We start from the raw sequence: 57,671 nt of genomic DNA on the forward strand, positions 1-57,671 counted from the left end.
CCCCTCCAGCGGCGCCTCAAAATCCCCGTTCACCACATAGTTGCTGCCCCCTCCCACCACCGTCCCCTCCTCAACCCGCACATCGTCCAGCCACACCTCCCCCGCATTGCTGAACCGAAAATATAAATTGGTCTGATTCAACGTCAGCACGTTGCTCAACGTGAACGACTTGAACTGCCAGGCCAAGCCATCCAGCCAGTTGATAACCCGATCGTGACGTTGCGCAAAATCCTTCAATTGCAGGGAAGCGCCGCTGCCGTCGGCGCTGGCCGGCCAGGGCGCCTCCGAATCGTAACGCACCCGATCCACCACCTCCTGACCGCCGGGCCCCATCCGCCAAAGGGTCAGCGTCTCACCATTGCGCTGCAGGTTCCCCCCATACTCATCAAACACCGCCACACCTGTGCCGTAGGCCGCTTCAAACGCCGCACGGTTTTTGGCCAAAATCAAATAAGATCGCGGCGCCAAATAGGCCCCGGAAGGGAATCGGTAATCCAGGCCGTTGATGCCCCAATTCGAGAGATCAAAGGTGAAATAGGGCGAGGCGTTATATAGCTCCACGTATTCAGCACCCGGGACGGCGGGATTATACATGATCTCGGTAAAACCCACATTTCCCACCGCCGCCGGAATGGGATTGGTGTAAATAACCGTGGTGGTGCGGGTAAAATTGGTCAGAAGCTGACCGTTCACGTCATAGGCCAGAATGGTCAACACGTTGGAAGACTCGGACACCGGCACGCGCATCGTCCACGCCGAGAGACTGACCCACGTTATGGGATAGGCCTGTCCGTTGACCGTAATCTGGGCCGCCTCCACCGGCGCAGTCCCGGCCAGGGTGATAAGGTTTGTGCCTATCACCAGATTCGTGCTGCTGGTAATGGCAAAGGCGGCATTACCGCCGTTGTTGGCAATCTCGGTGTTGGCGGTGCTGATGCGCGTGGCCAGATAGGCTGGAATGGCCGAGTAATTCTGCTCAGGCACAAAACTGTTATAATGGGCAATCCACCGGTCCATGTAGGCGTTGTTATAGGTGGATTGGATGATGTCCTTCACATGGGCATAAAACCGCCGTTTGTTGGCCGGAATTTCGTTAATCAACCGGCTGAAATTGCGATCCCCAATGAGCGCGGAGTTGGCCGCGCGCGAAAAGGAAAAGTCCATGTCTATGGGAAACGCGAGGAACTTGTTGTCCTCCGGCCGCCGGTAAAGCATGACATTATGATCATTACCAAAGGTGTAGGTGTCTCCCACCCCGCACAAAGTAACCAGGGCCCAGACCCGCATCCATTGATCCACGTCCATGACCCGGCGGCTTTGTTGATCCAGAGCCGCAGTGGCCAGGCTGAAGGTCTTGGCAAACGTTACCAGCGGGCCGTAGTCGTCCACATCCCGGTGGTTTTTCTTGATGAAGTTGTAACGGTACAACTCCGGATCATCCCCCAGATTCTGGAAATCCACCGCAATCACGCTGTCAGGGCTGGGCAGTTTGTATCCGGCAGCGTTGGTGGTGGTGGGATAGTAAATGAGTTCAAACTCATACATATCCCCATCCCCTCCGTTCACGAAGGCGGTTTCAATGAATTCATCCTCGAGCCGGGGCGCAAGAATGGCCGAACTGGTATGCCGGCTGTACGGCGCAATCACCTTGCACAGGTCCCCATAAACCCCGGGAACGCCACCTGCATGGTGCAGCATGTGCTTGATGACCATTTCCAATTGCTTGTTTTGGGTGGTGTCACCCTGCCCCGAACGATCAATCAACATGACCGGATGCACCCCGCGAAAGGGCTGATCGGCGGGGAAGGTCAGATGAAAACTGACCCGCACATCGCTGGGACGCCCCCGCTCACTGCCTTTGAGACGAATGCCGCAATCGTAATAAGGACGGTACTCATCATAAATTATCGTCCCGGGCAGCCGGTCATTGCTCATCACGTTGGTCGCCGCATGCAGCAGCTCGCGGTTGGCCGGCGTGAGCAGTACGCGCAGGTTGTGGCCACGGGCGAATTCTGCCTGGCCATCCTCTACGGCAAACAGCGCCCCGGAGTCAGGACCGGCTGCCGGGCAGTAGGCCACCGCCCCCTGCGCATCAGTCGCGCGCACATAAAACTGCACAATATCACCGACAGTGCCGCCGGGGATCACGCCCGCGTAGCGTTCTCCCTGCGCGCTCATTAGAACGGAATTCCATGCCCCGCCGTTGACCGACCAATACAGGCGACACTCCGCCACGCCCTGCGGATCCTGCGCGGTAACCTGCACGGTGACCGGAATCCCCGCCGCAGGCACCACCGGTTGATGCAGCAGATCCCGCACGGTGGGCCCGAGGTTGGCCACCCGGCGGCTGTTGGGCGCGCCGGGCGTGCCCGTGAACACCGGCCGCCGTAAAACGGAGGTGCGCGCCACCCGGTTGAAATAAAGCCGGGTGTTCAACAGATTGTTGCCCGCCAGCCAGCGGGCACGAAAACTGATTTGGTATTCCCTTCCGTTGACAATGGTCCGCCCCCCCGTCAGCGTGGTTTCAATGTGATTATGCATGTGCTCCTGCGCTCCGGTCGCCACCAGGTGGAGCACCCGGTTGCCGGGATTATCCGGATCGGTTATCACCCGGCTGCGCCCGTGATTCCCCAGCACCCGCCAGCCGGTCAGGCCGTTTTCAAAATTGCCATTGGCAATAATCTCCACCGGCGCGGTCGAAGGATTTTCCACCACCGATATGTCATCCACCAGACACTCGCCGGCATCCAACAGGCCAAACACAAAATCCTGCCACGTCGTCGGCTGGGTGCTGCCCGGGAACGTGGCCACCATGCGGTAAGAGTAATTCTGCCACTGTCCACGCGCAGTCTCGTCACTCGCCGCCCAGGAAGAAGGATGGGAATTATCCGCCCACGGGTCACGCAGCTCCAGGCTGGAGCCCCCGCCATCGGCATACTCCGGCCAGGGGGCGCTGTCGTAGTAGCGCACTTCATCGGCAGGATTCCCCTGGGCGTCACGCAGAATGATCAACTCGCCCCGCCCCGATAGCCGGCCCAGCAAATCCCCCAGGATGGTGATGCCAGGGTGCGCCGTTCTGAGCGTGGTGGCATCATTGGCCACCACCAGATAGGCCCCCGGCCCCATCGTCACTCCCGCCGGAAACAGATACCGCACGCCGCCCTCCAACATCCAGCCGCTTAAATCCACGGTATTGGAGCCACGGTTATACAACTCAATCCATTGCGCATCTGACTCTTGCGGAGGAGCGTTGCTGCTGAAAATCAGGGGGGGATGATACATGATTTCGTTGATGACGATGTCCCGCTGGAGATGGACCCGATTCGAGCTGCCCAAAGTCAAAACGGCTGGAACCCCCCACGCGGTCCCACCATCAGGGAAACGAGCCCGCGGATTTTTCCGCAACACCACCGTATCATACACGCGTTGCGCACCCGGCGACCACAAGGTGATGTTGACATTCTCAAAACTTCGATAACCGTCAGCCATCGGCAGCCAGCCAAGCTGTTCTCCCGTCAGGACCAGAAAGCCGCCTGGTGGCAGGGGCGGAACATTGGAAAAAACATAGGCCGGCCAGCTTCCAGACTGGCTGCCCAGTTCGCAGCCCTCCAACGTCATGGCGTTGCTCCCATAATTAAATATCTCCAGGGCCAGCGTGGCATTGGTGGCGCCGGTAAGCTCATTGATGACCAGGGTGGGCATCGGCAGCACATAGGGCTCTGCCTGCACCTCCAGACCAAACACCGCGTCACTTTCGCCCCCCGCCGCTTGATGCAGTTCCACAGCCAGCCAGTTCGTGCCCATAACAAGATTGGTCGGATACACCACATACGGGCCGCTCCAGTTGGGCTGGAGGACATTGGTAATGGCGGGAGTTGAAGCGCTAATCTCTCCCTCAGGCAGGTTGAGGCGCAGAATCTCGGCTCCATTCACATAAATCACCGCCCCGTCATCCACCATGGGCCGCAACAACAGACGGGTGGCCTCGGGATAATTCGCAATCACCACCGGCCGCCGGAAGTAGTAGGTGGTGCGCCCACCGGCCAGCGGCGTGTTTGTCAGGGATTGAGGGGCCGTGCCGCTGACCAGCGCCCGGAAACCGCTGGGATCCGTGCCCGCGTTGCTGCAACGAAATTCCAGCGTGTTGGTGCCCGCCACAAATCCGTTAGTGATATAAAACGGGCCATACCAGGCATTGAAACCGGCGGCGGTGATGCTTTGGGCCACCCCATTAAGCAGCACCTGGTTCAGGTTGTTGTCCACCGCCACGAAAAGTTGCAGCACCGCATTTTGATATTCAAAACCGCTCAAGGAAAAGGTGGTCACATAATAATAATTGCCGGCCGCCACGTTGGCGGAGCCGTTGGCCACCGGCCCAATCCATGAGGAGCTGCTGTCATTGGCCAGCCAGTTGGGATGGTTTTGGGTCACCGTGGCCTGCGTGGGGGCGCCCCCCTGGGCGGATACCGTGAGACGATAATGCGGGTCGGCTGCCCCGGCCGTCAACACCCGGCCCTGATCATCCAGCCCGGTATTAAACAAGGTCGGAATGGACCGCACCTCAATGATCCGATTGGTGCCATGGTAATACAACGGACTTCCCACCGACCATGTGCTGTCATTAAATGCGGGAAGCCTCCATTCTTGCGGCGGAGCGGTCGCGCCATCGTAATAGCGCCACGTATCCTCTGGTCCCACCAAACGCAGGGGCCGCACCACGCCCACGCCCGGGAAATTGGGTTTTCCCGGCGTCCCCTGCGGCGTGGTGCTGAACTGCCAGTTTTGCGCCTCTTGACCGGTCCACTCGGGATCCCGCTTGGCCCACGTAAAACTCGTTGCACGCGGGTGTTTGGGCCACCAGGCAATGGAACCCGGATCAAAAACATCCATAACCCGCCCATTGTTGTTTCGCAGGGTAAGCCGGTCCGCCAGATAAGCCTCCAATACCACGAAATTGGTCACCCCGGCACTCTGGAGCACGGGCAAAGCATTCGTACCCAGAGCCACCACCAGGTAATTGCGCCCCCGAATCACCGTGCCATCGGGCAAAGGTTGGTAATCTATCGTCCACCCCGATAGATCCATGTCCACGGCAAGCTGGTTGTACAACTCCACCCAATCATATTGTCGCAAAGTGGTGGTGCGGCTGGCCAGTTCATTGAAAACCACGGTGCTGTCGGCGTGGCTGGAAATAGTAATGCCGGCGGCCAGCAAAACAGCGAGGATTTTGCGCATAGGTGTTGTTTGTTACGCCAAGGTTACACCCGGCGGGCACCACCTTCAAGTATTCATCTCCTGGCTCACCTCCTAAAGGCCACACTGCCCGGCAGGAAAAATGCATGCATCCATTGCGCGGATTGTGCTATTTTGCCAAAGTCACGATTTCGGGGCAGTTCCTCTGTCCTGAGATCAAGGTACAACGCACCTATGACGGGCAAACAAACATGGGCCGCAAGGTTTTGGCACCTCTGGTGGGCCGGATTGTTCCTGGCGGCAACCGCCGGCTCCCTCTGGCCGGCCGCGCCTGAAGATGTGGTCTGGTTGCGCACCGGCGAGCGGCTTCGCGGCACCATCACCGGCATGACGGGGGAAGGCTGGTTTCGCTGGCAGCATCCGTTCATCAACGAAGAGATGCGGCTGGCCCTCACCAATGTCCTCAAAATCCGCTTTGGCAACCGCGAATCCCCCAACCGTCCCCAGGGCAACGCCTGCCAGGTGCGACTGGTCAATGGCGACTGGCTGAGCGGCCAGTTGCTGGGTTTTGATGGCACCACGCTCCTCCTGGAAAACCCCGCCTGCGGCCGGCTCCAAATTGCAAGGCACTTCATGGACGGTCTGCAGCCCGTAGAAACGGATCCCCGCATCGTCTATCAAGGCCCCACCGGTTTGGAAGGATGGACGATGGGACAAGCCGTCGCGGGCGTGGAAGGCAACGCCTGGGTTTATGGCAACGGAGCCTTGATCGCCCAAAAAGCCGGCTCGATCGCCCGCGACGTCAAGTTGCCGGACCTCGTGGAAATATCATTTCAAGTGGAATGGGAGGGCGCGCCCACCCTGGCCCTGGCATTGTTCACCGACCGCCTGCAACCCATCCAACTGGCCAATAAAGACGAAGAGCCGGCCTTCGGCGGCTTTTACAGCCTCCAAATCTCCCTCTCCGGCTACATCATGGCCACGCTGGTGCCGGTCAAACAAAAACTGCCCCTCAATCCGCAAGGCCTGGGCATTGCCATCCATCAAAACCGCTCCCAGGAATCCCGCGCCCATTTCACCATCCGCGCCAACAAAAAGGAGCGCCTGGTTCTGCTGTATCAAAACGGAGAATTGCTGCGCCGCTGGCAGGACCCCGCCGACACGCTGGGCAATGGCACGGCACTGCGGTTTGTCAACCAGGGCCAGGGCACGCTGCGCCTCAGTCAGTTGGTGGTAAAGCACTGGGACGGCCGCCAGGCCTTGCAAACCAATCTGGTCATGCAGGGCACCAACGATCTGGTGGTTTTGTTGAACCAGGACCGCGTCTCAGGAACCTTGGGCACGTTGAAGGATAAGGAGTGGGAAGTGCTCACCCCCGTCGGGCCGGTCAAGGTGCCCGTGGAGCGCATCGAACAATTGCACTTTTCGCCCGCAGCGCGACAAGCTCCGCCCCCCCAAACCGCCGCCCTGGCACGGTTGACCCTCGCCAATCAAGACCGCCTGGCCATCCAATTGGAACAGTGGAGCGAAGGCAGGTTAACCGGCAAACATCCCCTCCTGGGACGTGTGGAAATCAACCCCCTCGCTTTGCGCGAGATTCTTTTTGATTGAAGATTCACTCCGGCGGATGGTGGGCATGGACATTTGGGGGTAAGCCCGCTATGTTTGCTGCCCATGGATAGCTCCAAACGGCCAATCGGCGAAGAACGTACCCAAACGGCCTGGCTCCTCCTTTGTTTCACCTGCTCGGGGATGAGCGCCCTGATTTACGAGGTGGCCTGGGTGCGCTCGCTGGAACTGATTTTTGGCGCCACCACTTTCGCCGTGGCCACCGTCCTGGCCGCCTTCATGGGCGGACTGGCCTTTGGCAGTTATTTCATGGGCCGCCTGGCGCAACGCCTTGGCAAATATCACCCGTTGCGCCTCTATGCCGCCCTGGAAATCGGCATCGGCCTGCTGGCCCTGGTGATCCCCCTGCTCTTCAGCGGGCTGGCGCCGCTCTATCAAGCCATTTGGAAGAAGTATCACGCCAGCTTCGCCTTGTTTAGTACCCTGCGCTTTCTGCTGTGCGTGGGCATCCTGCTCATTCCCACTTCGTTCATGGGAGCCACGCTGCCCTTGATGAGCCAGTTTGTAAATCGCACCAGCGCCACCGGTTATCTGGGCCGCCGGCGCATCGGTCTGCTTTACACCGTCAATACCGTGGGCGCAGTCTTTGGCTGTCTGGCTGCAGGTTTTCTCTTGTTTCCCTTGTTGGGACTGCAAAAAACCCAGTACACCGCCATCGCCTTGAGCACTTCGGCGGCAGTGGGCGCGTGGCTGCTCTCACGGCGATCCCCCTGGTCGCCTGCTCCGGCCTCCGCGCCAGCCACGCCGGCCGGGCCGGAGGCTCCCGCGGACCTGCCGGTGGAGCCAAAGCCGGCAGCGCCCTTCCAACCGCGCTGGGTGGCGGGCCTGCTGGTCTTGATTTATGCCATCTCCGGCTTCTCGGCCATGATGTATGAAGTCGCCTGGAGCCGCTTGCTCGTGCAAGTGCTTGGCTCGTCCACCTATGCCTACACCATCATGCTGGCCACCTTTCTGTTTGGTCTGGCCGCCGGCGCCTGGATGGCCACGCGCTGGTTTCTGCGCACGGAAGAACCCCTCTGGACGGCGGGTCTGTGCCAGTTGGTGGTGGGAGTGACAACTTATCTGGGGTTGTTTGTCATCGAGGAACTGCCGTTTATCTACACGCGCTTGCATGAATGGTGGCAACCGCAGTTGCCGGGCACCATGGCCTTGTTGTTTCTCATGAGTTTTGGCCTGATGATCCTCCCCACCCTGGGACTGGGCGCCATGTTCCCGGTCACCATTCACGGCTTGCAACCCCAGGGTGGCCAGACTGCGCGCATCGTGGGTTGGGCTTACTCCCTGAACACCGTGGGGGCCATTGCCGGCTCGATTGCTGCAGGTTTCTGGCTGGTGCCCCTGGTGGGCACCCAAACCACCTTGTTAGTGGGCGTCTCCCTGAATGGCCTGATGGCCGCCCTGGCATTCGCCGCCGCCCGTTCCGGCAGGTTCATCAAATACCGCACCGTCTTTGCGGGCCTGACGGGATTGTTCATCCTGAACAGTCTGCTGCAAACGCCCTCTTGGGACCCCGCTTTAATGGCCAGCGGCGTGTTTCGCTATGTGCGCAAGTACTACGGCTTGAGCCGGGAGGAATTTCGCGATCGCGTCCATCGCATCCATGGAGAGATTGAATTTTTCAAAGAAGGGTTGACCTGCAACGTCATTGTGTTTCGCACCGCCGTCTCCATGTCCCTGCTGGTCAATGGCAAACCCGATGCCTCCACTCCCCCGGATTTGCCCCAACCCGAATGGGCGCGTCTGGCCCAGTCAGTGGGGGATTTGCCCACCCAGATCATGCTGGGCCAGGTGCCACTGCTCACCGCCCCCCAACAAGAGCGCGTCATGGTCATCGGCCTGGGCAGCGGAGTTACTCTGGGCTCCGTGCTCATGCACCCCGTCAAGGAGGTGGAATGCGTGGAATTGGAGGACGCCGTGGTCCAGGCCAGCCAGTTTTTCAACCGGTACAACAGCCGCCCCTTGGAGGACCCACGGGTCAGGCTCATCGTCAATGATGCCCGCAATCATCTGCTCGTCACCGAACTGAAGTACGATGTCATCATCTCTGAACCTTCCAACCCCTGGATTCCCGGCGCTGCCGCCCTGTTCACCCGCGAGTTCTTTGAACTGGCGCGCTCCCGCCTGAGTCCGCAGGGGGTCTTTTGCCAGTGGATTCAACTTTACGAGTTGCAGCCGGCCGACCTGCAGGTGATTTTGCGCAGTCTCAAGGAAGTTTTCCCCTGCCTTCACATGTTTCGGGTTGAAAGTGATGCCATCCTGCTGGCCACAACACAACCCCTGCGCTTTGATGCCGCAACCTTGCTGCAGCGGGTGACGCCGCGCGTCAAACAGGACTTCGCCCACATCGGCATGACCGGCGCGGAAGACATGCTGGCCCACTATTGGATAGGCGAAGACGAGCTGGCCCGGGCCATTCCTGGCGGCCCCTTGAACACCGATGATAACATGTACATTGAATTCCGCGCGCCGCTGCGCATGTTGATGCCCGAGGCCGCCAAGGAACAACACCTCACTTCCTATTTCGACGCCTTCTCCTCCGCCGTCAATTTCCAGATTGATTTGCAGCGTCTGCCCCCCGGCGAGCGGCCGGTGTTCTGGCAGCGCATGGCTGAATATGCCCTGTTGCGCAAACGCCCCCGCGATGCGCGCCTGTACGCCGAACAGGCCCGCAAGGAGGGCGCCGGGCCTGCAGCCCTGGTCATCCAGGGACAGGCGCTGGAAATGCTCCAACCTGAAGCCGCAGCCCAGTGGTGGAAGGACACCGCCACCCAACATCCCCAAACCCTTGAAGTCTGGCGGGGCTATGCCCAGCACTTGCTCACCCGGACCAATTTGGAAGAGGCCCTCCAGGCCGCCCGACACCTGCAAACGCTGGCCCCGGACCTGCCGGAAAGCCGTTATTTGACCGGCAAAGCCCTGGCCCTCACCGGCCGCTGGGCCGAAGCGGCCGAGGCCTTTGGCCCCTTGTTAAATTATCCCCCGGTCTATACCAACCAGCCAGACATGCATGCGCTGGCGGGCTTGACCCTCGCCCGCCTGGGGCGTGATGCCCAGGCGTTGGACTTCCTGAAAGCCGCCCTGCGTGCCGACTATTGGAACCTCGATTTGCGCAAGAGTTATTCAGAAGTCCTCACCCGGCTGGGCCGGACGGAGGAAGCCGTCCTCGCGTGGCAACGCTTGGGACAACTGCGCACCAGCCGCGCCCTGAATCAACACAAAGAAGCCCGCAAGGCCATGGAGGAGAAAAAATGGACGCTGGCTGCGCAAATCCTGGAACAGGCCTATGGCCTGGACCCGTGGGAGGAAGATATCGTTTTTGACCTGGCCCAAGTCAATCACCGCCTGCAACGGTACAAGGAAAACATCGCCCTGCTGGAGCGACATCTTCTGTGGGACAAGGACAAGGCCTGGGCCGTCGGCATGTTGGGCGAAACCTTCACCGCCCTCGGGGACGAAACCAACGCCCGCGACATGTTGAAAAGATACCGCGTCCTGACCGGCCGCCCCTGGCCGGGCATAAGCAATTAATTGCCTTCGCCCCCAACCGCCCGCAGGGTTTATTGGATGGCCAAAGCCTTGCTCTCTTGCCTCTGGCCGGCGGCCATGGCAGCCGCGTCCACCCTACCGGGCCGCCCACCGGCATAAAGCGCGTCCGCCGCGGTGTAGCCTGCAACTGCACCCGCCTGCTCTGCCACAACGCCATCCTCCACAGCGCGCTTCCCACCGATAGGTTACCAACCATCGGCTTTCGCGTGGTGCTGGCACCCCTCATCCCATAGGCCCCTTCTCAGGCCACAAAGGAATAGTCATAAGGTTTGCGCATCGGCCGGCCAAGATGTGCGTTGGCCTCTTCGGCGCCCTCTCCCACAAAGCGCTCCTTGTCGGCATCCCAACGCAAGGGCCGGCCCAAACGCAGCGCAATCTGCGCCAGATGACACTCGCTGGCGCTGCGATGGCCGGTCTCCACATCGCATATCGGCGCCTTGCGCGAACGGACACACTCAAAAAAGTTCTCCATGTGGTTGCGGCTGACATACAAACGCTCCGCATTGGCCGGCAATGGGGTGGTAATAATCTCCTCCTGGCTGGCCTCAATCGCCCCACGCCGCACCCAAATCCAGCCTTCAGTGCCTTCGAACCGAATGCCATTGCGCTGCCCGTTGGGATTGACCACCCCACCAAAGATGTTGTCATCTTTGGTGGTCTTGATGTAGTGCACCACCCCATTCGGATACTTGAACTCCACTTCATATTCACTCGGCGCGGTGTACCCGCCAGGCACCGGCGGCACAAGCACCTTGCCGCTGACCGCCGAAGGCCCATTGAAGCCCGTGGCCCAGAAGGCAATATCATTATGATGCGCCCCCCAGTCGGTAATGGTGCCGCCGGAATACTCCAGGAAATAACGGAAAGTAACATGGCAGCGCTCCTTGACGTAAGGCACGGCCGGCGCCTGGCCCTGCCAGTAATCCCAGTCCAATCCCTCCGGCACCGGAGATGGCGCAAACGGCCCGCCGTGCAATCCTGCCGGCAACCACACAGTAATGGTTTTTAGCTGGCCAATCCGGCGGTTGCGCACCAATTCACAGGCAAGCCGAAATTTGGCGTCGCTGCGCTGTTGAGTCCCGGTTTGCAGCACCACCTTGTATTTCTTCACCGCCCTCACCAGCTCCTGGCCTTCCGCAATGGTGAGCGTCAGCGGCTTTTCCGAGTAAATATCCTTGCGCGCCCGGGCGGCAGCCAGATTAACCAGCGTGTGCCAGTGATCCGGCGTCCCGTTCAAAATGATTTGAATATCATCCCGCTCCATGAGCTTGCGAAAATCCGTCACCAGCTCAGGGTTTTGATTCCGCTTTTTGAACTCAGCCGCCGCCCGCTCCAGATGGCGCTTGTCCACGTCGCACAGAACGCGCATCTCCCCAAATTGCAAAGCCTCCATGCCCACGCCGGTGCCGCGTCCCCCACAACCCACCAGCGCCAGCCCATATTTATCATTGGCACTGCGCGCCGGAGCAGCCGCGGGTTGCGCCTGCAACTCTTCGTAAAACCAGACGGGCAGTCCCGCCGCCGCCGCCGCCAGGGCCAGGGATTTGCCAAAGGAACGCCGCGAGATGTAAAAACGTTTTGCTGTCATGCAGCCATTCAAAAGCAGCCGGCGCCAGGCGTCAATGCCGGCTTGCCGGACTTGGCCCATCCTGTCCGGCCGTCAGTCACCCCACATCCTCTTTTCCCGCTTGCCCCTTCCGTCCCCTGCCCAACTCCTCCTCATCCGCGGCCAGTTTCACCGTTGCGGGTTGCAGGGCGTTTTGGCATAACTGCCCGCCATGCATGATTTCAAATATGTGAATGGCGAGTTGTACTGCGAAGCTGTGCCGGTGGCCTCGCTGGTCAAGCGCTACGGCACGCCGTTGTATATCTACTCGCAGCAGACGCTCGAACAGCATTTCCAGAAGCTGGACGCGGCACTGGCCGAACTGGATCACCTGATTTGTTATGCCGTCAAAGCCAACTCCAACCTGGCCGTCATCCGCGTGCTGGCCAACCGCGGCAGCGGTTTCGACATTGTCAGCCAGGGCGAATTGATGCGCGTCCAGGCCGCCGGTGGCAACCCCCGCAAATGCGTCTTTGCCGGGGTGGGCAAAACCGAGGCGGAAATTCGTTACGCCCTGGAGCAGGACATTTATTGCTTCAACGTGGAAAGCGAGGCCGAATTGCAACGCATTGAACGGGTGGCCGCCCGCCTGAAACGGAAAGCGCCCGTGGCCATTCGCGTCAATCCCAACGTCGAGGCGCACACGCATGCCAAAATCACCACCGGCACCTATGAGAACAAGTTTGGCATCGCGTTTGAGCAGGTGCCCGCCCTCTATGCGCGCGCCAGTCGTCTGAGGCATTTGCATTTGCGGGGATTGCAAATGCACATCGGCTCCCAATTAACCCAGGTGGCCCCCTTCCGCAAAGCGGTGGAAAAAGTGGCCCCCCTCGCCGCCACACTGAAAGAACGCCACGGCATCGAGTTTTTCAGCATCGGCGGCGGTTTGGGCATCGTGTATGACCCCGCCCTGGCCAGCGGCGTGGAAACCTGGTGGAAAAAGCCGCAGGCCAGGTCCTTGTTGACACCCGCCCGCTACGCCGAGGCCCTCGTGCCCCTGCTCAAACCGCTCGGCCTGAAGGTGCTGATCGAGCCGGGGCGTTTCATTGTCGGCAACGCCGGCATCCTGGTCACACGCGTTGAGTACCTTAAGCGTACCGGAAAAAAGAATTTCGTCATCGTGGACGCGGCCATGAATGATCTCATTCGGCCGGCGTTTTACGATGCCTATCATGAAATCGTGCCCTTGCGCAAAAAAGCGGGCGCCCTCATCCCCTCGGACGTGGTCGGCCCGGTCTGTGAATCGGGTGATTACTTTTGCAAAGATCGTCCCCTGCCCCGCGTTCAAGAAGGCGATTGCCTGGCCTTGTTGAGCGCCGGCGCGTATGGCTCGGTGATGGGGTCCAACTACAACACCCGGCCCCGCCCGGCGGAAATTCTGGTGCACGGCCGGCAACATGCCGTGGTGCGGCAGGCGGAAGATACGGCCGCAATTTGGAAGGACGAAAAGCTGGCTCCCTGGCTGCAGGATTAGTTTTTCGCTTTCGCCCCGTCTTTCAGCCGCTCCTTGTGGCGCAGACGGCGTTCTTGCCGGCTGATCTCCGCCCGCAGCAAGTCCTCCGCATTCCAGCCGCGTTGCTGCGCCGCCGCCGCCAGCGCAAACAACTGTTGCGCCAATGCCGCGCGCGTCATCGCCGTCCCGGCAGCCGGACTTTCCTTGTCCCACAGCTCGGCTTTGGTGGCTTTTTTGACCAGTTTCTGGGCGCGCAACAAGGCGGGCAAATGACGCGGAATCCCATCCAGCGCCGAGGGCCGGGCATGGCGGGTGCCCTCTTTCTCGGCACGTTTGATTTTATCCCAGTTGGCCCACACGGTTTCAACATCCTTGACCTGTAAATCGCCAAAAACATGGGGATGACGGCGGATGAGTTTCTCGGCAATGTTGCGGCACACCGCCTCAAAATCAAACGCACCGCGCTCGCGGGCCAACTGGCAGTGAAAAACCACCTGCAGCAGCAAGTCCCCCAGTTCCTCCTCCATCTCGTGATCATCCCCCGCCTCAATGGCGTCCATGAGCTCGTACACTTCCTCCACGGCGTGAAACCGCAGGGAATGATGACTTTGCTCCCGATCCCACGGGCAGCCGTTGGGAGCACGCAACCGGGCCATGATGGCCAGAAGCCAGTTGATGGATCGGGCTTGCGGCAACGGATTCTCTTTTTCCAACTGGCGCAGAATGCTGGACAGGGACGCAGGCTTCTTTTGTTGCTTGGGCATACGTTTTACAGGCAGACGGCCGATGAGTTTCAGGAGGGACTATAACGAATCCCCACCCGCATGGCGCCAGCCGCCAATAAATCCATGACCAGACCGCGGTTGGCCGTAGGTAAGGCGGCCTTGAAAAACAGGCTGCCGCTATAGATTTCCTGCAAACGCCGGATCTCCTCCACGAGATTTACGCCGGTTAACGTCTCAGGCGCCAGCGCCAGGCAGGCGGCCTCGGCCTCCACACACAGATGGGCGGCCCGGGTGGTATCTCCCGGAGCCAGCAGCTCAGGCCGTATGGCCACTTTCAGAGGATGCTCCTCGGCGGCCTCCACCAGATCACGCAATTCCCTGACCAACGCCCGCTCCTGACCATCCAGCAGCAAAGCATGGTTGGCCGTCACCTCAAATTCCTGCGCCCCCTCATCCAGGGCGGCTTCAATCTCATACCGCTTCACATCCGCGGTCATCAGGCCCAGCGGAAAAGAAATCAACGCGCACACTTTGACCGGCGCCTCTTCAAGCCGTGCCCGCGCCCGTGCCACCCAGGCCCCGGGAACACACAAAGCCGCGGCCTGTAATGTCAGGGCCTCTTCACAGGCGCGTTCAATATGCGCCGCAGCCAGGCTGGCCTCCGCAACCGTCATGTCCAGATGCCGGGCCAGCGGCAGCGGGTTGTTAAAATCAACCATGAGGCGACTCTAAACAGCCGCTGCCTTTCTGGCCAGCGGGATTGTGACCGGAGATGCGCGTTAGGCCATTTCTCCCGGCCATTATCAAGAACAGCGGTACGACCAGGGCATCCCTCTCAAGCCTCCCTCACTGTTTGACTTGCGGCCGGTTGTATTGCGGTATCTTGAGCCGCTCTCCCCCGCGCAGGGCCGATTGATGAGCAATAATCCCCGGCACCGTCATGGCCAGAGCCGCATAAATATCCACAATGGGCGTCCGGTCAAGGAGCACCGACATGACAAAATCATGCATCAACGGACCGTGAGACCCCCCATGTCCACCTTCCGGGACCCCGGGCGGAAGCGGCGGACGGCTGATGTCCGGCAGATTCTCCACCGCCCCGTAGTAACGCAATCCATCCATCCGGCCTTTTTCACCAAACACGCGCCCGGTTTCGTTGACCAGGCCATGCACGGATTTGGACATGAGCATGCGCGACACCCCACCTTCGGTGGTTTCAAACAGCGCAATCTCATCCGTGAAAGGATTGTTGTACCGATTGGCCCCCGGTTGAAAAGCGGCAAATGGGCCGCGAAACCCCAAACAGGAAACACTGGTGAACTGGCCGCCGGTGATGCCCACATAATAGGCCGTAGAATGCGTGGGATACCACAACGGCGGCATCCCCGTGCGCCACTCTTTATAGGATGGAATCGGGGTGGGCGAATAATGGAAATATTCGCCCTCGGAATATACAATGCGCCCAAAGGCGCCCGCCTGGTACAACACGCGCATCGCGTGGTTGGCGACATGGTACACGCTCGTCTCGGCCATCATATATTTCAAGCCGGTGCGCTTGACCGTTTCCAACAGCTCCTCCGCCTCTTCCACCGAACCCCACACCGCCGGCACGGCACACATCACATGCTTGCCATGTTTCATGGCCTCGATGCAGTGGCGGGCATGACTGGGGGCATCCGTCGCCACAAAAACAGCTTCAATCTTCGGGTCTTTGATCAACTCCTCCAACGAGGGATACGACTTTTCACAACGGCAGGCCTTCATCAACCCCGCGCAACGTTCCGGAATGAGATCACTCACCGCCACCACCTCCACATTCGGATGAAACTGAAACCCCCAATCCGCGCCAAACCGGCAATAACCATATCCCACTATACCCACTCTGAGCTTGCGCTCCGTCAGCGGCTCATAGGGCTTGCGCGCCTCGTTCAAGTCAATGGCTCGGGCGTTGGGAATTACCGCCCCCATCAACGCCCCCAGCGAACCCCAGCCCAGATTGGTCAAAAAGTCGCGTCGTGGCTGAGCAGATGGCGTTGACCGGATTGACCGCGCATCATGGGGGCTGAGGTGTTGCATAGGCTCGTTTTTGGCACGCATGACAGGGGGCGCCAAGTCTAAATTATACCATGCCACCACCCCAAACGCCCATGCTGGGCTTTGCCAAGGCCTGGACTTGCCAGCCTCCATGGTTTAAGGCACATTGTTTTTATTATTTCCATGAAGCGACTGGGATTTTGGTTGGCAACCTGGGCCGGTCTCTGCCTGACTGCTCACGCTGCCAACTTGCCGGCCACCCCGCCTCAGCCGGTGGTGGATACCTACCACGGCCAGACCGTCACTGACCCCTATCAATGGTTGGAGGACGGAAACTCCACCGTCGTGCGTCAATGGACCGAGGCCCAAAACGCCGTCGCCAGAGAATACCTGGATGCCATCCCCGAGCGGCCCTGGATTGAACGCCGCCTTCGTCAACTGCTGCAAGTCGAGGCCCCCACCTACTACGGCCTGCAATGGGCGGGCGGCAGGCTCTTCGCTTTACGCTTCCAACCGCCCCGCCAGCAACCCGAACTCGTGGTCATGGCCGGCCCGGACGATACCAATGGCCTGCGCGTGGTCCTGGACCTGAACCGGCTCGATCCCCGCGGCCGCACCAGCATGGATTTTTATGCGCCCTCCCCCAATGGACAATGGGTGGCGGTATGCCTCTCGGAAAATGGCAGCGAAGTCGGCGCCCTTCATTTCTTTGCAGTGGATACCGGCCGCAAATTGCCTGACGTCCTCCCCCGCGTACAATATCCCACCGGCGGTGGCAGTGTGGCTTGGGACGCCACCGGCCAGGGGGTCTTTTACACGCGCTATCCCGCACCGGGGGAACGGCCGGAGGCCGATCTGGCATTTTACCAGCAAGTTTTTTATCACCGCCTCGGTGATAAGCCGGAGCAGGACCGCTACGAAATCGGGCGGGAATTCCCGCGCATTGCAGAAATTGACCTCAGCACCGGCCCCGGCGGATGGGTGCTGGCCACCGTGGCCAATGGCGATGGCGGTGAATACGCCCATTATCTGCGCGATCCCGCCGGCCCGTGGCGGCAGGTCACGCGCTTCGAAGACAAAGTCAAACAAGCGCAGTTTGGCCGCGACCCGCTCTACGTGGAATGGCCGCGCGATGAGGGGCTCTATCTGCTCTCTTTCGACGGCGCTCCCCTCGGTAAAATCCTGCGTGTCCCTCTGCGCCAGCCCGACCTGGCGCAGGCCCGGCTGGTGGTGCCCGAACACGAGCTTTACGCCGTGCAAACCTTCGCCCCGTCCGCCAGCGGCGTGTACGTTCACTATTTATTCGGAGGACCTTCGCGCCTGGCGTGGGTGGATGCCTTTACCGGCAGCCGCCTCACCGTGCCCTTGCGCGCCACCAGTCTGGAGGGAGCACCCGCGGCAGTGCAACAAATGCTGGTCACCCGTGGCGATGAGCTCCTTTATCGCACCGCCTCTTTCATCCATCCGCCCGCCTGGCACGTCTTTAATCCCAATCAGTCCCGCAGCTCAACGCGGATCACGGCCTTGCAGGACACCACGGCGGAAGATTACGATGACACCCAGGTGACTCGCGTGGAGGTGGTATCCAAGGACGGCACCAAGGTCCCATTGAACCTGGTGCATCTGAAAGGTTTGCGGCTCAACGGCGAGGCGCCGGCGTTGTTAACCGGCTACGGCGGTTACGGCATCAGCTTGCAGCCGTCATTCGATGCCGCCCGCCGGCTCTGGCTGGAGCAGGGAGGCGTCTGGGCCGTGGCCAATCTGCGCGGCGGCGGCGAATATGGAGAACCGTGGCATCAGGCCGGCCAGCTTACCAACAAACAAAACGTGTTTGACGATTTTATCGCCTGCGCCGAATGGCTGATCCGCAGCAATTACACCCGCGCCGACCGCCTCATCATCCGCGGCGGCAGCAACGGCGGGCTGCTCATGGGGGCCGCCCTGACTCAGCGGCCCGATTTGTTTGCCGGCGTCATCGCGCAGGTGGGCATCTTCGACATGCTGCGCGTGGAGCGGGACCCCAACGGGGTGTTCAACACCACCGAATTTGGCTCGGTGCAAAACCGCGAACAATTCCAGGCGCTGTATGCTTACAGTCCCTATCATCACGTGCGGGACGGCGTAAACTACCCCGCCGTGTTGTTGACCACCGGCTGGCACGACGGGCGGGTGAATCCGGCGCATTCCCGCAAAATGGCCGCCCGGCTGCAGGCCACCGCCACCAAGGCCCCTGTCTTGCTGCGCACCAGTTTCACCGCGGGCCATGGCATCGGCACAGCCTTTAATGACCGCGTGGCCGAACTGGCCGATGTCTATGCCTTCGCCGTGCGCCACAGCCGCATGAAATACTCGGCCATCCTGCGCGGTCCCTGGTCAGGCGCTGTCACCACCAACAGCGTTTGGGTCAAAGCGCGGCTCCTGGACGAAGGGATGACGGCCCGGCTGGTGGTCAGCCGCCAACCTGATTTCTCCGAACCGCTGTACTCCGCACCTGACCGCTCCCGGACCCAAAACTACAACCTGGTCAGCTTGCGCATGACCAATCTGGCTCCCGACACCCAGTACTATTACGCCCTGGAGATTGATGGCCGCCTCGACACCGCCCGCACGGGGCAATTCCGAACCTTTCCCGCCGGCCCCTCCTCCTTCACCATCGCGTGGGGCACCTGCGCCAAGACCGGCAGCACCAGCGATGTCTTTGACCGCATCCGTGAACACCGGCCGTTGCTCTTCATCAACGCCGGGGACTTCCACTACCTCGACATCAACACCAACAGCATCCGCCGTTTTCGCGCCGCCTACGACCGCGTCCTGGCCTCGCCGCAACAGGCCGAATTGTACCGCACCATCCCCTTTGCGTATGTCTGGGATGACCACGACTTCGGCGGCAACAACTGCAATAAAACTACCCCCTCCCGACCAGCCGCGCGCCAGGTGTACCAGGAATATGTCCCCCATTACCCGCTGGGAGCGGGCCGCGGCGATATCCCCATCTACCAGTCTTTCGAAATCGGCCGCGTGAAATTCCTGATGACCGACTGCCGCTCCGAGCGGGACCCGGCCAACCTGCCCGACAACGAGCGCAAATCCATGCTGGGCGCACGGCAAAAAGCCTGGCTCAAACAACAAATGCTGCAGGCCAAAGACAAATATCCTCTAATTGTGTGGATTGGCTCTGTCGGCTGGCTGGGCGAGCGTGGCACCAACTATTACCCCTTGATGGGCACCAATCAGTACGGCCTGTTCAAACATGAGGAGTTGATTCAGGAGGCCAGAGCTGCCGCCGCCCGCGGACGCCGTATCCCCCCCGCCACCGATCAGGAGCATTGGTGCGCCTACACCACCGAACGGCGCGAAATTGCCGATTTTATCAAGGCCAACCGCATCCGCGGGGTGGTTTATCTGCACGGAGACGCTCACAGCCTCTCGGCCGACGACGGACGCAATGGCGATTACGCCACCGGCGGCGGCGCGCCCATCCCCAGCATGGGCGCCGCGCCATTGGACAAGGAGCCATCCATCAAAGGAGGCCCCTTCAGTCATCATGTGTATAGGCCGCGCCCACCAGAGGGATGCTTTGGGTTGCTGCGCGTGGAGGACTTGGGCGAAGAAATCCGGGTCACCTTCAGCGGGCGCAACAACAAAGACGAGGAAAAAATCCATCTGTCCTTTTCCGTGCCGGCCAAACCGCCGGCGGCTGCTCCATGAAAATCATCCAGCATCTCTTTTGGGCCGGCCTCATCCGGGCCGCAACACTCGTTCTATTGTCATTTCTGTGCGCCGCGATGGCCCAAACCGTCAGCGGGCCGGTGGCGGGCACGTGGAGCTGGAGTTTCACCATGCCTGATGGGGCCGTCGTGCGCCCGCAACTCGAACTAAAACTCACCAACGGTGTGCTCAGTGGCGTGACCCGCCTGCGCTCCGGCGCCGAGGCCCCCATCACCAATGCCGTGCTCGATGGCAATCGGTTGGCCTTTGAAGTGGTGCGCGAGCGGGAGGGCCAGCGGGTCACCACACGCTACGAAGGAGTCATCGCCGACGGCCGGATTAAAGGTAAATTGGAGTCGAACTGGACCGGCCAGTGGCAAACTTACCCCTGGAATGCCACCCATCTTTCCCGCGACATCGAAGGACGCTGGATCTGGGGCCCCCGCGCGGTCGAATTGAAACTGGAAGGGCAGCGGCTCAAGGGCAAAGTGATTTTGGAGGGCAACGCCGAATTTCCCGTTTTAGATGGAACCTACCGCGATGGCCAGGTGAGTTTCCGAATCGAGCGCGAACGCGAGGGCCAGCCTTACATCAACCTCTTTGATGCCACCCTGCAGGACGGAGTGCTTAAGGGGCAAATTACACGCATCTTTGGCACCGAAACCAATCGCAATGATTGGGAAGCCCGCCGGCCGCGCTGACTTAAGATTTGACCCTCACCGCTCCGGGCGCAAAAATGGGCGTATGCAAGCCTTCTTCAAGCCCGGCCTGTGGCTTTGTTTATTTGCCGTGTGGGGGCTGTCCGCCGCCCCTGCCCAGCCGCCGCTCAACATCGTCTTCATGGTGGCAGATGACCTCGGTTATGGCGACGTGGGCTGCTACGGACAGAAAAAAATCCCTACTCCCCATCTTGACCGGCTGGCCGCCCAGGGCATGCGTTTTACCCAGCATTACAGCGGGGCCCCCGTATGCGCTCCAGCACGCTGCGTGCTCATGACCGGCCTGCATCTGGGACATGCCGAAATCCGCGGCAACCAGCAAGCCAAGGTGCGCTTTCCGGAGTACGACGAGGGACAGCATCCCCTCTCAGCCGGGGCCTTAACCTTCGTTCAACTGTTGCAGCAGGCCGGTTACGCCACGGGAGCCATGGGTAAATGGGGACTGGGACCCGTGGGGAGCACGGGCGATCCCAACCGCAAAGGGTTTGATCTGTTCTTCGGTTATAATTGTCAGTCCCTGGCCCATAGCTATTACCCCGCCTATTTGTGGCGCAATGCCGAAAAAGTACCCCTGAATCAGCCCTCCATCCCCGGCCATGCCAAACAGCCGGAGGGGGAGGTGAAAATGGAGGACTGGCTGGGACAGTACTACGCCCCCGATGTCATGCTCCAGGAGGCCCTGAAGTTCATCCAGACCCAGACCCGCCAGCAGCGTCCTTTCTTTTTATTCCTGCCGTTCATTGAACCGCACGTGGCCATTCATCCCCCCAAAACCTGGGTGGAGAAATTCCCGCGCGAATGGGACACCGAGGTGTATCGCGGAGAAAATAATTATCTCCCCCATCCGCGGCCCCGCGCCGGTTATGCCGCCATGGTGGCCCATTTGGATGATCAGGTGGGGCAGGTGCTCAACGCCCTGGATCAAGCCGGTGTCACCGGCCACACCCTGGTGATTTTTACCAGTGACAACGGCCCGGTCATGCCCGGCCGCAGCAATTCGCGCTTCTACGTCGGCGGCGCTGACGGGGCCTTTTTCGAAAGCAACGGCGGCTTGCGCGGCCACAAAGGCAGCGTCTATGAAGGCGGCCTGCGGGTGCCCATGATCGCGCGTTTGCCCGGCCGCATCCCCGCCGGTACAGTCAATCATACCCCCTCCTACTTTGCCGACTGGTTCCCCACCCTGTGCCAGGCAGTGGGCCTCAAACCGCCCAAAGATCTGGACGGCGTGAGTCTGTGGCCGGTGCTCACAGGAAAAGTCAAAACACTAAAAAATCGTCCCCCCATGGTGTGGGTGTTTCCTGAATCCGGGGGACAGGTGGCAGTACGCCTCGGCAAGTTCAAGCTGGTGCGCCAAAATCTGAAGACCAAAGAACCCGGCCCCTGGGAAATCTACGATATTGAGGCGGACCCGCGCGAAACACGGGACCTGGCCGGCCAGCACCCCGGCCTGATCCGGCAGGCCGAGGATATTTTGAAAAAACAAGCCCTGCCTAACCCTGTGTTTCCCGTCCCCATTCCGGGAATCCCCTCCGCCACCGCCCGGCCCGCTGCCCCCTGACCGCAATCTTTTACCACCGCCCCACCTCCGCAGTCATTCGCAGATTGATTTTCCTCGCAAAAGGGGTCTAATCCGGGGGCGGGTATGAAAATTATTGGTGTTATTCCGGCACGTTATGGGGCAGTCCGCTTTCCCGGCAAGCCTCTGGCGTTTATCGCAGGGAAGTTTTTGATTCAGCGCGTCATTGAGCAATGCCTCCAGGCCCGCTCCCTGGCCGAGGTCATTGTAGCCACCGATGACCGGCGCATTGCCGAGGTGGCCGGCCGTTTCGCCTCGGTCGAAATGACCTCTCCCGATCATCCCAGTGGCACCGACCGGGTGGCCGAAGTGGTGCGCCGCCGGGACTGCGACGCCGTGGTCAATTTGCAGGGGGATGAACCGCTCATGCCCCCCGCCGCCATTGATGCCGTGGCCCAGGCCCTGCACCACGCCGAAATGACGACCGCCGCCACGCCCCTGCGCGAGCCTGCCGATTATGACAACCCCAACGCCGTAAAAGTGGTGGTGAACGCCCGCGGCCGCGCCTTGTATTTCTCCCGGCGCACGATACCCTACCTGCGGGCTGGCGCCCACCGGCCGGTGGTGGAGCAGATGTCGGCCTTTCCCTTTCTAAAACATTTGGGCATTTACGGTTATCGGCGGGACACACTGCTGCGGCTGGTGGCCAGTCCTGTAAGCCCGCTTGAAGCCGCCGAGCAGTTGGAACAGTTGCGCGCCCTGGAAATGGAAATCCCCATCCACGTGGCGGTGGTGGAATATGCCGGGGCCAGTGTGGACGTGCCGGAGGACATTGCCGTGGTGGAAGCGCGGCTGAAACAACTGCCGGCCTGAGCCGGTTGAATCTTGAATTTCTTGAGGTAACGGTTATGGCGGACACCAAATACATTTTTGTCACCGGCGGCGTGATCAGCTCCCTGGGCAAGGGATTGACCGCCGCGGCCCTGGGCACCCTGCTCGAACACCGCGGCTTGAAGGTCGTCCTGCAAAAGTTCGATCCCTACCTCAACGTGGACCCGGGCACCATGAATCCCTTCCAACATGGCGAGGTCTATGTGTTGGATGACGGCGCCGAAACGGACCTGGACCTGGGCCATTACGAGCGTTTCACCAATGTCCAGTTGACCCGCCTCAACAACCTCACCAGTGGCCAGGTGTATCAGACCGTCCTGGAAAATGAACGTAAAGGCGTGTATCTGGGCAAAACGGTGCAGGTCATCCCGCACGTCACCGAGGAAATCCAGAAGCGCATCTACCTCATGGCCGAGCAGTCCAAGGCCGACGTGGTGATCACCGAAATCGGCGGCACCACCGGCGACATCGAGGGCCTGCCCTTCCTGGAGGCCATTCGGGAGTTTGCCCTCGATGTGGGCCCCAACAACGCCATGTTCATTCACGTCACCTACGTCCCCTTCATCAAGGCCGCGGGTGAGTTGAAAACCAAACCCACCCAGCAATCGGTGGCCAAATTGCGCGAAATTGGCATCACCCCCCATGTTCTCGTTTGCCGCTGCGAAAAACCGCTGGACAAGGATTTGCGCGGCAAAATCTCCATGTTCTGCAACGTCCCCCTCGAGGCCGTCATCGAAGAAAAGGATGTGGACCACTCCATTTACGAAGTGCCGCTGATGCTCCAGCGGGAGCGCATGGATGAAATCGTATGCCGGCACCTGGGCTTGAACACCCCCCAGGCGGACATGAGTCAGTGGCGCGAAATCATCCGCACCTTGATTGCCCCCTCGCATCGCGTGCGCATTGGCGTGGTGGGCAAATACATCGGCCTCCAGGACGCCTACAAATCCGTCTATGAGGCGCTCATTCACGGCGGCATCGCCAATGACTGCGGCGTCGAAATCGTGCGCATCGAGGCCGAGGAAATCGAACGCCAGGGCGCCGAGAAAATGCTGGCCGGACTGGGCGGCATCCTGGTGCCGGGCGGCTTCGGCGAGCGCGGCATCGAAGGCAAAATCCTGGCCGCACGTTTTGCGCGGGAAAAGCGCATCCCTTACCTCGGGCTGTGTCTGGGCATGCAAATTGCCGTCATTGAATTCGCGCGCCATGTCCTCAAACTCGAACGGGCGCACTCCACGGAATTTGAACCGCGCACCCCCCACCCCGTAATCTGCCTGCAGGAAGAACAAAAACTGGTCACCAAAAAGGGCGGCACCATGCGCCTGGGCCGGCAGCCGTCACAGTTGGTCATGGGAACACTGGCGGCCAAGCTGTATGGCGCCTTTGTCATTCAGGAACGGCATCGCCACCGCTACGAATTCAACAACAAATATCGCAAGTTGTTTGAAGAGGCCGGCATGGTCTTCAGCGGCACCACGCCGGACGGCAAACTGGTGGAACTGGTCGAAATTCCAGATCATCCCTTCTTCATCGCCAGCCAGTTCCATCCCGAATTCCAAAGCAAGCCCCACCGGCCCCACCCCCTGTTCAAGGGCTTTATTGCCGCCGCCCACCTGGCCATGCACCAGAAACCGCTGTAACCGCGCTCCACGCTTTGAACTATTCGCAAGCCATCGCCTGGCTGGAAAGCCTGCAGATGTTCGGCGCCAAGCCCGGTCTCGAGCGCATGGTGCGGCTCGCCGCCGCCGCCGGCCATCCCGAGCAACACCTGCGATTCATCCACGTTGCCGGGACCAACGGCAAAGGCTCCACCTGCGCCATGTTGGAAAGCATTTACCGCCGCAAGGGGCTTAAGGTGGGCCTGTTCACCTCCCCGCATCTGGTGGCCTTTGCGGAGCGCATCCAGATCAACCGCCAATGTATCCCGCAATCCGATGTGGCCCGGCTGGCCGGGCAGCTCAAGCCCTTGGTCTCGGACTTGAGCGCCACTGACCCTCCCACCTTTTTTGAGGTCGTCACCCTCATGGCGCTGGTGTATTTCGCTGAATGCCGCTGTGAGCTGGTCATCTGGGAAACCGGCCTGGGCGGGCGGCTCGACGCCACCAACATTGTGCAGCCCCTGGCCAGCGTCATCACCAATATTGATTACGATCACGAAAAATGGCTCGGCTACACCCTTCCGGAAATCGCGGGGGAAAAGGCGGGCATCATCAAACCCAACACCCCCGTCATCCTGGCCGCCAACCGGCCTGAAGTGGCCCAGGTCATCCGCCGCCGCGCCGCCGAGCTGCAGGCGCCACTGACGGAAGTTCACCACGCCGATCGTTTTACACTGGCCGCCGCCAGCCTGGCGCTGCCTCTTTTGGGACTGCACCAACGCCTGAATGCCGCCACCGCCATCGCCACCACCCACGCCCTGCAACACCTCCTGCCCGTGGACTGGGCCGATGTCGTCGCCGGGCTGGAACAGGTGCACTGGCCCGGGCGTTTGCAACGGGTGCGCCTTGCCGGCCAGGAGTTCGTGCTGGACGGCGCCCACAATCCAGGCGGCGTGGCGGCCTTGTGCCAGGCCCTCGCCGAGCTTTATCCCCAGGAAAAACCCGCCATGATCGTGGGCATTTTGCGCGATAAAAACTGGCCCCAGATGCTGCAGACCCTCCGCCAGCAGGCCCGGCGCATGCTCCTCGTCACCGTCGGCAGCGAGCGGGCCGCCACCGCCACCGAGTTGCGCGAGGGCTGCGGCCCGGAGGATCCCTCCTGCCCCATCTCCTGCCATGTCAATCTGGCGGAGGCCTTGCGCGCCGCCCGGGAGGAAAAACTGGTGGTGATCTGCGGCTCCCTCTACCTCGTGGGTGAAGCCCTCGAGCTGTTGCAGCTTCAATCCGCCCCCCATCACGGCGAGGAGCGCTCCCTCAACGAATGGGGCGGCCAACCCCCCTCCCCTGCGCTTCCCCATCCCTCCTGAACAACGAAAATCGCCGGCGCCGGCAGTTTTTATTGCACTGGCCGCGCCGGCGGTGATACCCAAGAGGGGCGCATGACCCGCATGGAACAATTGGAAGCTCGCCTGCGCGCCCAGCCGCGCCGCTGGCTAATCACCGGGGCCGCCGGTTTCATCGGCTCCCACCTGGTGGAAACCCTGCTGAAGTGGGACCAACCAGTGCGCGGCCTGGACAACTTCTCCACGGGAAAGAAGGACAACCTGAGAGAAGTGCAAAAATCCGTCAACGCCCGCCAGTGGGGACAATTTGAATTGCTCGAAGGCGACATCCGCGACCTGGAGCAGTGCCGGCGCGCCTGTGCAGGTGTGGACCTCGTCCTGCATCAAGCGGCTCTCGGCTCGGTGCCTCGCTCCCTCGCCGATCCCCTGGGCAGTCACGCCGTCAATGTCACCGGTACGCTCAACGTGTTTCACGCGGCCCGCGAAGCCGGCGTCCACCGGGTCATCTATGCCAGCAGCAGCGCTGTCTATGGAGACCATCCCGACCTCCCCAAAGTGGAGGCCCGCACCGGGCAGCCGCTAAGCCCCTACGCAGCCACCAAATGCATCAATGAAATCTATGCCGGCGTGATGCAGCGTTGCTACGGCCTGCCAACCATCGGACTGCGCTATTTCAATGTCTTCGGTCCACGACAGGACCCCGAGGGCCCTTATGCTGCGGTCATCCCCCGCTGGATTGCCCGGTTGATGCGGGGAGAAACAGTGGAAATTTATGGCGACGGCCTGACCAGCCGCGATTTCTGTCCGGTCATCAACGTAGTCCTGGCCAATCTCCTGGCGGCCCTCACCGAAAAAGAACTGCCGCCCGGCCGGGTGTATAATATCGCCGTGGGACAACGCACCACCTTGAACGAATTGCACGGCCTCTTGTGCGCGCACCTGCACCAGGCCAGGCCCAACCTCAAATTGCCGCCGCCTGCTTATAAAGACTTCCGGCCCGGCGATGTCCGCCATTCGCTGGCGGACATTACCCAGGCGCAACAAGAGCTGGGTTACGAACCACTGGAAACCGTAACCGAGGGATTGGCACGTTCTATGGATTGGTATCTAACTCATCTGGACCTCCCCGCCCCCCAGTAGGCCCATGAAACCCTCAATCTACTGTTTCCTGACGTGCCTCTGGGTATTGAAGGGGATGTCGGCTGCCGATTCCATGGCTTTTCCCAACCCTGTTCTTTATGGGGCCGACCCTCATGCGATGGTGCTGAGCAATACCTTCTGGGTTTACCCCACCTGGAGCGATGGACGCGGAGAGCGGTTCTTCGCCTTCTCTTCCACCAACCTGACCGACTGGCAGCGTCACGGCCCGCTGTTGGATTTGAAGGACGTGGCTTGGGTCAAGGACGACGGCCAGGAACGCCATCACGCGTGGGCCCCGGCCATCTTGCCCGCTCGCGGCAGGTTTTACTTTTACTATTCGGTGGGCCCGCAAAATCCCACCCCCTCGCGCATCGGCGTGGCCGTCGGCGATTCTCCCGCCGGACCCTTCAAGGACTCCGGCAAACCCCTGCTGACCGGCGGCCAGGGCTTTGAAGCCATAGACCCCATGGTATTTGCAGACCCCCGCAGCGGCAAAACCTACTTCTACGCCGGCGGCAGTGCCGGCGCCAGGCTGCGCGTATTTGAAATGAACCCGGACTTGCTCACCTTCGCCAAGGAAATCCCCGTCCAAACTCCTCCCAACTTTACCGAGGGCGTCTTCATGCATTTCGACCATGGCCAATACTATCTCTCTTACAGTCACGGAAGCTGGCGTCATGCCTCCTACTCCGTGCATTATGCCACCGCGCCCTCCCCCATCGGGCCGTGGACGTACCGGGGCGCCATCTTAACCAGTGACGAAACGCGCAAAGGCCCCGGCCATCACTCCTTTGTGCGACATCCGCGCACCGGAGAATGGCTCATCTTCTATCACCGCTGGGAAAATCAAACCGGCGACGGCCCCTATCGGGGCCTGCGCCAGATTTGCGTCGAAAAAGTGGACTACGAAGCTCAGGGCCTCATCCGCCCCATCCGCATGACCACCGCTCCCAACCGCAGTCCCAGTCCGGCCTCGCGCCGCTAAGCCTGGCCACCAGCCCCCTGACGGCGTCATTTTTTCCGGGCGACCACGAAGGCGTTAAACATGTAGAAACGCCAGGGACCCGCGTTCAGCAAAAAATCCAATGGCTTGGGCACGTAACGATCCGTGCATTCCATGCGCACGATCCGGCAGCCGTTGCGCTCCAGAAAAAAGGCGATTTCGCGGGCGTTGGTGGCCACGATGGCATCATCATCCGGGGTGAACGGTTCCTTGACGATGGGCGTCATGCGATCAAACTTCACCGCCCCGGGCTGCTCGCGCATCTGGCGCAGCTTCTCGCGCTGGCGCCGCCAGTTGCGCCACTTGTTGCCAGGACCGCGCATGCGGGGATGGTAATCGCGAAAGCCCAGGGCCCGGAAAAAATTGGGACTGGAAATGACAACCTTCCCGCCCGGCGCCACCACTCGGACGATCTCCGCGATAAAAGCCTCGGGCTCTTCTACGTGCTCCAAAACATTCAAAGCGCCGGCCGCCTCAAAAAATTGATCCGGGTAGGGTAAATGTCGCCCATCATACAGGCGGCAATGCTCGCTGATTTGTCGGGCGCGCTGAATATTCGGCTCGGAGACCTCCACCCCGTGCGCCTCGAAGCCCTGACTCAACAAACGCGCCACTACCTGCCCCACGCCACACCCCACATCCAACACCCGGCTGCCGGGGCTGTCCGGGCGCAGCGTGTCCGCGTATTTGGCATAAAAGGCCGTGTCCCACCCCGCCAGAAACTCGGCATACGCCTCGTTATGACGATAGTACTGTTCCTGTTGCCCCATGCCCCAAGCATAACCGCCTGCCCCGGCGACAGGCGAAACCAAAATGCAGCCCCCTGTCAGCTCAAGGCAGTTGCGGCGTGGCGATGCGGTAGAACCGGGACGGCCCGCCCTGATTGGTGATGCCCACCTGGCGATTGGTGGGCGCCGGAGCCACATCCAGGAAGCGCTGCCACTGCGTGGCGCCCACGCGATCAAGATACTGTATGGTGTAGCTCTTGTTGGAAATCGCCTGGAATTGCAACCCGGCTGCCCCACCGTTAGCTGGCTGGATGGACAACTTCAACACACTGGCCGGATTCCGCGGATCCGTGCCCGCGATGTACTCCTGCAGATTGGTGAGCCCGTCGCCATCACTATCCTCCTGGGCATCGTTGGGATTATTCGTTTGCAGACCGTACTGGGCCTCCCATTCATCCGGCAGTCCATCGTTGTCCGAATCCAGGCTGCCCAACGTCAAGGCAACCGTGGCAGAGAAGGCTGAGCCTACCAGGTTGGTAACACGCAAATAATATTGTCCGGCATGCTGCGGCTGCACATTGGTGATCTGGAGGGTGGCGCTGGTGGCCCCCGGCAACGGACTGTTGTTGAAGAACCACTGATAAGCCAGGGGCGCCGCGCCTGAGGCCGCAGCCGTAAACGTGACAGACCCGCCCACCGTCGTATTCACACTGGCGGGATTTTGGGTCACAACCGGCGGATCCAGTACCCACACCTGCACCACCGCGCTGGTGGCCACCCCCACCGCATTGCTCGCCACCACGTAGTAACCCCCGTTGGCCTCCGGCTGGGCATCTTCAAACGCCAACTGCATCCCCGTGGCCCCCGCCAGCAGCGTGCCGGGACTCCGGTACCACTGGTAGGTAAAAGGCCCCGTCCCGGTCATGGTGGGCGTCAGCGCAAAACTCGCCCCCCGCCGGATGTAACGGTTGGTTTGCGCAAACACTAGTCCGGGCGGCTCCGCCACCGTCAGCACTGCAGTGGCACTGGTAGCCATGCCATAAGCATTGCTCGCCACAAGCTGATAAGTGCCACTCTGGGCCAACGCCAGGTTGGTCAGAGTCAGGATGGAAGAAGCGGCATTGGTCAGCCAGTTCGTGCGATTGTGATACCAGTACAGCGCCAGCGGCTCAGTGCCAGTAACCGCAGTAACAAACATCGTGTAACCGTTGGTAATAACCGTGCGATTGGTGGGCGACTCCGTAATCACCGGCGCAACTCCCTCCGTTTGCACCGTCAACTGCACGGGATACAGGTTGGAAACCGTCCCGCTGCGCACCACCAAAATGTATTCCCCGGCCTGCTCCGGCTGGACATTGGGCAAGGTCAGGGTGGCGGTGGTGGCCCCCGAGATGTTGGTGCCGTTGCGCATCCATTGGAAGGTTTGCGACTGGCCGCCAAATCGGACGGCAAGAGTGGCATTGGAGCCCTGCAAGACCTGCACCGGACGCGGCGGCTCCACCACCGTCACAAACGCCAGGCCGCTGCTCAGGCCGTTGGTGCGCAGCTCGTTGGTGATGGTGGCCCGATACACCCCCGCCAGTCCAACATGCACATTCTCCAACACCATCACCGGGCTATTCCGGTCAAAGTCATAACCAGGCACGGCGTTGTTGGGGTTTTGCCACCGAACGGCATGCGGCTGGGAGGCATTGTATTCAATGGATAACACGAGGTTGGAGCCGGCGGTAAGGACCTGATTGGCCTGTGGCTGCCGCGTGATGACTGGTGACAGCAGCCATTTGACAAAGGCCTGCCGGCTGAGTTCTGCTCCAAACACATTGGTCACCAGGACGGAATAGTAACCTTCCTGAGCCAGGGAGAAATTGGTGATGACCAGGCTGTTGGTGGTGGCCCCGGGAATGGGAGTGCCATTGAAAAACCACTGGTAGGAGAGCGCGCCATGCCCATTTGCCACCACCGAAAGGTTGGCCGTCGTGCCATTCGTCACCCGCAGATCAGCCGGTTGCGTCCATATCTTGGCCGGCAGATTCACCGTCAACATGGCGTTGGCACTAATGATCGAACCTGCGGTGTTGTACACCCGCACGCTGTAAGCCCCAGCTTGTGAACCTTGGACGTTGGTCAACACCAGCGTTTGGTTGGTGGCGCCAACAATGTCCCCTCCGTCAAACCGCCATTGATACCAGAACGGCGGCGTCCCTTGCGGCGTGACACTGAAGGTTACGGTGGTATATCCCAGCACCGTCTGGCTCTGCGGATTTTGCGCAATACCGGGCGGCGTCTGCACATACAATTGGGCAGGCAGACTGGCCACCGTCCCGGCGGCGTTGGAAACCAATACCGAATAAAGGCCCGCCTGCGTCAGTTGCGCGTTGGCCACCGTATGGAAGGAATTGGTGGCGTTGGGGATGTTGGTGCCATTGAACTGCCACTGATAATAGAATGGCGGCAAACCGCAAACGCCCACGTTGAACGTCGCACTCCCGCCCACAGGAATCACCCGCAGCAAGGGATGATTAACGATCGTCGGCAGCCCGGCTGGCTTCGGCACAGTGGCCCCGCCTGGTGTGGGCACATCCGCCACCCAGTTGGCCGGTTCATTGCCAAAAGCATTGGCCTGCAATCGCTGCAGAGAATTGCCGGTGCCGGAAGTCCCGCACGGCCAGGGCGTGGTGTTGCTGTATCCCACCTTGTCCACCAGGATTTCCGGTATGGCATACAGCCCCGTCCCGGCCAGCAACGCCGGCACGCCGGGGCGCACCAGCTCCACCATGTCCCCGTCATTATTCAGGCGGCCCTCCCACGGGCCGTATATGGGCACACCCTCCGGCACTTGATACCGGGCCCGAAACGCAGCCAGAGCCGCCGGATCCAGAGCCGGATCAAAGGGCACCACCAGCAGATAGCTCCGCGGCGGCATGACCGTGTTCATGGGAAACACATACGTCACTGCATCCCGGAGAAACCAGGTGTTGGTGGGCGCATCCACGTCATACAAAGCCACCGGTGACGCGGTGTGATTGTACAACTCGATAAACTCATCCCGGTAGTTGGCGATCACATTCGTGCCTTCAATAATATCGGGAGGATGATACATGATCTCCGTAATCACCACCGGGCTGATGGCGGGACCAGCGTTATTGGTTCCCAGCGAGGGAGCCGCCTGCAGGACAAACTTGTCGTCCCCCACGCTATCCACCAATCTTCCCAACGTCATGCCTTGGGGAGCCGCGCCGAAGTCGAAGCCATGATAGTAACCCGTTAATTTCCCGGCGGCATTGGCTGAAAACAGATAAACGTCATCCCCCCGGGCGCCCAAGCCAAAACCGTTGGGAGCACCGGGCGCGTTGAATTGGTCCTCCGTGAACACCAGGTAGCCGTTGGCCGGAATGATAGTGCCCGCCGGGATGCGATACTTCTTGGGCGTGCCGAAATCATCGCTCAAATACCAATAGCTGATATCCACGGCAAAGTTATTGGGATTATACAACTCAATCGCGTCCTTCTGTCCGGGCAGCGGAAATGCCAGCACCTCGTTAATGTACACTGGCGGGATGCTGGCGGGAGCAGGATCCTGTGCCCCAGGGGAGCCACCTTCCAGCGTGCTAAGGCGCCACGTGGCACGATTGGTATAGGTGGAAAACGCCGCATACTCATTGGCCAGCACCAGCGAAAAATCATTACCATCACTCATCCGATACCAGGAGTTGTTATAGGCAAAGTTGGCGATGGGTTCATCCAAGCTGCCCACCAATGTCAGGCGCTCGCCGGCGTTGTCTAGAAAGCCATAATAACCACCCACCACATTGGTGACGCCGGGATACTTGGCACTGAAGGCGGCAGGATTCTTGGCAATGACAATATAGGCATTGGGGGCCAAAACAGGGGCATTGCTCGGGAAGATGTAATCAAAGCCATTGGTAAAGCGATAACCAGCCAGCGGAATGGCCGTGGTCCCGATGTTTTTCAATTCAATCCACTCAAACTGCTCGGCGCTGTTGGTATTGCCGGGCGGTCGCACCCCATTGTACATGATTTCCGTTATCGCCAGTTGCGGCGTGGCGACCACGTACGTGGCCGTCAAGGGCCCGGACCACTTGCTGATGAGCGGCGGATTCCCTGCTCCCGTAAGATGGGTGTGGTTGACATTATAGGTCCGCGCCACCAGTTTGGCATTGTTGGTGAGCGTGATGGGGCCGGTATAGGTCAGCGCATACGGCGCCACCGTGCCCCCGGGCGCGCGTGGATCACGTCCATCCAGCGTGTAATAGACCGTACCCACCCCCGGCCCCGTCAGCGTCACCGTCGTGCCCGGCGTAACCGCTCCCCCCTCACGGTTGCTCGTGGGCTGCCGGACAAATTGGCCATCAATAAAATCAAACCGGTTGGAGTACCAGAATTTCATCCACGTAAGCTCGCCCTGCAAGGTGCCCGGCGAGGGGAACGTGTAACTGTAACCCGAACCGCTTTGCGTGCCGGAGCGCGGCGCATATTCGGGCCACCGCGCCATGTCGCGCGGATGGGCATTCCGAATGAGATTCCCGTAGTAATCAATCATCGCGTGGATGTTGGTGAGCGAAAGCACGCTCTGCCGCCACATCTGATAGCGATCCACCCAGAGCTGCCAGAAATCAATGTCCTGGAATAAACGGCTGTACCACGGGTTGGCAAAAATGCTGGCACTGTTGAACATGTCGGTTCCCAAATCGCCCGCCGTGCTGCGCCACAAACGCGGATTGAAGTCCCGGCCGTCAGCCGAGCCTTGCGTGCGATCATAATCCCATTGCGGCCCCCACTTCAACTTGCCGCTGCCCCGCACCTCCGGATCCCACCGCTCCTTGTGCAGATATCCGCTGAGGCGGAGTCCATCAATGTTGAACGTGACCACGTTTTGAATGTGGTAATCCACCCAGGCGATGGAATCAATGTAGGCGGCATAGCCCACCACCGGGTCCCGCCAGTTGGCTCCGGTCAGGGCGGTATAGAAGTTGTTGAAGAAATTGTTCAAATAATTCCGCTGCGGCGTGTAAGCGGCACTCACCATCTCGGCGTAATCCGGATCCAGATAGTTCATCGTCTGGTTGCCCGCCGTGAATTGGGATTCTCCCGTATTCGCCCGATCCACGCTCACCAAATAACCGCCGGTGATGTTCACTACATTGGTTTCCTCCGGACGCACCTTGCCGATGTCCAAACGATTCTTACCGATCTTGATCTTCTCCAAAACCACATAAATCCCATGATAATCGGCTTGTTTCACCGGCCCAATGGTCCCGGCATCGTCCTGCAAATACAACTCCGCCATCTGATTGCGCGAGCTGTAATAGCCCATCTGCCGGTAGATATCATGCGCCACCGGATTATGAATCTGCACACGATCAAAATTATTGGGCGCATACAGCACCCAGTCGCTCTCCTCCGGCAAACCGCAGAAAGGCACGTCCATGTCATTGCCGGCCTCATCCTGCGCTTCCACCAGCAGGTTGGCTTTCGTCTGCCCCACCGTACTGGAGCCGCGGCGGTGGAAAATGCCCTGAAATGATAAATCCGGTTTGTTGGTCAGCGACGACACCCCATTTTTGGGCATGAACACCTGGCAGATGACAAACCAATCGGGTTTGGAAGTAGGCGGATCACCCTGGCCATAGTCATGCAGTATGATGAGCGGCAGGTCGCTCTTATTGGTCAGCACCGAATTATCCAGGCGAATGAATGCCTCGCTCCGTCGCGGACCAGGCAACAGCCCCGGCACATAAGCCCGGGCCCGCACCAGCACGGTGTTGGTGACCAACAAGGGGCCGGTGTAAATCGGCGATGTCTCCGTCACCTGGGCATTGCCGGTAACGTAGCGAATCACAGCGTTGGAGTGAGGCGTCGAGAGCTCCAAATAAAAATTATTCCAGAAAGTCCCCGCAGTTCGCGAAAATCTGACTTCCGGCGCAAATCCCGCGCCCGCCGCGGTGTTGGCGCTGCCGGGAGTGGGCACCACAAAATAGCCAAAGGTGTTGGTCGTCCCCGTGACCAAACCATACGACACCCCCGTTTGCTGCGGTGGAAACGCCGGCGCAAATTGCATGACCACATTGGTGCGGGGGCTGACAAGTGCCAGGTACTCGCCTTCGCGGGCCAGATTGAAATTGGCATGCAACCGGCCATTGGGGCTGCGGCGGTCCTTGCCCGAAGCAAAGACCACCAGATAACGGTTGCCGGCCAGCGAGACCGCCGGAAAACGCCATTTGGTCAGGTTGGCGGGATCATCCGTAAGAAACCAACCGTCCAGGTTGGCAGTTTCGGTCCCGGCATTGTAAATCTCAATCCAGTCCGAATATTCACCGTCTTCATCCCGAATTACGTTCGTATATCCGCCGCTGTTGGAGGCCAGGAATTCGCTAATATAAAGCGGCGGCAGCGCCATATTGGGATCCAGCAAATAGGTCCATTGGCCGCCAGCAAAAGGATTGGCCGCCAGCGACAGATCCGTTATGCCATGATTCGGCGCCCAAGCCACTGTCACCACCCCCGTGGGCGGCTGGGGAAACTCGAAAATGTAAGAGGTGGGCGGCTGCCAAATGACGTTGGCAGCCGGCACACCATTGATGAGCAAATCACTGGCGTTAACATTGGTGACCGGCTCATCAAAAAGCACCTCCACCGTAAATAGCTTGGATACCGCCAGCCCCGGTGTCGGAATGATGCGCGCCGCCACCGGCCCGTTGGTGTCCCGCACCCGCGAGCTGACCGTGGCAAACAGCTCGATGCCCACCACGATGTCGCTGCTGGCAGTGCCCGACTGCTTCACTTCGACGGCCAGGGTGTTTTCACCGCGCACCAAGGCCGTGGAGGGGATATTGATGACGTCCCAAATCACCCCTTCCGGGTCTTTGGTGGTGTCGGCCCCTGTGCTGTAGGAATGATTGGGGGCGGACCCCACGCGGATGTTACCCACATAAACGCCGTTCAAATAAAAAACCGCGCCGTCATCAATCAGGTTGCTGGCCACCAACGTCGTCATGGCCGGATCGCCATTAAAGTTAAACTTGGTCCGGAAATACACCGTCACCTGCCCGCCATTGGCCTGAGCCGTCAAGGGCGTGCGAAATTGGAACGGCGCATAGACTTCGGGTGTGGTCTCATAACCCAGCAGTCCCAAACCCGTCGGCCAGGCGCTGTCATTATAAGAGGGCTCCTTCCACCCGGTGCCCAAATCGCCGCTGTTTTGGTTGTAGCGCCAGACCGTGTTGGCAATCGTGATCAAATTGGTGCCATACGAGGGCCCCGGCACTCCGGGATCCACCCGCAGCACCGCCACCGCGCTGGTGGCCCGCCCCAGGCTGTTGGTCACCACCGCGAAGAACTGCGCCAAATCGTCCGCCGGCTGCGCGGAGGGCAGCGTGTAGCTGGAGGCAGTGGCGCCAGTAATGGGGTTCCCATTCCGGTACCACTGGTAGCTCAACGGGGCCGTGCCGTCAGCGCCAAGGCTGAATGTGGCCGCCGAATCTTGCAGCACAATCAACGTGCCAGGCAAATTGTTGGTAATGACCGGCGGACCCTCCGCCGCCGTTGCCAATGCCATCAACCCCATGCTCAAGGCAGCGGCAAGGACACCTAAAACATTGCGACTGAGCGAACAACGAAACGAATGGGACTGCATAAATCCAACTTAATTCAAAACCACAGGCAACCAGCCACCCGCACCCGAAACAAGGCGAGGCAGGCGCTCAAGGCGGCAGCGTGTCAATGGCTTCATTACTGCGGTCACTGGGACGCGCCAAAAGAAAACACGGATTGAGAAGGATGTCCAGTCTTCTGTGACAAAAAAGTTACATTTTTCTGGGGACACACCTCCGCCCAAGCATGACGCGATGGCCCCCCTATAAACACTGCGCCCCTGCCGAGCCTTGCGGCCCGACAGGGGCGGAAGTGGGGGGTGGGAGTTCGCCACGCTCTCTTTCCCGTGCCGACATTAGGCGCCACTTGGGCTGTCGGCTTCCCGACGCTATTCTCCACGGCAAGCGGAGTTTCCGGCCTCATAGCAGGGCCGTCCTGAACCTTGCGGTCACAGGATTATTGAGTGAGGCCTCTCAGCTCGCTTGGGCTGGTGGTTGCGCCACCGGCTTGCGAACCAGGTCAAGACACGTCTGCGACTCCACGTCCGCGTCTTGACCCCTTGCGCCGGGACGGCCCCCGCTTTTGGCGGGGCGTTGGCCCGGTGCCACGGGTCTGACCTCTTACCTCTCAGGTTGCCTTTAGCTCACAGGCCAGCGGTGCGTTGTTCTTGCATCGCCGGCGTCTCGGAGGGTTTTCACGGGCTTTGCCGCAGCCCCGTGTCCCTCCCGGCATCACGGCCCTTTTTGTCCCACCTTTCGGTGTCTTTCTTGTGGCGGATTTAATTTTTACCGCCGGAGCCTTTGACGCCGTGCTGGACGCAGTAGCAACCTCGTACCCTCTGGGTAACTGCGATTCACCGCGGCCCGAAACCAGCCTGCGGTTACTTGACTCAACTCGGGGCGGCTTCTCATCGCCCCTCGCTGCGCAGCTCCTCATTCGCGGGTTTGGCAGCGCGCGACCGCTGCCAGAGGAGCTGGTGAATTATGCCTCTTTCCACGGTCTTTTATCACCGCTTCATGAGGAACCGGACCAACCAGCCTGGCCCGATTTTTCCCCAGTCACCTGGGATTATCCTTGGCCTTCCGACACCCTCCTTGCGGGGGGCCTCTTTCGGCCGTGTTCTTTCAAGGAACTGGTTACACATTACCACGAAATCCGGTACGGACAACAAAATGATATCCACAACTTGTCCACCGGCGGCCCTCCCACCATGGCCCCTAAAAAACGCCAAATCCTGCGTAAATTCGTGTTTTTTAATCATGGTCGCAAATTATTCACCGCATCCGTGACTTGACGAAACAGCGTTGTGGATAACTTGCCGCGCAAATTCCCTGAAAACAGGGTCATGGGAGAATTTTCCCGACGAACGAACGCGCATGAAAAACCGGATTTACTCTGGTTTCCCGCCCTCAGGAGGCAAGGCAGGACACCTTGCTGTTGGCACCGTTTGCCGCAACCGCCACAAGCCCCGCAAATCTTCCCATGCTGTGCGCAGCAGCTTCACCCGGCTGTCGCGATTCTCAGTCCAATGCACTGGCAATTCCCGCACTCGGTAACCGCGCCGCATCGCCAGCACCAGCAGTTCAGTGTCGAAAAACCAGCCGCTATCCTGCACCAGCGGCAACAAGGCGCGCGCCGCCGGCCGGCTGATGGCCTTGAAGCCGCATTGCGCGTCGGATATTTCCACCCGGCACAGGTGGCGCAAGAGGCCCACGTAGGCGCGTGAAATCACCTCCCGCCGCCAGCTCCGCTCCGTGCGCGAGCCATCCAGCAGCCGGGAGCCGATGGCCAAATCATAAGCCCCACAGGCAATCGCCTCAATCAGTTCCGGGAACGCCTCCAAGTCCGTGGACAAATCCACATCCATGTAGCTCAGAATGTCGGACGCGCTCGCCAGCCAGGCTGTTTTCACCGCTCCGCCACGGCCTTTTTCCGGAATTCGGGTAACACGGACTCGCCGATGCTCCCGCACCATGGACTCCGCGATGGATGACGTGCGATCAGTGGATCCATTGTCCGCTATCACCACTTCCCACGCCCACTCACACCGCCGCTCCAAAAAATCCACAAGTTTGGGAATGCAGCCGGGCAACCGGCGTTCCTCGTTATAAACAGGAATAACGACGCTGACGGTGTTCATAAGCCGTGTCGGACCGGGGCAAACACCGGGTGCGCCACCGCTAAAACCAAATCTCTGGCAACTACTCCCAAAGCCGCCGCCATAACCGCCGACAGCATGGAGCGGGGCACCGGCTCCACCCCGAATAAAAAGGGCAGATAACTCAAGGCCGACGCGGTAACCACCCACATCGCCAAAAACCACCGCCGCGGCACAAAAAAAGCATAAACCAGCGCGAACAAATCCGCCGGAAAAAAATATCGTTCGTGCATCCCGGGCATGAAGAAAGGCAGCAGGAGCACGCTCAAAAGCGCGGCGGCGGCCAGCCTTTGATCGCGGTCCTCGGTTTCCCAATTCCGCTTCAACACCACTATCAGCCCCCCGGAGGCGATGGCCGCCAATCCAATCCCCAGCCATGCCAGCGGCGTGCGCGGCTCGGCCGGCAGCCATTGGTACACATTGACCGCTCCGGCGGTCAGGTGCGGCAGGTTCTCCTGCCACAGCCAATGACCCAACACGGCTAAGACGGATTTGCCTGCCAGGATGGCGGGCAGTCCACAGGCCGCATAAACAGCCAGCGGCACCCAAAGGAGCCGCCAAGGCAAAAGCCCGCATAAGAACAGCCCGGCCAAAAAGGGCAGAAAAAACACTGCTTGTGGCTTGAAAGACACGGCCAGGCCAAATGCCGCAAGCGCCATCCAAGGACGCCGCTGCAATACGCTCAAAAACACCACCAACAGCGCCGAAGTGTATATGATATCGCACTGGCCCCAAAGGGCGCTGTTCATCAAGACAGTGGGCCAAAACAATACCGCCGTAAAACCAGCAAGCGACAAGAATTGGTTTTGATAACGATGCCACACCAGCCGCCCCACCAGCCAGGCCGCTACGTAGTCAAACAAGATGGAAATCAGTTTAATGGCATATAGTTTAGGCAGCGGCAGCAGTGTGGAAAACGACAGCAACACCAAGTACGGTACGTAATAATTTGAAAAATCATCCCCCAGTGACTTCCACCGTCCATGCTCCACAAAATAATCATACCATGGACTCAGATACCCTCGGTAGTCTCCGCTTTCGAAGTCCAATAACCAACACCGGGGTGCCAACGCCAAAATGGCCATCGCACCGTAGGCCAGCCGCCTGCCGCCCGCCGTGCCAGCCATCGTAGCCGCACATTTCATTCCTTGACCCCCTCAGCATGAGGGGACGCCTCCCCCTCCCGCCCCAACCGCCGCCACAGCCACCACAAGCCGCCTGCCAGAAAGGCGGCGTACACCGCAAACGATACATACGGCGGCAATCCCAGTACATGCTCGCCAATGCTGTAAGAAAACTGGCCCTTGAGAAAGAGCGGAATATGCAGATGGGTCAAGGGATTGTTTATTTTATTTGCCGGACAGGCGTCCGTGGCCGTCGCCAGAACGGTTAGAGCAATGGAATAAACCACCAGCACCGTTCCCAACTTGGGAAATCGCAGCAACCCATAAGCGCAGGGCAAGGCCAACAGCGGCAGCATCGGCGCCAAATACCGCGGCCCCAACGTTGGCCCCGCTGGCCAGTCCCACACCCGCCCCGAAATAACCACCACCTGCAGCACCGGCAGAAAATAATACAGCAGCATCTCCCGCAGATCTTGCCGGAACAGGCGAAAACACCCCACCAGCGATAGCAGCAAAAATGGTGACCAGAAGAACAAGCCGCGCGCCGCGCTGAACAGAAGGTTGAAGCCCGTTTCCGCATCTGGCCATTTGATGGCATACAGCCCCTCTTTCATAACAGGAAAGGAGGCCTGATAACTGTAGGGCAGCGCAAACGGCGTTCCCAGACAGGCCCAACTATAGGCAGGGATCAATAAAAGCGGCGGCAATGCGCCCAACCCCACCGGCCACAACCGCCACCACTGCCCCCAAAGCAGTACCGCAATCATCCCCACAACGATAAGCCCGGCAGTGTATTCGCTCGCCAAAGCCCAACCCAGCACAAATCCCCCCAACAACTCGTAACGATGGTGCCTCACCCAGCCCTTTATTTTGGCAAGACCCACCCCTGCCCCCTCGCACCGCCCGGTTTGCCTATCCAACGCCCACAAAGCTATGGCAATGCAACCAACGGCTAATGAATGGGAAAACATCATCGTCGCATAAGGCAGCGGCGCCGCCCCCAAGAAAAACCCGGCCGTAATCAATAGGGCCGTTTGTGGTGGCACCCGTTTTTTCAGCCAGGCAAACATCGCCACCGCTCCCAAAGCCGTAACGATAGCCAATGAGCCGGCACAGGCCACCCAACTGCTGATCAGCCATCCAAAATCGGAATCGAGCGGAATATCCACTGCCTTAAGCATCAGCGATCCGAAATAAAAGGCTGGCAATGCCAAGGCGACTGTTCCAGGAGCTTTGTCACTGTAATAATGGCCTCCGTGATACGCTTTATCTCCAGTGTTATGATGATATGAATCAATATTAATTCGGCGCTCGCTTACTATGGCATGCATCAAATCCAATCGGGATATGGCGGTAGGGCTCCTTTCCACCCCTTGATTGAGGTAGGAAAACGCAATGACCATATAAACAAACAAGCAGATATAAAAAGAAACCTTTGCGAAACGTGTTTTGAATGAGTTTATCACTTTCTAGACTGTTATTAGATTTTCCATTGAGGCCTCAAACTCCCCTTTTTCAGGCCGTACAGCCCCGAGCAAGCAACTGGAAAAGGCATGTTTTTCAAAATATTAACCTCTAAATCATTGGAAGGGTACGCATGCTTTTTGCACAAATAAGACTTTTCAACAGCCCAGTAACTGGCGGCCGGCGACCTCCGGAAGGTCTTTTTCTCTACTGGGGCACACTGCTTCACCCAGCCACCACTTTCACGAGCCGTTTCGATCTCCAACTGATGCACTTGAACTACATCTCAAGCCGTTTGGTTTCACGGCCTGCGCACCGTACCAGCCCATACACGACCCGCGCCTCTCACCACTCAAAAACCGTTCCGTCCCGTTATCACGTCACATTCAGCCAACAGGTGGAAGCAGAGGCGCTGCATGTTCCAAGGGGGCGTCCCCCAGCGTGCATGTCTTTTCAATACCCCTCGAGCGTCGCCTTGTTAGTTGGTGAGGTGCAGCAACGCCTCGTACAGGCCGCACACCTGAATACCTTGGCTGAAACGCACCGTGACCGTGGCGTCCGGCACCAGACCTTGCAGCGCAAGTCATACCGTTTGTTCGACGTGTTTCGCTACGATTTCATCATTCTACCCTATATTGTTTTGAAGTGGACGCTCAAATATCTCCAAAACCGCATGTTACATTAAACATTTATGATTATTACTGCCTGGGGCAAACAACTAGCGTCGCAATTCTAGTGGCGGTTGGCATATTACACGCTATAGTAGCTGTCCCTGCAAATACACTGCAAGCTGGAGGACCATATAGTTGCACTGTTGCTGTGCAGCTAACATTAGTTTCGGTGCAATAAAGGAATGCACCATTGCCTGAGTGGTTGCGCACACAACGTTCGTTATATAGGCAGTCACCGATAGCGCAATTGCCCGGAGGCAGAATCATAGTCCAGCTCCCACAGGGACCATAACTACGAACATCCCATGGACAGAACGAAACCCCTGCCGCCGTTACAAGTACCCCTATTAGTACAAGCAGTGATGTTTTGATTATGAGGTGTATTGTTCTTTTCATATTTGTCCTTTTGTTTTTCGTTTTTTTGCCCATGCTCGCGCCAATACAAACATGGGAAAAGCAATGACCGCTACCAACAGTACTCTTGCTGCGTTGATTCTTACATTTTTCCAAGGCGAAACGGGCGCGAATCCCAATTGCGTGAGCACCCTTGTCTCCAACGTTTGTTTGGGAAATGCTCTCGCTAACAATTCAAGCCTTTTTTCGTTAGCCTCTGGGAATGCATTGGTTGTCATATAAGTAAGAGCAGCGACACCTTTAGATTGGAACCTGTAATCAATCACATAAGCCACTTCACCATTCTCAAGTATTCGAGGTCCCTCCTTTGGCTCATCGGTGGTGATGCTATTCACTTTGACTTTCGCAAGGTAACAGGTCGCTAGCTGATTGGCGGATGTAGCATTCGCTACTGGCGCAAAGAATCTTATATCAGCCGAGGTGGGAATAATTATTCCACTAATGTTTGTTTCCTCATACCAGGTGACGGCAGCCAGCTCATATCCATTCGTATAAGGTGCAGGGAGTGTAATATGACTTAACGCAGCTTTTTTATGCACGTCACGTCCAAATATGATTCCTTTCTCCCTGAACACAAGTTTTCTCAGCCAGTCTTCGCCTTTGTTCTCCATATATTGATACTCGCAAAGAGCATTCGTGTTGTAAAACATACTCGCATCCGATATTTTTGGCGCGTATCCCAATCCGAAAGCATTCGTCCATAAACGTTGAGCGATCATGGTAATCCATATATTATAGATGTTGACCTCAAATGGAGGAGGAACAACTCCAGGATAGATTGCAGCTTCTTTTATGTTATGCTCCGCCGACTTTAAATGAGAGCCAGGGTTCTTTTCTTTAACGATGATGACGCCCTTTTCGTTGCATGTGGCATATTCTTTGCGAAAAAAGGCGTATTTGTTGGTCGGTGCGGATTGACTGTCGTAGAAGATGCTCCATTGAGGCCATTTTATCCATATCCGGAAACTGCCATGGCTTCCATACTCTATTCTGTTATGTTTCGGTAATATGTAGTTTTCATATAAATACAATCCTTCAATACTCAGGGTGGTAGCGGAGGCCGCAGCTTTTGCCGGTGCCGCCCACAACCCCACAGTTAACATCGCAACAATTGGCAATCCTGAACCTACGGATGACGATGTGGTTTGTTTTATGGAAGGGAGTAATTCTTTTGTGAAAAATAGGAAAATAGCCGATGGTATTAAGAAATAAGCTAATACGATCACGCTGGCCGTATTGACCCAACTATCATTTAGACCTAATACCCCAACCCACCCCCCCAAGCATTTGCACGATCCATGATAATCAATGGCAATCAATCCCAGCCTGTACACGACAAATAATAAAGCACACCAAAGAATCACCAAAAGCTGCCGAATTACACTCTCTGCAAAGGCGTAACGAATCAATATGAAGCAAACCATCTCCACCCATGCCGCTGCTGCCATGACCATCCCGTTGTTGAGGAACGGCAGCAAGGGATCACTCGCCCCCAGGAACGCGCCGCTGGCAACAAATATTCCAACCAATTTTAATAAGCTTGTCACCAGCATCAACCAGGCAACCGAGCAGATGTATATCTCCGTTAAAAAGCTCCAACGCATAATCATGGGAATTTTGGGTTGCTGGCTATTTCATCTGTCATAGGAATATGGAACATGGGAAAGGGTGTTTGCCTGCAATTTCCGCAAATCCTCCAAATCCGCCAGATTGGAGGCCTTCTTCCAATAACTGGTTTTGGGGGCAAACGTCTTCGGCGCCTGCCACCGCCAATGCTCCGCATGGCCGTCGGCAAAGCTCAAATTGCACCCACGACTGTGCCGGTCCGCCGGCAAATTCACCCACCGCTCATCCGGCGCCGACCACACCAGAAAATGCCCGTCGTCTATGCTCTCGGCATGTTCATCAATCAATACAAACAACCGGCTGGGATTCCGTATCTGATACAGTCGGTTCACCGTCGCCTGCGCCTCATTGGTCCGCCCCCCAACATTCCCGTTCATCCCATAACTGCGCGTGCGGGGCAAACCAAGGTCTTGCCCCCGCAGGTCCCGCACCGTGGACTGGTCGGCCGGACACCGAAACAGTTGCACATTGGCCGCATAACCCAGCCGACACAAGGCGCCCCCGGCTATGTTTTGCCCAGTGGCATCGTGCGGCGCGCTGCTCAGCCCCGTCCACGAATCGGGCGCGCTCCGCCACGCGCCATTGGTGTGCAGCGCCAGGTTCGAAACCAACGCCCCCAAGTGGTCTTGCGCGTACATGTGCCACCCCAGTTGCAACTGCCGCAGGCAATTCAGGCAGGCTACCCGCGCCGCCCGCTCGCGCACCCTACCCACCGCAGGCAACAGCAAAGCCGCCAGCACGGCAAGAATCCCCACCGTCACCAGCATCTCCAACAACGTAATTCCCCTCACTTCCTTGACCCCTGCGGCTTTCATGTCTCGCTCCTGCCTCTCCGCATGAAATGACCCCGGCTCAAACTCCGCCGGGTTAGCCACACTATGAATCTGGGTTATTCGGGTGTCAAAAAAAAAAAAAAAAAAAACGCATCTCATCAAACAGATGGCACACTGTTTGCTAAGATTTTCTCTCAACCACCGCGCAGAAAAAAATTCAACGCCTGCGGCCTTGTTCCACCCACATCTGACGGCGGCGCAAATCCAATGTCACGCAGTAGCGGTAAAAAAAACCGCTGCCCAGCACCACCCCAAATTCCTCCGGCCCGCTGACCGCAGGCACCCGCTGAAAGACGGCCTCCCCCAAACGCATCTCCGGCACGCTAAAGCGGCGCAACACGCGCTCGCCCCCCAAGCCCACATACACCTCGCGCCGACCCTTGGCCGCCAACCCAGCCCACCCCAAGGCCTGCACCACATTGGAGCTGAGCATGAGCGCGGCATCATTGCCGGTATCCACCAGCGCGGCGTACTCCCGCCCCCCCAGCCGCAACGGCACGCGCAACTGAGCGTTTGTCCAAATCAACGGCGCCTGCGCCACTGCCGCCGCAGGAGGAGCAAAGTATTCACGATGCGAAAACGTGACGGCACCCCCACGATAATCAAGCTGTACGAAAGCAAACTGGCTCAAGGTGGACATGCCCAAGGCATCTCCCTTCCAACGTTCCACGGGCAGCCATCCGCCCAGGCGCCGCTCGTGCCGGGCGCCACGAATCGCCGTAAAAACATTGCGAAGGGCCAGTTCCGGACCAATGGTCACCTGTCGCACCATGCCGAACCAGGCCTCTTCCGCGCCCGCCAGTCCTTGGAAGGCATGCCGCAGGTGCTGGGGGTCCAATGTTTGCACAAAATTGTCCAAGGCGGTGTCGGCCTCCAAAAGATTCACCGGCGCCCCGGTATCCACCACCACAGGCACAGCGCGCCCGCCATTTAATCGCACAAAGATGCGGGGCTGATGGGAATTCTCCTCCCGGCGAATCATGGGCACGGTCACAGGATCTTCAGGTCGCACCATTTCGCGCCAACGCACCACTACAGCCCCCTGCCGGTGAGTAATGGTCAAGCCTGCCTCTACGGGCGTCACCAGATTTTGCCGCAGTTGTTGTTCTTGTTCGGGAGAAAGCGCCTGTTGGCGGCTGGTTACGCATCCGGCGACCAGTACCGCCAAGCCCCCCATCCCGCACAGCCAACGGCGTATATTCACATGAGTGCTCTGATTCGCTCCCCTATTTGCGCTGCGTTTTGTCCCCGCACCAAGATAACTTTATGCCGGGCGGTTTGTCCCCGGAGAATGACCAGGGCATTTTTCGGACAGTCCAGACACTCTGCCAGAAGTTCAAGGAGTGCCTCATTGGCCGCACTGTCCACCGGCGGCGCCGTGACCCGAACTTTTAATTCCTGCCCCAACACCCCTTCGATACCGCCACGCGAAGCCCGCGGCTGGACTTTGATATGCAACACAGCCCCCTGCGGGTTCGGCTGCACCCAAGGTGGTAACTCTGGCAATGGCGGTCTGACGGAGGCGGAAGCGCGCGGGCACATGCCATGAAATTTAGTGGAGAGACACAAAAAATCAAACTCTCCCTGCCGAACGAGTTAAACCTGGAGCGATAAATCCACCACCCTGGCCTTTGGCGTATAATGATGAATTATCCAACCGGTCAAATTGACCCATCGCCGGCAACGATCCAGCACCGCGCTGTCGGCCGTGGCCACCAGACTTTCACTATGTACCAGAACGTGATCTGGATTAAGCACCAGCTCCACCTGCCAGGGCCAACCCTCCGTTTCGGCCAAGTCGAGCATCAAATGTTTCAAGCGGCCACTGTTGGAAACCGGACGGTCCAGATACCAGCGACATTCAACGACTCCCAATTGTCGTGTCACCTGCGCAATTAACCGCAAGGCAGGCTCCGTTTCGGCCACCCGGTGGTAATGGGCATGCACCCCCGCCACATCACGGTAACAACCATCACGCCCCCGCAAAATCACGCCACCAGACAGAGCCACCTCCACCGCCAATAACACATTGAATCCATCCAGCCAGAGCGTTTCACCCCGCAGCGCCTCCACGGGCGCCTGGCGGGCGAGGCGGTCCGCCTGCGCGGACGCCGTGCAGGCACACCGTTTGAGCGCAAGCCGCTGGCGCGCGGTGAGATTGTAGCGATTACCCACCAGCTCCACCGCGGATTGGAGGGCGTAATCCCGATCCAACAACCAGCACAAATCTTGCATGGCTGCCCGCAAGGCCGGCTGATGGCGCGTTTCAAACAACTCGCCATCCTCCGGCGCCACTCCGCGATGAGTAGGTTTCTTGCTCATGGTGGGCCGTGCATCCCCTCGCACCTCGGAATAATAATCTCCGGTTTAAGGGGACAAACGCACACGGTAAAACCGTTGTCCCCCCTCTCCCTGGGGCAATAAGTACTCCAAAGGACGATTGGTGGCCGCAATTATGGCCACGTTCGTCCAACCTGCCAAATCAGAGGAAGCCTCCACCACATAACGCAAACCCGGATTACCCTCCAAGGTCAGGCGGAATTGCCCTCCAGCCTCCAGTCGAGGGCGCGACAACACGGGCGGCGCCAGCAGGGTCACCCACGCAGGTGCAGTATCATAAGTGGCATTGGTAGTGCTTACCGTGACATGATAGGCCCCCGCATTTGTCGCCTGAAAATTAGCCAGCGTCAGCGTGGCATTGGTCATGCCGGGCAAAGGCTGGTTTTGGAAGTGCCACTGATAGAAACGCAAGGCTTGCAGGCCGGTCATGCCGACCGACAACACCACGTTGCTGCCGGGTTGCACCGCGCGGCTCAAAGGCACGTTGGTCAGCACATTCACAAACGCCCGCTCGCTGTTGGCCCGCCCGAGGACGCCCACTTGATTGGTAATAACCACATCGTAATACACGGCATTGGTGGCGTTTAAGTTGGTCAGCGTCAGCGTCGCCACATTGCTGTCCAAAGTCATCATGGCAACCGGAATGCCCACCCGCCGCCAAGTGTAGGTGATGGGCCACGTGCCGCTGGTTTCCACGCTCAAAGTAACGCTCTCCCCCGCGGCGCGTATGACTGCCGGCTCGGGCTGCCGGACAAAACTCACCCGATACATGACCTTGAAAAAAACCGGCGGCGTTTCATACGTCCATGAGCCATCCCGTATAACCACCGTGTACCATCCTTCGACCTCCGCCGTGACATTGGTCAGCCCCAACGTCCGCTGCGTGGCACCGGGAACGTCCACCCCATTGCGCCGCCATTGGAAGGTGTAATTGCCCAACCCGGAAACTGTCACCGTGAGATTGGTGGTGGTGCCATTGGTGACCGCCAACGGCATGGGCGGGATGACGTAGGTGATATACACCGGCTCACTCATGGCCAGCCCGGCCACATTGGCCACCGCGCAACGGAAACGATTGGCCAACAGGGCCGGCGGGTTGGTCAGCGTCAACACCGCCTCATTCGCGCCCGCCAACGGCTGATCATCCATAAACCACTGGAATCCCGCACCCGCCGAATTGGCCACACTGAGGCGGAAGACTGCCGCCTCACCCGCACTCACAAACGCCGGCCTCGGCTGGGCGGCAATGACCGGCCCCGCAAGCAGGCTGCCGGCCTGCCGGGGCTGCGTGCCCAGCAAAAACTCCTCGTAATTGCTGAAACCATCGCCGTCGGCATCTTGATCCGCATCGGCAGAATCAAATTTATTAAAGCCGTACTCGTCTTCATAAGCATCGGGCAGCCCGTCCTGGTCTATATCCGTCCCAAGGTAGGCCGGCACATTCGCCCGGCCCGGGGTGGGCGATAACCCCCGCCAGTTGACCGGTTCATTGGCATGACGCATGGGCCAGAACCGCTGAAGCGCCGCCCCGCCCCCCGCCGCCTCGGGAGGCCAGGGCAGATTCGGCGCATAAGTAACCCCTTCAACCAGCAGGTAAGGCACATAGCCCTGCAACGGTCCCGGCCCTTGCGGGGGATCAGGCCGCTGCAATTCCACGCGCTCGCCGGCATTATCCAGGCGTCCCCGCCACGGCCCAACAAGCGGCGTATTGCTCGGCAGGTTATACCGTGTCAGAAAAGTATTTCTGGCGGTGGCATCCCTTGCCGGGTCAAATCCCACCACCAGCAGGAAACCCCGGCGCGGCAGCACCGTGCCCTGCGGAAAATCAAAGTCCACCCCACCGCGCAGGCGCCAGGTGTTGGTGGGATAAGCCGGATCATATAGCGGCACATTGTTGGTGGAGAGGTTCAACAGTTCAATGTATTCCAATACCGCCGCTTCTTCCGCATTTGTGCCCCCCGTGGGCGGGGCATACATGATCTCATTCAACACCACCGGCCCCACCAGGGGAAGGGCATTGGGCAATCCCCCGCCCTGCCTGAACTCGGCCAGACTGACCGGGTTATCCCGCCCAAACGTGCGCCGCTGCAGGGGGACGTATTCGATGCCCACAGTAGTGTTGATGCGGCCGGCGGAAACACCGTTGGCCATCGGCCCCACTGCGGCAAACGTCCGCCGACCGGTAAGACGGCCCTCGCCATCGGCCTCCGACAGCCAAACCTCAGTGCCATAAACTGAACTTAAGGCAAAAGGTTTGGCGCCCGCGTTGAATTGATATTCGTAGAAGACCAAAAAGCCCTGGGGCGCCAGCACACTGCCCTGGGGCAGGCGATATTTCCGCAGGTCATGTTCCTGATCGCTCAGGTACCACCCGCTCACATCCACCGGCGCGTTGACCAGGTTGATCAGCTCCACCGCATCCTCCAGCGGGGCATCCGTATGCGTGAGCACCTCATTAATGGCCACCGTGGTCAGGGGCAGGTAATTCGGGCGGCCGGGGGTTGGCGAGGCCGGAAATCGAGTGATGACATTGCCCCCATCGGGCAGGCGCCCCTCCGCCACGTTCGGCAGTTGCTCCCCAAACGCAACTGTATCAATCGTGCGCCCGTCCGCTGTCCGCAGTTGCAGATTCTCGCCCAGGGCGCTCAGCGCAAACGGCAAATGGTTGGCACCCCGCGAACGGCTGCCGCTGGCGTAAAACAAGGTTTGTCGCCCCGGCCCAATGAAACTTAGCGGCGGCAACGCTTGTTGGTTGGGCCACACCAAAGCCGGCGAATCCGCAAAGACCAGCCCGCCCAGAGCCACCGGCCGCGCATCCAGGTTGTGCAATTCCACCCAATCATCGCCGCTGTCGGGATTGGCCATCCATTCATTGATGCGCAGGTTCAGGGGATCTCCCAGCAACGCCGGCGCGGCGTTGGACTGCCCGGGAGTGGGCGCCGCCAGCAACCGCCACTCCCCATTATGCAGCCCAATGCTGAAGTCCGCTGCCTGAGGCCCAAAACTCACTGAATCCACCAACAACCCCTGCGCGTTGAACAAGCAGACCTCCTCGCCCTCCCCGGAAAGCCCGAAGCCCGTGTTAAGATAGGGGCCGGCGTTGGTGGTGGCCGGACGCTCACTATCACACCAGACCACCAGGAAACCTCCCGCAGGCAGGGTGGTATTGGTCGGGAATACCCACTTGTCAGGCACGTCGCGCCGATCGCTCAACCGCATGCCCCCCAAATTCACCGTCACACCCAGGGGGTTGTATAACTCAATAAAGTCAGCCCGGCGGAACATGGCATTGGTCACGGACCCGTAATTAATCGCCAAGATTTCATTCAACCGCGGCCCGCTGTTGGTCATCTGGTAATTCGGCGCGCCGGGCGTCGGCGACAGCGGGAAATACACCAAATTGCTGCTGGCATCCGGAAGACGCCCCATCGAAACCCCCTCCGTCTGCCGGCCATAGCTGACGCGCTGAATTAAGTTGCCAGCGCTGTCATGCAAGGCAATTGCCCCGCCACCGGCGGCCAGTTTGAAATTGAGGTGTTCCGGCCCGGCCGTCTCATCGGCAAACAATCGAAGGTAACCGCCCGCTGGAATGAATGACAACGCATTGTAGCGGTATATGGTGGCGCCGTGCTCAAAATAAACCCCCTGCAAACCAACCGGCAGGGACGCCGGATTGTAGATCTCCAGCCAGTCCTCGCTGCCAGGCGGGGAATTCGCCATCCATTCATTGAGCACCAATTGCCCGGCCGAAGCCAGCGGCGCAGCCTGGTTGGGGGCGCGTGGTGTGGGGCGGTTGAGCACCCATTGGCCACTGACGATGCCGATGGAATAGTCGTCCAGTTGCAGCCCGAAGCCCATCGCATCCACCAGATTGGTTCGTGCATCATAGAGGTAAAGACGGTCCCCGCCCCGGTTGAGAGCAAAGCCGGTGTGCAAGCCGGGCGCCGTGTAATTGGTATCGCAGAAAACCAGCAAATAGCCGCCCCCCTCGATGGTGGTCCCGGCCGGAAAAACAAACTTCCGCGGATTGCTGTTATCGCTCAGGCTCCAGCCGGCGAGATTGACGGCACTCATGCCGCTATTATGCAACTCCACCCAGTCGGGCATCGTACCCCCGTTGGTGAGGGTGGTCAGGTTGGCGGCCATGATTTCGTTCAAGCGAATGGGCGCCGGCGGCGTCGCGGATGCGGTGGTGACCACCCCGGGCGTGCCCCCCCATGCCGCACTGCTCCTCCAGTTGGCCGGCTCATCAGGATCCCCCTCGCGCCGGACATACTCCAGAGAATATCCATAGCCATCCGGCTCTCTGGGCCAGCCATTTTCATCATCATAGGTCACCCAAAAGATATTGCCCTCCGGCACAAAGCGTTTATCCACAATGCCCAGCCGCTGCCCACCGTTGGATAAATTGCCACCAAAATAACCGTCCACCTTCACCCCGGGATAGCGCGCCGCAAAGGCATTGCTGCTCAGCCCCGATGCCACCAGGAAAACCTCCCCCGGCGCCAATACCCGGCCCACCGGGAAGGTGTAATTGACGCCCGCCAATCCGAAATAACTCAAGTCCACGGGCACGCCCCCGGCATTATAGATTTCAATAAACTCATAAGCATCACCCCCCGGCGGGTTGTACATGATCTCGGTGATTTGCAGCGGCGTCCCCAGTTGCTCCATGAGAAAGGCGGCCTCATTAAGGGCGCTCCAACTGGTGCCAACCAGGTGCCGCGCCTTGACCACCGTCGAGCTGTTCAAGATAACCGGTCCGGTGTACAGCCGGGCCGTAGGCTCAATGGCCCCCGTGCCATACACGCGCGGATCCAGACCATTGGTGGTGTAATAAACCGCGCCGCCCCCCGCGTTGTTGGTGATGACCAGCGCAAATCCCTGCGGCACTCGTCCCCCATGTTGATTGAAGGACGGCGCGGCATTGGTGGGATACAAACCCGCACTGCGCATCTGGCTCAAAAACACACTCTGGCGCTGGGGAAAATAGGATTGAATCAGCCGGTTCACCTCCGGCAGCCAGTAATCATCCCGCGTATAGAGATAATACGGACCCGTTTGATATTGATGCACATCGCGGCGGTAATCCCCCCAACGGGCCGACTCCGCAATGATGGGCAGATGCAAAATGGAGGTCCACCGCTGCCAGCGCGCAATGTTGTTCTCAATGCTAAGCGCGCCGTTGTTGAACAAATGCTTGTGCGTGCGATCGGCAAACAACAGCCGGTATTCCGCGTTCAATATGAGATTGGTGTGCAGGTTGGACGGCAAATCCGTGCTCGTCACCCGGTTGTGGTTGACATCCACGATCAGTTGCTCGCCGTCCCACGTAACGTATTTGAAGCGCCCGTCCGCCGCGCGTTTGCGCACCGCGTTCCAGTTGCCATCGCGCCCCCAGTCCTGATTCGCCCCGTAAAAATTGAGCAGCATGTAATCCACAAAATGCACCATGTCCAGCCGCTGGGTCAGGGCATTGTAGTTGGCCAGATTGGTGATGGCCGGACTGGTCCCCAGCGCCACCATCGCATTATAGGCCGTCATGTCGCCATCAATCGCCTCCGTGGGTTTGGAAACAATCGCATCGTATTCCTCCGGCGCGCCGCCCAGGTAGTTCGCCGCAAAATTGGCATCCACCCGCTCCCCAAATTCATAGACCCCCCAGTACAAACCGTTCAAATACAGATGGAAAAAGCGCGAGTGCCCGGACAACATGCCCATGTCCCGCGCGGTTTCCTTGACCCACGCATCCCGGATTCGGGTCCCCCGCAGGCGCTGGTTGGGATCCCAATGCACCCAGGAATTGTTGAAATCAGCCCGCAGCACCAGGGTGTCAAACCGCTGCACCGGCGAGTCCTCAAACACCGGATATTCCAAATCCCCTGCCCCATACTTGCCCCGGAAAAGAAGCCGGAAGGGATGCTTCGGCGTCTTTTGCGGCGTGCGCGAGGCATTGCCTTGTATGCGTATGCCGCAATCCACCTGAAAAGCCGTGGCGCCATTCGTCAAAATGAACTCCGCCGAGCAGGGCCGCTCCCACAAATACCGCTGATCCGCCGGCGGTTCCGGGTGCGTGTAAATCCCGTTCACCGACCCAAACAGATCATCCACACTCAGGGTGATGGACAATATCGGCAGCGCCCGCAGCGCATTGGTCATCTGCGCCGCATACGCCGGGTGGTTCACCACCTCGGGATCCATCTCATAATCGGACGGATACCCCGTCCACACCGTGCTGCCCACCGGATAACCCGCCGGATCATTCGGCTGCCGCAACACCTGCCCCGGAAAAATATACGTGTGCGAAACCACCTTGGAGGGCAGCAAATTGGGATAAGTCGCCAGCACCCGCAACACCGTGGTGTTGGTGATGCGCAATGGCCCGGTGTACAACGTGCCATAACTCGGCGTGGGCGCGCTGCCGTCAGTGGTGTAACGCAACGTGGCCCCCGGCAACGGATGAGTCAAAACCAGCGTGAACGGCTGCTCAAACAATCCCCGCGCCACACTCACATGCGCCACCGGCGTCACCCCCGTCAAGGGACTGTCGGGATTGGGCGCCCCCGGCGTGGGCGAGGCGTAATACTTCCATTGCCCTCCGGGACTCAACCCATAAGAGTAATCATTCCGCTGCTCCGGAAACTGCGGCCGAAATTCCGTGACCACCTCCCGCGGCGACTCGGCATTGTACAGGCCCAGATAATCGCCGTTGAGATTCAGCCGAAAATTGGTGTGCAGCCGCAAACCGGTCTTGCGATCCTTCCCCGACGCATGCACCACCAGATATTGGCCCGGCTGCAATACCACCGCCGGAAACACCCAACGCCCGGGATCATTCGCATTGTCCGTTAACGACATCCCGCCCAAATTCACCGGCGCGCTGCCGTAATTGTACAACTCGATCCAGTCGGTCAATTCGCCATCCTCGTCCTTGTAACCCGTCGCGCTCTCATTCCCTGCCAGAAACTCGTTGATCCGCACCGTCGGCAGGCCCAGTTGCGGATTCAAAGTCACCGTCCACCCTTCACCCACAAAGGCATTGGGCGCCGCAGCAAAATCCACAATCCCATGATTTGTCTGCCAGGCCAGATACACCGTGCCCGTTGCCGGCTGGCTGAAACTGAAACGATACTGCCCCGGCGCCAGCAACGTAAGCTGGCCGGCCGGCGTCCCATTGACCAGCAAACTGCCTGCCCGCACCCCGGCCACCGGCTCACTGAACACCACCTCCACCTGCGTCAGCTTCCGCACCACCGCCCCCGCCGGCGGCGTCACCGAAACCAGGCGGGGCGCCTCCACATCCACGTAATGGTAAGTCCACCGCGCAGAAGGCGCGTCTTCCACAAAACGATTGGGGGGCTCGGCCAGATCCCGAATATCATGCCCGGCATCCCACGTCATCTGCACCTCCCCATAATTCAGGCGGTCAAACAAAAACAAATACCCGCCATTGGTGAAAATGACCGTGTGCGCCGGCATCCCGTTGGCCAGCAAATCCTCCGCCAGCACATTGGTCACCGGCTCGCTGAAGGCCACCCACACCTGGCTGAGATTGGTGGCTACCCCCGGCGGAGGTTGCATGTCCACAAGCTGCGGCGGGGTGGTATCACCCTGCGCCCATAACGCCAATCCGGTCACCAGACCGGCCCACAAACACACTATTTTACGACTCATCTTCTCATCCCAAATACACCGGGGCACTTTGCCGGTGCGTGCAGTATTCGGACTTTATCACACCCCCCCACCCCTTTCGAGAAGATTGTTGCGCAAACACGAAAAAAACAGGTGCCGGCGCTTGGACTATAACGCGGTAAAGAGCGTCCCCACGGCCTTTACATGCTCAATAGAGCGCCGAAGCGGGGGCCGCGGGTGCTGAGGCAGAGTTCGGCAAAACCCAAAAGCTGCATAACCTCGGCAAAAATGGCGGTGCCCATGAGAATGACATCGGCCCGGTTGGGCGGCAGGCCGGCAATTTGGCGGCGCCGGGCCAGGGGCAGGCTCCACAGATGATCGCGCCATTGCCGTACTTTGTCCGCCGGCAACCGCAGGTTTTCAAGCTGTTCGCGCTCAAACCCCGTCATCCCCAGCTCCATGCGCCCCAGTATGGTGGCGGTGCCGCCAATGCCCACCCATTGGCAGCCGGCAGGCAGGTGCGGTTGAAGCGCCGGCAATACGGCAGAACTCAAAAAGGCATGCAGCCGCTGGCAACATTCCTGTTTTTCAGCCGGCGCAGGCGGATCGCTCAAATGCGTTTTTTCCAGCCAGCGGACGCATCCCAAGGGGTAGCTCGCCTGAAACCGGGCATGGCCCCCCGCGCCCACGATGAACTGAGCGCTGCCGCCGCCCAGATCCATCAGCAACAAATCCTGACCGGCAAAGGCCGGGTGCGATAACACGCCCAAAAAGGCCCATTCCGCCTCCGTCTCGGCCGGAATGATTTCCAAACCAAGGCCGGTGGCGCTCTTGAGGGCATCCACCAGTTCGTTGCGGTTGGCGGCTTCGCGGGCCGCGCTGGTGGCGTAAACACGCACGGCCTCGGCGCCAAGCGCACGGGCCTGGCGGACGAAGTCGGCCACACCCTCAACCGTCCGCGCTATGGCGTGCGGTTGCAGGAGATGCTGGCGAAAAAGTCCCTCGCCGAGGCGGGTCTGATGGCTGCCCTCCATCACGGGATTGACCACCCCGTTTTGAATATCGGCCACCAGCAATTTGACCGAATTGGTGCCGACATCAATGACCGCCCGGCGACAGCCGGCTGAAGACGGCGGAGGACTGGCGGCAGCAAGCTCCACAAGGCGGCTGACTCAGTTCTTGCCCTGCGCCTTGAGCATGCGACGGGCCAGCACGGCCCCGCCGGTAATGCCCGCCTCATCGCCCAGTTTCGAGGCAATAATTTCAATGCCTTTGGCCGTCCCGGGCATGGCGTAATCTTGCGCCGTCTCGATGATGATGGCCATCATCTCGTCTTCCAGGGCATCCAGCACACCGCCCCCCAGCACGATAACTTCCGGATTGATGATGTTGATCAGATTGCCCACCGCAATGCCGATGTATTCGGCCGCCTCCTCCACGACCTTCTCCACAAATTTATCGCCGCGGCGGATGGCCTTGCGCAAATCACCGCTGCGCAGATCGTCCAGACTGGCTCCCAGCATGTCGGTAAGCACAGTCTTCTGCCCCTCTTTCACAGCAGTCTGAATGCGGCGAAAGATGGCTGTACGACTGGCCAGCGCCTCGAAACATCCTTTATTGCCGCAGCCGCATTTGGGGCCATTGACCTCCAGCACCATGTGGCCCACTTCGCCGGCGGTGAGGTTGTAACCGCTGAACAGCTTGCCGTCGATGATCAAACCACCCCCAATACCCGTCCCCACGAAAATGCCAATCACGTGTTTGGGTTTGGCGTTAAGCTCGGCCTCATACACGCCCAGCGTGCATACGTTGCAGTCGTTTTCAACGAAAGTAGGCACATCCAGCCGTTTCTCCAATTCCTTCTTCAGAGCTATATTCTCCCACCCGGGCATGTTGGGGGAAAAAATGACCTTGCCCGCTTCGGGATCAATCGAACCGGGCGCACCCACACCCACACCCCGCACTTGTTTGAGCTCCAGATCACACTCATCCACCGCGTCCTGCACGCAACGCGCAATCCGGTCAATCACCGCGTCTGGCCCGCGATTGGCCTTGGTGCTCAATTTGGCCGTGCCCATCAATTTAAGGGACGTGGTGAAAACCCCGGCCAGAATCTTCGTGCCGCCGAGGTCCACGCCCACCAGATATTCTTGTTTTGCCGGTTCGCTCATGCGCCGAGGAGGACTAAAGTGTTGTTGCCTCAGGACGCCCCTGCCGCCGTCTTCTGCAGGCTCTTGCCCGCCAGCACTTCCTCAATGCGGCGGCGCAGCTCCCGGTTGATTTGCTCGGGCGGCAGGTTGCCGTCAACGATGGTAAAGCCGTAGATGCGCTGCAGTAGGAGAAATTTTTCCGAGATGAGCGACTGGTACTTCAAGAAACTGTCAAACATGTCCCGGCTCAGCCCCAAATCCATGCCGCTCTCCCAATAGTCCAAATGGTAGTTCTTGGCAAAGTTGCGCTGCACCAGAATCTCCGGCGAAACATTCAGATAAAAGACCGCGTCCGGAATGGGCGCAATGCCATAGAGGTTCTTCAGCCATTCCTCCTCCAGCCCCCGCACCAGATCACGCGCCATGAGCGTGTAAATATATCTATCGGCCAGCACAATGAACCCGGCCGTCAACGCCGGAATGATGGTGTTCTCCAACTGATCGGCAAAGTCCGTGGCGTAAAACAGACTGAACGTGCGGCGGCTGAGAATGTTGCCGCGCTGGGCCTGCTCCAGTTCATCACGCACCAGCTCGGAACGTTTCAACCCCACCTGCACCGTCGCGTGACCGCTGCCCTCAAGCCACTCCACCAACAGCCGGATTTGCGTGGAACGGCCGGAACCATCTGCGCCCTCGACCACAATCAATCGGCCTTGCAGATGCGAAGAATCCACATTCGGCAGGCCATGGCCATAGAAGGAGCGCGGCCGCGGCTTGGGCACAACGATGTCCGGCACCGTTACGGAGGGAGGCCTC

Annotated in this window: 31 protein-coding genes (1 of these 31 running past the window's edge); 13 read left to right on the forward strand and 18 right to left on the reverse strand. The window is 59.4% G+C overall.

What is annotated here, in order from left to right; all coding sequences use genetic code 11:
• Positions 1-5,235, reverse strand: a 5,235-nt coding sequence (locus N3J91_11780) for a lamin tail domain-containing protein (protein ID MCX8157103.1), incomplete at its 3' end; no start/stop codon positions are given.
• Between the two features lie 192 nt (positions 5,236-5,427).
• Between N3J91_11780 and N3J91_11785 the strand changes: the two genes are divergently transcribed.
• Both N3J91_11785 and N3J91_11790 read left to right on the forward strand, forming a co-directional pair.
• Positions 5,428-6,804: a hypothetical protein gene (locus N3J91_11785; GenBank protein ID MCX8157104.1), complete on the forward strand. Its 1,377-nt coding sequence runs from the start codon at positions 5,428-5,430 to the stop codon at positions 6,802-6,804.
• A 63-nt stretch (positions 6,805-6,867) separates the two neighbouring features.
• Positions 6,868-10,350: a fused MFS/spermidine synthase gene (locus N3J91_11790; GenBank protein MCX8157105.1), complete on the forward strand. Its 3,483-nt coding sequence runs from the start codon at positions 6,868-6,870 to the stop codon at positions 10,348-10,350.
• Positions 10,351-10,609: 259 nt separating this feature from the next.
• Here the strand turns inward: N3J91_11790 and N3J91_11795 are convergent, their stop codons facing one another.
• On the reverse strand, positions 10,610-11,956 hold the full coding sequence (locus N3J91_11795; protein MCX8157106.1) for a Gfo/Idh/MocA family oxidoreductase: 1,347 nt from the start codon (positions 11,954-11,956) through the stop codon (positions 10,610-10,612).
• 190 nt (positions 11,957-12,146) lie between these two features.
• On the opposite strand from N3J91_11795, the gene lysA reads away from it, so the two are divergent.
• Positions 12,147-13,448, forward strand: coding sequence for a diaminopimelate decarboxylase (gene lysA / locus N3J91_11800; protein MCX8157107.1), 1,302 nt, complete (start codon positions 12,147-12,149; stop codon positions 13,446-13,448).
• Here the strand turns inward: lysA and N3J91_11805 are convergent.
• The 3 genes from N3J91_11805 to N3J91_11815 form a co-directional block, all read right to left on the reverse strand.
• Positions 13,445-14,191 carry a MazG family protein gene (locus tag N3J91_11805; protein MCX8157108.1) on the reverse strand — a complete coding sequence of 249 codons (747 nt, stop codon included), beginning with the start codon at positions 14,189-14,191 and terminating at the stop codon, positions 13,445-13,447. The two genes, lysA and N3J91_11805, sit on opposite strands and share 4 nt — an antisense overlap.
• 29 nt (positions 14,192-14,220) lie before the next feature.
• A complete protein-coding gene (locus tag N3J91_11810) occupies positions 14,221-14,871 on the reverse strand; it encodes a hypothetical protein (GenBank protein MCX8157109.1) in 651 nt (216 codons plus the stop codon).
• Between the two features lie 127 nt (positions 14,872-14,998).
• A complete protein-coding gene (locus N3J91_11815) occupies positions 14,999-16,156 on the reverse strand; it encodes a Gfo/Idh/MocA family oxidoreductase (GenBank protein MCX8157110.1) in 1,158 nt (385 codons plus the stop codon).
• 213 nt (positions 16,157-16,369) lie between these two features.
• Here N3J91_11815 and N3J91_11820 point away from each other — a divergent pair, with 213 nt between their 5' ends.
• The 8 genes from N3J91_11820 (at position 16,370) to N3J91_11855 (ending at position 28,086) form a co-directional block, all read left to right on the forward strand.
• Positions 16,370-19,894: a prolyl oligopeptidase family serine peptidase gene (locus N3J91_11820; protein MCX8157111.1), complete on the forward strand. Its 3,525-nt coding sequence runs from the start codon at positions 16,370-16,372 to the stop codon at positions 19,892-19,894.
• The gene (locus N3J91_11825) at positions 19,891-20,595 is read left to right on the forward strand and encodes a hypothetical protein (protein MCX8157112.1); all 705 of its coding nucleotides are present in this window, start codon (positions 19,891-19,893) and stop codon (positions 20,593-20,595) included. The genes N3J91_11820 and N3J91_11825 overlap by 4 nt, the downstream gene beginning before the upstream one ends.
• A 43-nt stretch (positions 20,596-20,638) precedes the next feature.
• A complete protein-coding gene (locus N3J91_11830) occupies positions 20,639-22,171 on the forward strand; it encodes an arylsulfatase (protein ID MCX8157113.1) in 1,533 nt (510 codons plus the stop codon).
• Positions 22,172-22,255: 84 nt separating this feature from the next.
• Positions 22,256-23,002 (forward strand): 3-deoxy-manno-octulosonate cytidylyltransferase, encoded by a 747-nt coding sequence (kdsB, locus tag N3J91_11835; protein MCX8157114.1) that lies wholly within the window; start codon positions 22,256-22,258, stop codon positions 23,000-23,002.
• 35 nt (positions 23,003-23,037) lie between these two features.
• Positions 23,038-24,660, forward strand: coding sequence for a CTP synthase (locus tag N3J91_11840; GenBank protein ID MCX8157115.1), 1,623 nt, complete (start codon positions 23,038-23,040; stop codon positions 24,658-24,660).
• A 14-nt stretch (positions 24,661-24,674) separates the two neighbouring features.
• Positions 24,675-25,985, forward strand: coding sequence for a bifunctional folylpolyglutamate synthase/dihydrofolate synthase (locus N3J91_11845; GenBank protein ID MCX8157116.1), 1,311 nt, complete (start codon positions 24,675-24,677; stop codon positions 25,983-25,985).
• A 72-nt stretch (positions 25,986-26,057) separates the two neighbouring features.
• Positions 26,058-27,101: an SDR family oxidoreductase gene (locus N3J91_11850; protein MCX8157117.1), complete on the forward strand. Its 1,044-nt coding sequence runs from the start codon at positions 26,058-26,060 to the stop codon at positions 27,099-27,101.
• 4 nt (positions 27,102-27,105) lie between these two features.
• On the forward strand, positions 27,106-28,086 hold the full coding sequence (locus tag N3J91_11855) for a family 43 glycosylhydrolase (GenBank protein ID MCX8157118.1): 981 nt from the start codon (positions 27,106-27,108) through the stop codon (positions 28,084-28,086).
• A 26-nt stretch (positions 28,087-28,112) separates the two neighbouring features.
• Here the strand turns inward: N3J91_11855 and N3J91_11860 are convergent, their stop codons facing one another.
• Both N3J91_11860 and N3J91_11865 read right to left on the reverse strand, forming a co-directional pair.
• On the reverse strand, positions 28,113-28,874 hold the full coding sequence (locus tag N3J91_11860) for a class I SAM-dependent methyltransferase (GenBank protein ID MCX8157119.1): 762 nt from the start codon (positions 28,872-28,874) through the stop codon (positions 28,113-28,115).
• A gap of 61 nt (positions 28,875-28,935) precedes the next feature.
• A complete protein-coding gene (locus tag N3J91_11865; GenBank protein ID MCX8157120.1) occupies positions 28,936-36,486 on the reverse strand; it encodes an immunoglobulin domain-containing protein in 7,551 nt (2,516 codons plus the stop codon).
• A gap of 726 nt (positions 36,487-37,212) precedes the next feature.
• Between N3J91_11865 and N3J91_11870 the strand changes: the two genes are divergently transcribed.
• Positions 37,213-37,737, forward strand: a complete 525-nt coding sequence (locus N3J91_11870; GenBank protein MCX8157121.1) for a hypothetical protein — start codon at positions 37,213-37,215, stop codon at positions 37,735-37,737.
• A gap of 96 nt (positions 37,738-37,833) precedes the next feature.
• On the opposite strand, the gene N3J91_11875 is transcribed toward N3J91_11870, so the two are convergent.
• Genes N3J91_11875 through N3J91_11885 form a run of 3 tightly spaced genes read right to left on the reverse strand, consistent with a single transcriptional unit; the run spans position 37,834 to position 41,191 of the window.
• Positions 37,834-38,583 carry a glycosyltransferase family 2 protein gene (locus N3J91_11875; protein ID MCX8157122.1) on the reverse strand — a complete coding sequence of 250 codons (750 nt, stop codon included), beginning with the start codon at positions 38,581-38,583 and terminating at the stop codon, positions 37,834-37,836.
• Positions 38,580-39,746, reverse strand: a complete 1,167-nt coding sequence (locus N3J91_11880) for a conjugal transfer protein TraL (GenBank protein MCX8157123.1) — start codon at positions 39,744-39,746, stop codon at positions 38,580-38,582. The genes N3J91_11875 and N3J91_11880 overlap by 4 nt, the downstream gene beginning before the upstream one ends.
• Positions 39,743-41,191 carry a hypothetical protein gene (locus N3J91_11885; GenBank protein ID MCX8157124.1) on the reverse strand — a complete coding sequence of 483 codons (1,449 nt, stop codon included), beginning with the start codon at positions 41,189-41,191 and terminating at the stop codon, positions 39,743-39,745. Before N3J91_11885 ends, N3J91_11880 begins: the two co-directional genes overlap by 4 nt.
• Before the next feature lie 131 nt (positions 41,192-41,322).
• Between N3J91_11885 and N3J91_11890 the strand changes: the two genes are divergently transcribed.
• Positions 41,323-41,874: a hypothetical protein gene (locus N3J91_11890; protein ID MCX8157125.1), complete on the forward strand. Its 552-nt coding sequence runs from the start codon at positions 41,323-41,325 to the stop codon at positions 41,872-41,874.
• A gap of 378 nt (positions 41,875-42,252) precedes the next feature.
• Here the strand turns inward: N3J91_11890 and N3J91_11895 are convergent, their stop codons facing one another.
• From N3J91_11895 to N3J91_11930, 8 genes are all read right to left on the reverse strand, one after another.
• On the reverse strand, positions 42,253-43,884 hold the full coding sequence (locus N3J91_11895) for a hypothetical protein (GenBank protein MCX8157126.1): 1,632 nt from the start codon (positions 43,882-43,884) through the stop codon (positions 42,253-42,255).
• 24 nt (positions 43,885-43,908) lie between these two features.
• Positions 43,909-44,715 (reverse strand): DUF1559 domain-containing protein, encoded by an 807-nt coding sequence (locus N3J91_11900; protein MCX8157127.1) that lies wholly within the window; start codon positions 44,713-44,715, stop codon positions 43,909-43,911.
• Between the two features lie 175 nt (positions 44,716-44,890).
• Positions 44,891-45,901: an aspartyl protease family protein gene (locus N3J91_11905; GenBank protein ID MCX8157128.1), complete on the reverse strand. Its 1,011-nt coding sequence runs from the start codon at positions 45,899-45,901 to the stop codon at positions 44,891-44,893.
• Between the two features lie 428 nt (positions 45,902-46,329).
• A complete protein-coding gene (locus tag N3J91_11910) occupies positions 46,330-47,055 on the reverse strand; it encodes a DUF434 domain-containing protein (protein MCX8157129.1) in 726 nt (241 codons plus the stop codon).
• A gap of 45 nt (positions 47,056-47,100) precedes the next feature.
• Positions 47,101-54,747 (reverse strand): lamin tail domain-containing protein, encoded by a 7,647-nt coding sequence (locus tag N3J91_11915; GenBank protein ID MCX8157130.1) that lies wholly within the window; start codon positions 54,745-54,747, stop codon positions 47,101-47,103.
• A gap of 158 nt (positions 54,748-54,905) precedes the next feature.
• Positions 54,906-55,865: a hypothetical protein gene (locus N3J91_11920; GenBank protein MCX8157131.1), complete on the reverse strand. Its 960-nt coding sequence runs from the start codon at positions 55,863-55,865 to the stop codon at positions 54,906-54,908.
• 12 nt (positions 55,866-55,877) lie between these two features.
• The gene (locus tag N3J91_11925; GenBank protein MCX8157132.1) at positions 55,878-56,876 is read right to left on the reverse strand and encodes an ROK family protein; all 999 of its coding nucleotides are present in this window, start codon (positions 56,874-56,876) and stop codon (positions 55,878-55,880) included.
• Positions 56,877-56,905: 29 nt separating this feature from the next.
• Positions 56,906-57,671: the 3' portion of a thymidylate kinase gene (locus N3J91_11930; protein ID MCX8157133.1), read on the reverse strand. Its footprint extends 50 nt past the window's final position; the window shows 766 of its 816 coding nt (coding positions 51-816); its start codon lies off the right edge, out of view; it ends in the stop codon at positions 56,906-56,908.

It is taken from the genome of Verrucomicrobiia bacterium (assembly GCA_026414565.1).
Classification (GTDB): domain Bacteria; phylum Verrucomicrobiota; class Verrucomicrobiia; order Limisphaerales; family Fontisphaeraceae; genus Fontisphaera.

Excerpts from the sequence above, each read along its gene's own strand:
- N3J91_11785 (MCX8157104.1), top strand. The coding sequence starts at position 5,428 with ATGACGGGCAAACAAACATGGGCCGCAAGGTTTTGGCACCTCTGGTGG.
- N3J91_11790 (MCX8157105.1), top strand. The coding sequence starts at position 6,868 with ATGGATAGCTCCAAACGGCCAATCGGCGAAGAACGTACCCAAACGGCC.
- N3J91_11795 (MCX8157106.1), bottom strand. The coding sequence starts at position 11,956 with ATGACAGCAAAACGTTTTTACATCTCGCGGCGTTCCTTTGGCAAATCC.
- lysA (MCX8157107.1), top strand. The coding sequence starts at position 12,147 with ATGCATGATTTCAAATATGTGAATGGCGAGTTGTACTGCGAAGCTGTG.
- N3J91_11805 (MCX8157108.1), bottom strand. The coding sequence starts at position 14,191 with ATGCCCAAGCAACAAAAGAAGCCTGCGTCCCTGTCCAGCATTCTGCGC.
- N3J91_11810 (MCX8157109.1), bottom strand. The coding sequence starts at position 14,871 with ATGGTTGATTTTAACAACCCGCTGCCGCTGGCCCGGCATCTGGACATG.
- N3J91_11820 (MCX8157111.1), top strand. The coding sequence starts at position 16,370 with ATGAAGCGACTGGGATTTTGGTTGGCAACCTGGGCCGGTCTCTGCCTG.
- N3J91_11825 (MCX8157112.1), top strand. The coding sequence starts at position 19,891 with ATGAAAATCATCCAGCATCTCTTTTGGGCCGGCCTCATCCGGGCCGCA.
- N3J91_11830 (MCX8157113.1), top strand. The coding sequence starts at position 20,639 with ATGCAAGCCTTCTTCAAGCCCGGCCTGTGGCTTTGTTTATTTGCCGTG.
- kdsB (MCX8157114.1), top strand. The coding sequence starts at position 22,256 with ATGAAAATTATTGGTGTTATTCCGGCACGTTATGGGGCAGTCCGCTTT.
- N3J91_11840 (MCX8157115.1), top strand. The coding sequence starts at position 23,038 with ATGGCGGACACCAAATACATTTTTGTCACCGGCGGCGTGATCAGCTCC.
- N3J91_11850 (MCX8157117.1), top strand. The coding sequence starts at position 26,058 with ATGACCCGCATGGAACAATTGGAAGCTCGCCTGCGCGCCCAGCCGCGC.
- N3J91_11855 (MCX8157118.1), top strand. The coding sequence starts at position 27,106 with ATGAAACCCTCAATCTACTGTTTCCTGACGTGCCTCTGGGTATTGAAG.
- N3J91_11860 (MCX8157119.1), bottom strand. The coding sequence starts at position 28,874 with ATGGGGCAACAGGAACAGTACTATCGTCATAACGAGGCGTATGCCGAG.
- N3J91_11865 (MCX8157120.1), bottom strand. The coding sequence starts at position 36,486 with ATGCAGTCCCATTCGTTTCGTTGTTCGCTCAGTCGCAATGTTTTAGGT.
- N3J91_11875 (MCX8157122.1), bottom strand. The coding sequence starts at position 38,583 with ATGAACACCGTCAGCGTCGTTATTCCTGTTTATAACGAGGAACGCCGG.
- N3J91_11880 (MCX8157123.1), bottom strand. The coding sequence starts at position 39,746 with ATGAAATGTGCGGCTACGATGGCTGGCACGGCGGGCGGCAGGCGGCTG.
- N3J91_11890 (MCX8157125.1), top strand. The coding sequence starts at position 41,323 with ATGCTTTTTGCACAAATAAGACTTTTCAACAGCCCAGTAACTGGCGGC.
- N3J91_11895 (MCX8157126.1), bottom strand. The coding sequence starts at position 43,884 with ATGATTATGCGTTGGAGCTTTTTAACGGAGATATACATCTGCTCGGTT.
- N3J91_11900 (MCX8157127.1), bottom strand. The coding sequence starts at position 44,715 with ATGAAAGCCGCAGGGGTCAAGGAAGTGAGGGGAATTACGTTGTTGGAG.
- N3J91_11910 (MCX8157129.1), bottom strand. The coding sequence starts at position 47,055 with ATGAGCAAGAAACCTACTCATCGCGGAGTGGCGCCGGAGGATGGCGAG.
- N3J91_11915 (MCX8157130.1), bottom strand. The coding sequence starts at position 54,747 with ATGAGTCGTAAAATAGTGTGTTTGTGGGCCGGTCTGGTGACCGGATTG.
- N3J91_11925 (MCX8157132.1), bottom strand. The coding sequence starts at position 56,876 with ATGAGCGAACCGGCAAAACAAGAATATCTGGTGGGCGTGGACCTCGGC.